Genomic DNA, 57,055 nt, shown 5'->3' on the forward strand with positions numbered 1-57,055 from the left:
GCCGTCGTTGAAACCCGCCTCCAGATTGGTCACGCGGCCGTCGATGTTGGTGACCTGGTTATCAATGTTGGCAATGTTGGTGGTGTTCTGCGCAACCTGCTCATTGGTGGCGTGCAGCTGCGAACCGTTGACGGCTTCCTTGCTGTCCTCAGATACGTCACCCTCGGCCACGTTCTTCAGCACGGTGCCATTGGCGCCGGCAAAGCTGACCGCGCCCTTGTCATCGGCGTCGTAGACGACTGCGTTCAGCATCTCGCCATCCTGGTCGACGAGGCCCAGTGCCTTGAGCTGCGATACGTTGACTGCATCATGGTCTTCGGTGCCGGCCGCCACGTTGACCAGCTGGCGCTGCACGTTTGCGTTGCCGATGGAGATGCTGTTGGCACGGTCGGTGGTGGACTGATGGCCGATGGCCACCGCTTCATCGTGCGAGGCAATCGCATGGCGGCCAAAGGCAGCGGAGAACGCATTCTGCGCCTGGGCACCGGGGCCCACTGCCGTTGCACGATCACCGGATGCCACCGCGCCGGAGCCGACAGCCATGGCGCCACCATTGCTGGCGTTGGCCTGCATGCCGATGGCGATGGCCGAGTTGGCTGATGCAGAAGACAGGCGGCCAATGGCTACGGAGTAGACCGCGGATGCGGTGGCATTGGAGCCCATCGCGGTGGAGAACTGGACCGCCGAGGCCTGCCTGCCCACGGCGACCGCGCCGTCGCCCAATGCGCTGGAACGGCTGCCGAAGGCGGAGGCTTCGGTGTTGCTGGTCACGGCGCCGGCGCCGACGGCCGTGGACGACACGCCTGCCGCGCTTGCACCGTTACCGATGGCCATGGCACCAGCGCTGCCGGTGGCGGTCTTGGCGCCGCTACCGATGGCTACGCCGTTGGCGTTCACGGCCTGCGCGTTTGAGCCGATGGCAACCGAGGCCACGCCCGATGCGCTGGCTCGGGTGCCGAACGCGGCGGCTTCGTTGGCATTGGTCGATGCGCCCATGCCGACGGCAGTAGCAGACAGACCGGTTGCCGAGGTGCCGTTGCCGATGGCAATGGCGCTGGCGCTGCCGGCAGTGGTGGTGGCACCACGCCCGATAGCCACTGCATTGACATCCACGGTCTGAGCTGAAGCGCCCAAAGCCACGCTGTTGGCGCTGGCCGTCTTGGCAGATGCACCGATGGCTACGGAGTTATTACCGCCGGCCACAGCATCATCACTATCATCCAGGGCACCGTTTGCCTTGAAGTAGCGGCTGGCGTCCGTCAGGTCGTTGGCGACGTCGTTGATCTGGCTACCCAGTTCCAGCTTGGCGTCGTCCAGCTGGGAAACGTTGACTGCGTCGGTCTTCTCGGTACCGGCGGCCACATTGACCAGCTGGCGCTGATCGATGCTGGTGCCGAAGGAAATGCTATTGGCACGGTCAGCGACCGATGCCTGGCCTATGGCGACGGAGTTCACGGCGGTAGCGGTCACCGTAGCGGAGCGACCAAGTGCCATGCCGTACTGGGCTTCGACAGCGACGGTGGCGCCAGCACCCAGTGCGATGGAACGGTCGGCCAATGCTTGCGCGCTGGTACCCACGGCAATCTGGTTGCTACCAGTCGGGTCTCCGTTGCCGTCAACGGCTCCGGCCGCGGCGAACACGCCGAGCGCAATCGCATTCGCGTTGGTTGCCTTGCTCTCGTGGCCAATGGCAGCAGCGTAGGATCCGCTGGCAAGCGAGTTGCCACCGATTGCATTGGCGTTCAAACCGCTGGCGTTGGCGTTGTTGCCGAAGGCGCTGGAGGCGATGCCCGAGGTCTGTGCGGAGTCACCCAGAGCTGTGGAGTAGGCCGCATTCGCCTTGGCAGCGTTACCCACAGCTGTGGAGTTGTTGAAGGATGCAGCCGCATCGGTACCGACGGCGGTGGCACGGCCGCCAGTGGCGGTGGAACCACCACCCAGGCTCAGGGTGTAGTTGCCGTTGGCAGTGGCGTTGTAGCCCATGGAGACAGCATTGAAGCCATCGGTGTTGGCCCGGTCGCCGATGGCGACATTGGCCAGATTTCTGGCAACCGCGCCATTGCCCACAGCGACAGAGCGGCCACCTATGGCCTGCGAGTTCGGACCAACTGCCACGGCGTCGGTGCCGGTGGCCGTACCACCGTCCACAGCACCCATCACGCCGATGCCACCAAACGCGGTGTTCTCCACGACGCAAGCGCCATGTTCGTCCACGTTGCCGGCGATACCTGCGTCGGTCGTGCACACCTCGGCAGCCAGCACACCGCCGAACGGCAGAGCCAGAGCGACGGCCAAGGCCGCACGGCGTACACGGGCGCGCTTGCCGCGGCCCTTGGTCAGCTCGGAAGCGACCATCCACTGGCCGGCAGCATGGTTCCAAACGATGCGATAGATCTTGTTCATGGCGGTTCCTCGTAGTTGATGCGCTTGGCGAGGCCCGGCTGTGTCGTTACCGACTCAACCCGCGATCCCGGCGCATGTAGCGAGCCCGAATCGTGGTCCTCGGCGAGGTGCATTCATACGTGCAATGCGTCGCGTTGGAGGGCGGGCCAGTTCCGTACGGGAGGCACGGTTATCTGGCACGGGTTGAATTTTCCGCAGCAGCAGGAACCGTCAACATGCAAGAACTACGAAAAAGCCCCCAAGCGATTGGGGGCCGGTGGGGAACAGTGACATCAATCAAGAAGCAGCGGAAATACAACTAGTTGTATTGCCATCCATGCGCCGTCGCGGCATAGAGCATCAGCAGCAGTCAGATACCTTGCTTCTCGACACGAATGAAGAGAGATGCGTGGTTGGCCTGTGACTTCAGCCCATCAATTGGAGATGCCTTCATTGCGCAGGTACTCAAACAACTCGGCATCATTGCTGATCCCCAGCTTGCGCATGGCGTCGCTCTTCTGGCGACTGATGGTGGTGACACTGCGGCTCAGCTGGGCAGCGATTTCGGTCACCGAGAGACCCGTGGACAGCAGGCGCAATACCTCGGCTTCGCGCGGGGAGGGCTGTTTGGCACCGGCGGCCACGGTCTCGCTGCCGAGTTCGGCAATGCGTTCCTTCAACCCCTTGCTGACATACGGTGCACCCCGATGCACGGTCTGCAATGCCTGTGGCAGCTCGTCCAAGGAGGATGCCTTGTCGATCAGGCCCAGCACCCCGGCCGAGACCACCATGCGCAGGATGCCCAGGTTGTTGGCCATGCTCAGCATCAGGATGGGAAGGTCGGGGTATTTGCGGCGGATCAGCCCCAGCATGGCGAAACCATCGGGTTGCTGGCCCCCGGGCATGGCAAAATCGGTCACCAGCACGTCACACGGGTGCGCTTCCAATGCCTGGAGCAGTTCGTCGGGGTTGTTGGCCTCAGCGGCCACCTCACCCACGCCGCTGCTTTCGATGAGCGCACGTGCGCCGATGCGGACGACGGGATGATCATCGGCAAGAATGATGCGAAGGCGCATGGATGGTTATCGGATGAGGACTGGGAGGGCAGGATGGGGCTTGCAGCTATGAGGAGGTCGGCCGGGGTGCGTCTGCATTGCTTCCTCCGTTGCGTCGTTTTGTGCCTGGCCGCGATGCTGGTCTTGCCTGCGTTCGCGCAGAGTGATGCTTTGCCGCTGTCGCCGCAACAGCGGGAATGGCTCAAGGCGCATCCCACCGTGACGGTCGGATTGTACGACAACGTTTGGCTGCCCTTCGAGCGGGTGCAGGATGGCCGGGTGGAGGGCCTGGCCTACGACTATCTGGTGGAGGCAACCAGCCGCTTGGGCCTGAAAGTGGCTACCCGGCGCTATGCCAGTTGGGCCGAGGTGATCCAGGCGGCCTGCAACGGCGAGGTGGATGTCGTGATGGACATCGCCCTGACCGCCGAGCGCACCCGCTGCATGGTCTTCACCCGCCCGTACGTCGACGCCCCGGTTGCGCTGGTGAGTCGATTGCAGGATGGTCGTGCCGCACGCGATGCAGAACTGGCCGGACTGCGGTTGGTGACTGAGCGGGACTTCTCCTTGGGCGTCACCGCCCGCGAGCGCTATCCGACCGCCCAGCACCTGCAGGCGCAATCCACCCGTGAGGCCCTGCAGATGGTCAGCGACGGGCAGGCCGATGTTTATCTGGGCAATGCCTATGTGGCCACCGCGCTGATCGCCGAGGCGGGCATCACCCGTATCGGGCTGCAGCGGCAGAGCGACCTACCGCCGGATTCGCTGCATTTCGGTGTGCCGAATGCGCAGCAGCCCCTGGCCGAGGCGCTGGATATTGCGTTGCATTCCCTTCCCGAGGCACGCAACCGGGCGATCCGGGCGCACTGGCTGCAACCGCTGCAGTGGCTAGGTAGCGGCAAGCTGGCATTGACCGCCAGCGAGCGCGACCAACTCGCGCTGCCGCTCAACATCGGCTTCGCGCCGACCTGGGCACCCATTTCGTTCGTGGACGAGGAAGGGCAGCCCAGCGGCATTGCCGGCGACTACCTTGAGAAGTTCCGCACCGCTGGCGCCGACAAGCTCAAACCGCTGTCACTGGACAGCTGGCAGTCCATCCGCGACGCCATGCGCGACGGTCGCCTGGATGCGGTGCTGGGCGTGCCCAATGACGCGGCGGTGTTCGGTGATGACTGGGTGTTCAGCCAGCCCTTCCTGACCGTTTCCAACGTGATCGTGGTCGGCAGGAACAACGACAGCGTGCTTGATATGCGTGATCTGGACGGGCGCAGGGTAGCGCTTTCCGATCCGGACCGGTTGGCACCGCTGCTGCAGGCCCAGGCGCCTGGCGCCATTGTGGTAAAGGTGGCAACCGCACAGGAGGGCATGGAGCGTGTGCACACGGGCAAGGCGGATGCCTACATCGGCAACCTGGCCGTTGTGGACCGCTTCCTGCGCGAGCACTACGCCGGGGAGTTGCATATCGCAGCCCCGGCAGGCGTGGAAGATCGGCTCGCGCTGGCAGTACGGCCGCAACATGCGGCGCTGGCATCGGCGTTCGACCGCATGTTGATGAGCATGACGCCGCGCGAGCGCGAGGCCATCCGTACGGACTGGATGGCCGTGGAGTATCGGTCCAGGTTCGATTGGCAAGCCTTCCTGAAGTGGGCAGTGCCGCTGGCCTTGGTGCTGCTGACGGCGGGGACGGTGCATGCCGTCGGTTACCTGCGGCTGCGGCGCGAGGTGGAGCAGCGCCGGCTGGTGGAGAAGCGTCTGGCGGAAGTCACCGGTAGCCTGCCTGCCGTGGTTTATCAGGCACGGTGCAATGCCGAGGGGGAGTTCTCGTTCCCCTATATTGCCGGCGACATGCTGTCGCTGTTCGGAATCGAGGTGGCCCAGGCGCTCCACAACGAACGCGAGTTGTTCGCACGCGTGCATCCTGACGACCAGTCGCAGGTGACCGCGGAGCTGGAACGCGCGGCAGCTGCGTTCGATGACATCGCCGCGGACTTTCGCGTGCGCTCGCCCGAAGGCTGGAAGTGGATACGCTCGCGCGCACAACCACACCGCGCCGATGATGGCGCGCTGCAGTGGAGTGGCTATTGGATCGACGTCACCCAGGCGCGTGCCCAGGCACAGGCGCTGGAGGACGCCAAGGCAGCGGCCGAGCAGGCGGCCGAGGCGAAGGCAAGCTTCCTTGCAACCATGAGCCATGAAATACGCACGCCGATGAGCGGTGTGCTGGGGATGCTGGAGATGCTGTCCCATACCCGGCTGGATGGTGAGCAAAGACGTGTCGTTGCCACCTTGGAGGACTCCGCGCAGATGCTCCGGCAGATCCTCGACGACATCCTGGATTTTTCCAAGATGGAGGCGGGCGCGCTGGCCTTGGAAGCCACGCCGATCAGTCTGCGGCAGAAGATCGACAACGCCCAGCAGATGCTCATGACCCAGGCCACGACCAAGGGGCTTGAGCTGAGCAACCGTATCGATCCGCGGGTGGCGCAACGGCACATGGCTGATGGCATTCGTCTGCGGCAGGTACTGTTCAACCTGCTCAGCAATGCGATCAAGTTCACCGCACAGGGAGAGGTCACCATCCTGCTGGACCTGCTGGAAGAGCGCCCTGGCGCGCAACGGATTCGCCTGGCAGTGCGTGATACAGGCATCGGTGTACCGGAGGACCAACAAGCGCATCTGTTCAGCCCCTTCATCCAGGCCGAGTCATCGACCACGCGTCGCTACGGCGGTACTGGTTTGGGCCTGAGTATCTGCCAGCGTTTGGCAGACTTGATGGAAGGCCAGTTGGCGCTGGAGAGCACGCTGGGAGAAGGAACCGAAGTTTCCCTGAGTGTGTGGCTGCCGATGTTGGGAAGGGAGGTTGAGCTCGGCGAAGCATCGGAGATGGGGGACACCACACCATTGCCGGCGCATTGGTCAGAGAAGAATGTATTGATCGTCGAAGACCACCCGACCAACCAAGATCTGATGCGCTGGCGGATGCAACAGCTGGGGCTGAGCCATACCGTGGTCGCCGACGGCGCAGCGGCGCTGGAAGCACTGGCTCACGGGTCGTTCGATCTGGTCATCACCGACTGCCGCATGCCAGGCATGGATGGCTATGAGATGACACGCCGGATACGTCGCATGGAAAGCGAGCATCCGCGTCGCCGCCGCTTGCCTGTCATTGCGCTGACTGCGAGCGCATTGGACGAGGAGGCCCGGAGTTGCCGTGAGGCGGGCATGGACGATTTCCTTGCCAAGCCCGTCCCCTTGCCGATCCTGCGACAAGCAGTGGCGCGCTGGTTGCAGGCCGATGCCGACCAGGGGCGGGATGTGGTCCCGGCGGACACGCAGTACTCCGGCCCAACGGGAGCCGCCGGGCAATCCCCTGCGGTGCCCGACATGGCAACCACGAATGCGCGACAGGCGCTGATTGCCCGGTTTGGCTCCGCGCAGGCGGCAGACCAGTTGATCATCAGTATCGTCAGCACAACAAATGCCGATCTACGAGCGGTGGAGGACGCCCTGCAGGCACAGGATGCGGTGGCCTTGGGCAATCACCTGCATCGTATTGCCGGCGGCCTGGGGGCCGTTGGCGCCGACGCCCTGGCCAATCGTGTACGTGATCTGCAACATGCAGTAGAGGCTGAAGGCATCGCCTTGCATCAGAGCGAGTTGAGCGAACTGCGTACAGCGTTGGGCCAGTACATGAAGACACTGCAGGATTGAGTGTTTTCGTATTTGTTGCATGGGAATGCCGTACTCCAGGCGGCAAGGTGTAACTCCCGTCACCCAGCGCGCCCAAGGCGCAGGCGAGAGTCCCCATGAACAACGTGTTCAACCTCCGCAACGCCGCTTCGACTACCACTTCGGCCCGGCTGTCCACGGCGGCCACGACGCGCAGGGCCGCTCTGACGGCTTTGTTGAAGTCGTCCGCCTGTACCGAGGGCGAGGTTCTGTTCCCGCTGCTCGGGGCGCTGCTGGAAGCCCATCTGGACTGTGGCCACGACGACCGCAAGGCCAACGCGCGCATCCGGGATGGCCTGGACAATCTGGAACTGCTGTTGGCACTCGAAATCGAGCGCATGGGTCTGCGGCAGGCGCCAGAAACACCGTGCACACAGCTGTTGCGCTCACGCAGCTGAGGTCGTCTGAATCGGCCAGGTCACCCTGCCAGCGTGCGGGTGGGTACTGCGCTGTTCGATCCTGATGTCATCGACGATGCCTCACTTCGGTGAGGCATTACTTATCTCTGTCTGTGAATACTCCGATGTCCCCATTCCTCATGCCGTTCCTGTCTCGCGCCAGCCAATGGCGAAGCAGCCATATCATTGCCTCCGTCGAGCACGATGTCGTTGTGGCCAGCGTGCTTGATGGAGGTACCGCAACGCCGCGCTATCTGTTCATGGCGATGATGTCCTGTGGTATTGCAATCCTTGGCTTGTTGCAGTCGTCGGCGGCGGTAGTCATCGGCGCGATGCTGATCTCGCCGCTGATGGGACCCATCATGCAGCTGGGTTTCTCACTGTGCGTGATTGATTTCAGGATGATGCGCCGTGCCTTGATCGCTTTGCTGATCGGTACGGCACTGGCGCTGCTGGTGTCCTACCTGATTGTGAAGGCGTCGCCGATCCGCGAGGCCACCAGCGAGATTCTGGCCAGGACGCAGCCGACCTTGTTCGACCTGATGGTTGCGGTATTTTCCGGCTTGGCAGGCGCCTATGCTGCCATTACCCGCAAGGGTGAAACGATCGTCGGTGTTGCTATAGCCACCGCCTTGATGCCGCCGCTGGCAGTGGTCGGGTATGGCCTGGCCGTTGGCAGCATGACCATTGCCGGCAACGCGTTCTTTCTTTTCATGACGAATCTATTAGCCATCGCACTAAGCGTGACGCTGGTTGCGAAGTGGTACGGCTTCGGCATGCAGAACTCGCCCCAGCACACCGCATGGCAGGCGGCGTTGATCGCAGTGACCTTTCTGGTGCTTGCGGTACCGTTGGGCATCGCGTTGCGGGGCATTGCCGCGTCCACCTGGGTGGGCAACAGCGGGCGCGTGGAAACCGAGGCATATCTGGCGCGCCATGGCGGTGCAATAGACAGCTTCCACGTGGATCCAAGAGGAGAGGTGCCGCAGTTCAGCATTGTGGCCTTCGTACCGCACTACCTTCCCCTGGCCGAATCCGAACTACAGCGCCAGATCAGCACCAAACTGGGGCGCCATGTTCTGGTGGAGTTGCACCAGAGCCTGGAGGCCAGTGACATCCTGCAGAACGGCATGGCCGATATCGACCGGATCCGTGGGCAGGTGGCATCCATAGAAGCGCGATTGAGCGCCGACGCAGCGAAGGAATCGATGGCACGTTCCAATGGCGACGCAGTGGCCAAACAGTTGCTTGACCAGCTGGTCTCCGTGGAAGTCGCCGAGCAGGAAAGGATAGCGGTGGTGCGCCCCCGGACCGCCATGGTGCTGAGCAAGGATGACACCCAATCCTGGGAAACGAGACTCCAGCAGCAGCTGCCCGGCTGGACAGTTGTCGTGCGCAACCAGGAGCAAGCACCTGCTGCGCCTGCAGAGTGACACGCGGTCCTGAATTCGTACTTGTTGTATTTAGCTCGAGGACGCCGAACGCAACAATGAAACACCAATCCGAGGCTGGAGGCCCAGCGAGGAGATCGAGATGATTGCCAATGCCACCTACAATTTTGCCCCGGCGGTCAACGTTGGCTTGCTTGCGGTACTCGGCACAAGCGCTGTATTTGCGTTCCTCCTGTGCTTCCCGCTGCTTGCCAGGCGGGTTCATCGCGCTGCCCTGCAGGGGCAGATGGCCGGCTTCATCGGAATGGCGTCGAGCGCCACACCTGTGCCCGCTGAGCACTCATTGGCACTACAGGATCGATTGACGGGGTTGCCTGGTCGCTTGGTCCTGGAGCAACAGCTGCGGGCGCATGGCAAGCAAGGTCAGCGCAAGGTGGTACTGGTAATTGGTGTGGATGGGTTCAGCGCGATCAACCAGCTTCATGGGCATGCTTTCGGCGATGAACTGCTGAAGTCCATCGCCCTGCGATTGCGCTCGGGCATCCGCATGGGAAACCTGATCGTTCGACTGGCAGGTGACGAGTTCGCGGCAATTGCCGAGATTGAAGAACTGGGGCAGGCCAAGACTGTCGCCAAGCGGCTGATGCAGGAGATGCAGCGGCCCTTTGTCATCAATGGCAAGGAGATCGACGTATCTGCCAGCATTGGCATCGCCATGGAGACCCTTGCAGGAGGCCAACGTAGCCGCCTGCTGACGCAAGCAAGCATTGCGCTGGCCGAGGCAAAGCACCTGGGAAGAAACCGCTACACGGTGTTTGATGTTTTGATGGACGCCAGCGTGTCGGAAGTGGAACTGCTGGTGGGAGACCTGCGCCGTGCCTTGCGCGAGAACGAGTTCTTCCTGCTGTACCAGCCGAAGCTGGACGTGCAGAGCGGCAGGGTGACAGGCGTGGAAGCATTGCTGCGCTGGAACCACCCCGAGCATGGCCACGTGTCGCCGGACCACTTCATCCCGCTGGCTGAGAAGACCGGAATGATCGTTGATATTGGTCGTTGGGTAATGAACGAAGCATGCCGCCAGATGCAGGAATGGGGCAGCGAGCGCGTTGTGGACTGGCGCATGTCAGTCAATGCGTCCGTGTTCCAGATCAACTCCACGTCATTCTACACGGATGTGCTTGATGCGCTGGCGCGTCACTCACTGGCGCCGGAGGATCTGTGTATTGAGATCACAGAGTCCAGTGCGATGCGAAATGCCGAATTGAGCCTGATGACGCTGCGCAAGCTGTCTGCAGTTGGCGTACGTATCTCATTGGATGACTTTGGTGTTGGCCATTCCAGTCTTTCGCACTTGAAGCGGTTTCCAGTGCAGGAACTGAAGGTGGACCGTAGCTTCATCAGCTGCATTGGTGAGTGCCAGGAAAGTGACGCAATCGTCAGGGCGATCATCGGGCTCGCCAAAGCCGTCGGTTTGCAGGTTGTGGCAGAAGGCGTGGAGACCGAAGAACAGCAGGCTTTGTTGGCCGAAATGGATTGCGACGTGATTCAGGGCTACTTGATCAGCAGGCCTATACGGGCAGAGGAGGTGCCAGCGCTGGTCGCGCGGCACGGCGACGAACAAGACGTACTGCATCGGCTACTGGAAGGTTGAGGTGGCAACGGGGGGCGAATAGTGAAGGCCTCGCGGAGCTTTTACAGAAAACATGGCGTCGGGCTGAAGAGCCGACGCTTACCCTTTGCGTTGTCGGGACTCCCCATACCCGCAACGTGCCGGCCGTCAGTGAGTATCCCTGGCGCGAGACGCCCGCAAGGCACGTCGTGATCCGGCCCTTTAGTTCTTCGTCCAAGTGCGCCATGACGCTTCGCGCTGAGCTGTACTTCGGCCTGCACAACGCGGCGACGCTGATCACCTGAACGCGGCGCACCGCATCCACATAATCACCGCCCGCCCGGTGCAGCCTCGCCATGCATCTGCCGTTTCCCGAGTCGGAAGAAAGACCAGGCAATGACCACCAGGCCGATCACTGAAGGAGCCAACTGGGACCAGGGCTGACCGATCCGAACGACATTCCCGATCAATGCCGAGAGCATGGCAAATACCGAAGCCGTCATTTTATAGCTGTGCTCGTACCGCCAGATCGAGCGGTACCAGTTTCGGGGAAACGTCCACTTGATGGCGTCGTAGGCCAGTATCAACCAAAGCGTCCCTACCGCCGAATAGTCAACGGCCACCAACCGACGGCCATGCCCCAACACTTCCAGCGTCAAAGGCAAGGCAAGCGTCAGTGCGATCAGCAACGCGCCCGCATCAATCTTCATTGGCCCGCTTTCCCGCGTGCGCACCGCACGCCAGCCGCCAAACAGCTGATACGGGACCAGCAGGCTCAGCACCGCGAATGCGGGCAGGAACCGGAAGAAGATCGTTCCGATGGCGGCCGTTGAGCAGACCACCAACGTCATCCAGAAGAACGCGCGTCCAAGCCGCCGGTGACCGGCCGTTCCTTTTTCCCTGAGCAGGATCAGGAAGCCCAACGCGAGCGCGATGGAGCCGGCCACGACGTGAACCGCAATGTTTGCAAAGTGCATGTGTCAGCCCCAAGAAATATGTCCGCGCCCCGGAGAGCATGTCTGCTTGCCGGTCCGCTTCCCCAGGCCAAGCTTGTTGCAACCGCCGCCTGGGCTGCAAACAGATTGCGACTAGGAGCGACTCGGGGCGACGAAGGCGCGCTACCGCTGACGGAGCAGGGGAGCACGGGTCGAGCGACAACGAACACTCCCTGATTCGTCCAGGCGCGGTCCCCCGGATTGGCTGCTCCAGGCCGATAGCGGAGGTCGAGCGCGGTTGGGATGGTGCGAATTGACCTGGATGTCGGTGTTTGAGGCCAACGAAAAGGGTGATAGTCATGTGCTCGTAACATGCGGCGCCTACCTTGCGGCGCACTTCAGGGGTAAGGGCGAGGCAGGTGGCCGAGCAGGCAAGACGGCGCTTTGCGCGTATGTTCGAAGACCATGCGCCATTGCTGCGCGGCTTCTTCGTGCGGCGTGGTGCGCGGCAGGATGCAGAGGATCTGGTACAGGAAACCTATCTGCGGCTGTTGCATGCCCACGAACGCATGGGTGAGCTGATTGCCAATCCTGAGGCATATCTGTTCACCGTCGCGCAGAACCTCGCGCGCGAGCAGGCCGCTCGCCGGCGCTGGTCGACGCTGTCCATCGAAGAGATCACGGGCGCGGCCCAAAGCCTGGCCAGCGGGGAATGCGTGGAAGACGCCGCCGAACGCGAACAACGTAGCCAGCGCCTGCAGACCTTGCTTGCGACGCTGCCCGAACACACCCGGGCGGTTCTGGTCATGCAGTACCGCGATGGGATGAGTTACAAGCAGATTGCCGAACGCATGGGCGTATCACCGCATATGGTGAAGAAGCATGTAGTTCGCGGCCTCTCGGCGTGTCGCCGCGTCATGGCCGAACCGGCTAGGGGCCGCTGAGCATGGCCGTGGAACATCCGTCGGCGCTGACCGTTGCCGCCGCGAACTGGCATGCGCTGCAGCGTGAGGGCGATCTCAGCCCGTCGCAGCAGCGCGAGTTCATGCAGTGGTTGCTGGTCTCTCCGGAGCACCTGCGCGAATACATGGCGATCAGCGAAGTGGCCGGTGCGCTTGGGGAAGCGCTCCGCGCCATGCCCGTCGACGTGGAGTCGCTGCTACAAGCCCCCGCACCTGCAGGCAACGACCATAACGTAGTACGTTTTTCACCGCGTCCGCGTGCGCAGCCTGCGGTACCGAAGATCAGCCCTGCACGGGGGCGACCGCGCATTGCGGTTGCGGCGGCGCTGATGCTGGGTCTTGGTCTTGGCTTGATCACAACCCTGGCCTGGCCTCGTACTGGACACTACGCAGCCGCACATGCGGCGCCACGACAAATCACCCTCGCAGATGGCACCTTGGTGCATCTGGATGCGGAAAGCGAGATATCCGTTCGCATGACCCTGCTGGGACGACGCGTTGAGCTGGAACGTGGGCAGGCCAGCTTCGTGGTCGGCAAGGATCGCCGTCCTTTCTCGGTACATGCCGCAGGTCTGCAGGTGACCGACATCGGCACCACGTTCGATGTGTCCTTGCTCCGGGAGCAGGCCCGTATCGCCGTGAGCGAGGGGCGCGTGCATGTCCGCGGCGATGGGGGCAACGGGCGCATGCTTGCAAACCTTGGCGCCGGGCAGGCGGCACAGGTGGACTATCGCGACCAACGTGTGCGCGTGAGTCAGGAAGACGCCGCCAGCATGACCGCTTGGTGGAAGGGCAGGGTTGTCTTCCGGGACGAGTCACTACGGGATGTGGCTGACCGCTTCAACAGGCGCAACACGCTACGCCTGCACGTGAGTGAGGACGCTGGCGCACTGCGGCTCACCGGGAACCTGCGCGTGGATGACGTGGAATCGCTTCGCGCGTTCCTTGGCCAGCAACCAACCCTGATGACGCGGCGTGCTTCCGACGGTATCCATGTGCGCTTGCGTCCGCGCGCGCCGCAGGCGCTGTAAGAAAAAATTCATTGAAAAACCGGTGCCCGATCGGCGCGCTGCGCACTCGTAGTAGGGGAAAGCAGGGACAAACCTGTTCTGTGACCACCGCCATTCCCTCACTGGATCCCACGATGCGCCGCACACTGTTCCTTTCCATTGCCCTTGCGCTACACGTCACTGCCACGGCAGGTGCCAACGCCGCTGAACCGGACCGCGTAGCCAGCGAAGCCATCGCATCGCAGCCCTTGGACATGGCGCTCAACGCCTTGTCACGGCAGACCGGCCTGCAGTTCGTCTACAACGCCCAGAGTGCAGGCAATCCCCGCACGCCGAGCATTCCCGCGGGGTTGAGCGCAAACGCGGCGCTAAGCCGCGTGCTGGCCGGCACCGGGCTGCGCTATCGCTATCTCAATGCCACAACGGTCACCATTGAAGCGCAGGACACGGCTTCGCCAGGCCCGATATCCGCTCTGGCGACACCGGGCACGATGACGGGGCCGGGTACGGCATTGGCCCAGGGCGGTGTTGATGCACCCGCAACGGAAGCTGCCAATCTGGAAACCATCCAGGTCACCGGCAGTTACAGCCGCAGCCTTGAGCAGGCAGTGGACATCAAGCGCGCCACCGTTGGCTTCTCCGACTCGATCGTCGCCACCGATGTGGCCGACTTTCCCGAACAGAACCTCGCCGAGGCACTGCAACGCGTCCCCGGTGTGACCATCGAACGCAGCAAGGCCCTGGGCACAAAGGTCAATGTGCGCGGCCTGCCTTCGGAATATACCCATGTTTCGATCAACGACCTGGCAACGGCGTCGGGCAGCGGCGGACGTGATGTGGAATTCGACATGTTCGCCTCGGAGATCATCCAGCAGGTGACTGTGCAGAAATCTCCTACTGCAGCGGACGAGGAGGGCGGCATCGCAGGCTCGGTGAAGATCTCCACCGCGCGGCCGTTCGACTACAACGAGCGCAAGCTGGTGTTCTCCGCCGAGGGTGCGCACAACAGCATCTCGGAAGAGGTGGATCCGCGCTTCGCATTCCTCGCCGCCGACACCTGGGGCGACTGGGGTGCGCTGGTGTCCTACTCGCAGTCCAAGCGTACAAACCGTACCGATTCGACCTCGGGTATCAATTTCCGCCCCTCCTCACGCTTCCTGACTGCCTCCGGCACCCGCGGTACGCAGGCGCAGGCCGTGCTGCTGCGCGATGCAGGGATCAATATCACCGACCGCAATGACGCCAGCCAGACCAACCTGGTGGTATTCCAGGACAAGGTCGGTGACCGCGTCTACCTCAACGAACAGGACAAGTGGGGCGCGACCGGTTCGTTGCAGTACAAGCCAAGCAATAACTTCAGCCTGACGTTCGATGCGATGGTCGGCGGTTACGACAGCACCGAGGACGAGTATGACGCGGCGGCCTATTCCGCCTCCAGTCGCAGTACCTTCGACACCATCCACGAGTACGACGCCACTACGCTGTCCGAGTACGGCATGGTGGTGCTGCGCGATGTCTCCTACACCGCGACCCAGCACGAGATGCTGAGCAAGGAGCGGATCAACAAGACCGACTACAGCCAGTACAGCCTGGCCTTGGACTGGAAGGGCGACAGCTGGTACGTGGATGCGCTGGTTGGCTATTCCGGCGCGGAGAAGACCTCGGACTCTTCCAACCTCAAACACGTTGCGTATGCGCCTTCGCGCACCCGCTGGAATGGCAGCAGCGGCGAGACGATTCCAACCGCCGCGGCCGGCAGCTTTGACATGTACAACGATCCCAGACGCTACCTGTTCGAGGCGTATGAGACCACGCTGGAAAAAGTGAAGGACGACAAGTACGCCGGCCAGGTCAATGTCACCCGCCTGCTGGACATGGCCTTCCTGCCCGCACTGCACACGGTCAGGTTCGGCGCGCGCTACACCGATCGCTCCAAGCAGCGTCAGTACGGGGAGTTGAAGATCACCGGCCCGACCGCCGGAAGCGCAGCCTGGGTCAATACCCGCACGATGGCCGACAGTCCGCTGCAGTACATCGGCGACATCGTCCCGGGCGGCAGCTACTCCAACAAGGGGCTGAACTGGCAGCAGATTTCCAACGACTACGCGCGTAACGCCTTTCGCTACGATGGCTTCTACACGCCTTTTGACCCCGGCCAGTACTACCAGGTCGACGAGAAGGTGATGAGCTTCTATGCCATGGCCGACTTCGCATTCGACTTGGGCAAGGTGCCGTTCACCGTCAACGCCGGCGCGCGCTACGTGGATACGAAGGTCGATTCGTTCGGCTATCACCCGATCCAGCTTCCCAACGGCAGCACCGGCTATACCGACAGTCCGGTATCAAAGGACGGCAGCTACGACGACCTGCTGCCCAGCTTCAATATGACCGCCGAGCTTTCCTCGGGCCTGCTGCTGCGAGCGGCCGCCTCCAAGGTGATGATGCGCCCGGCGTTGACCGATATCGCGTACAAGCGCACCGCCAGCTGGAGCTCCTACCGTTTCACCGACGGCAACCCGGCGCTGAAGCCGACCTACGCCAAGCAATGGGAGATCGGTCTGGAGAAGTACATGGACAACGGTGCGCTGTTCGCCGCCAGTTACTTCCGCAAGAACATTGATGGCGTAGTCATCAATTCGCTGACCGGCGTGGTCGAGGACGTGGCGGTGTACAACGCCAACGGCAGCCTCAACGGCATCTACGACTTCGATGTGTACCAGCCGGTCAACGCCAAGGGAGCGTACGAAGTCGACGGCATCGAGCTCGTTGCGCAGCTGCCGTTGAACATGTTCACACCTTGGCTGGATGGTTTCGGCATCAATGCCAACTACACCATGCTGGACAGCTCGCTGGCTGGTGAGTCTGCCCTTGGCATCCGCACGCCGATGCCAGGTTTGTCGGAGAAGACCTGGAACTTCACCGCCTACTACGAGAACGACCGCTTCGATGCCCGCGTGTCGTACAACCACAAGGATGAGTACGTCGAATCGATCGGCTACAACCTCTACCCGATCTGGCGCGATGCCTATGGCCAGATGGATGTATCGATCGGTTACCGCATCACCGACAACATCAAGGTCAGCCTGAAAGGCATCAACCTCACCAACGAACGGACCAGCGGTTACACCATGGACCCGTCGTTCCCGACCATGGACGAGACCTCGGGTCGCCGCATCAGCCTTGGCCTGCGCGCGGACTTCTAAGCAACGGCTCAACTTTGTGCGGCATGCGGACCAATCAGGTATCCGCATGCCGCTGTACGCTTTCTGAGGCGATGCAATGAAGAAATCCTTGATGCTGGCGCTGCTCGCAGCGTCGGTCCCTGCGGTGTGCGCTCCTGCTTCAACTGTGGGCGATACGGACCGCCAATGGCTGGCCGGTGACCACCATGTGCACAGCGAATGGAGCGTGGACTGGGACCACAGCACGACACCGCCGACGCCAGTTCGCGGCGGCGATTCACCCTACAGCCGCAGCCACAATGCCGCGCAGGCCAGAGCGTTTGGACTGCGCTGGATGGTCCACACCGATCATGGCGGCCCGGGTCACTCCGCGGTAACCCGCGACCACGCGTATCCCGCGTTGCTGCAAGCACGTGCCGATGTGCCGGAGGTGATCCAGTTCAATGGCATGGAATTCGATGTGCCGGCGGGGGAGCACGCCTCGCTCATCATCGCGCCAGGCCCGCAGGAGATGGAGCAATTGGTTGCCGCTGAGCGGGACTTCAGCCGTAGCGAGCCGCTGCAGGGCAGCCGCGACACCGAAGCGCAGATGCAGGCGGCACTTGCCTATCTGCGGGATCTGAGCCCTGCGCCGCTGATGTTCGTCAACCACCCGTCGCGCACCGCGAGCGGTCTCGGCGTGTGGGGGGAAGTAAGTCCAGAAGAACTGCGCGGTTGGCATGCGACCGCGCCGAAAGTGCTGGTCGGCATGGAAGGCGCACCCGGACATCAGGCCATCCGCTCCGAGCGGGGCCTGTACCGCAACACCGATGCCCCAACCATGGGCGGCTACGATCAGATGACCGCGCAGGTGGGTGGGATCTGGGACCAGATGCTGGCGGACGGCATTCGATTCTGGATAACCGCCAACTCAGACTCGCACGTGAATTTGCGCGACGGTGGACGTGACTATGACCCTGGGGAATACAGCAAGACCTATGTGCTGGCGCGCCCCGACGCCGAAGACATCCTCGATGGCTTGCGTCACGGCCGCATGTTCACGGTCACCGGAGACCTGATCGACACACTTGAGTTCAAGGTGACGGATGGAAACGTCACCGGATCCATGGGCGATTCGGTGACGCTAGCCGCCTCAAGACCGATGCAGGTGGAAGCGCGGATACGGAAGCCGACGAACGCCAACGCGAATGGGCGGCACCCAGTATTGAAGCGCATCGAACTGATTGTGGGTGGAAAGCGCGAAGACGGCAGCCTGCAGATGCAACGTCGTGGCTTCGACGCGACAACCTGGGTGCTCGAAGGCGAGTGGATCGTTGCGCGTTGGTCATTACCGGTGCCCTCGCAAGGCGGATTCGTGCGGGTGCGGGGGAATAGCAGCGGAGCCGTCGAGGCGCTGCTGGACGAGCCTGGCGAGGATCCCTGGGAGGATCTGTGGTTCTACTCGAACCCAGTCTTCGTCAGGGTTTTGGGGGCCGAACAGACATAGACAGGCCCGCGTTCTCAAGGGTGGCCCACGCAGCCTTGCCGGCGAAAAAAGTGACTAACAGCGTTCTCTTCGTTGTTGTCGAAAGCATGAGCCGTTCAAAGCCCGATCTGGAATGCTTGTATTGGGGAGGGAAGGGCAGTTCTCGACAGGCAAGGTCGATAGCAATTGGGAGCTATTTCCGGCGACCTCCATGGTTGCGCTGTTCTCGTTTACGGGCGGGCGATTCAGTTCTTCGATCGCCCGCTCAATCGAAGAAGTTGTAGATGGGGGGTCCGTCGAGCGGGCGCCGGACTATTTCTTGGCGGTCTCGCCATCAAGGCCTTGGATTACGGTTTCGAGCTCGCAAGCGCGCAAGAACTACGCCAAGATCCAGAGGATGCAGCCTTCATTGGTCCCAGACCCGGTGGAGGAGGCGAAGTCTGTAACAGCCAACGGACCATCCAAGGTGCGTGGACGGCGGAGGGCGGGGCGACAACAAAACACCAGCCAGACTGCACCGGGGCAAAAGCAATGAGCTCCAGATCGCTGCCGGCAACAAGCAACAACGCGCCATGTGGCGGAATGGACTCTGCCTGGAGGATATGGGCGATGCGATGCAGTGTCGCCACGCAAGGAATCCTGCTTTGGGTGGTGTGGCGATAGCTGCTGCGCATAGAAGAGCCCATGAACGTCAACATGGATGCTCAACCCGCGTGGGCACTTTTATGTGAAATACGGATTGCTCCATGTGTCGGATGCCCAATGCGGGCGATGGTCCAAGCGCAACTTCGGGTGTGCAGTTACCGAAGCGCGGAATCAAACAGCGACCTGGCCTGCCGTATCGTTGCCTGATGCGTAGCCTGCTTGTCGGCATTCACCTCGCACAGCTTTCCTAGCCGCTCGCGGCCCAGCTCCGTGCATTCCGCAAGAAAGTCGTAGTGACCTACCATGGGGAGCACCTGAAGTCGTGCATTGTCATTTGCCTCGGCAATGCCCTTGCTGTTGGTCGCGGGCGAGGCAATCGCATCAGACTCACCCACAACCACCGACAGCGGAGCCTCCAACCGTGCAAGCTCACCCGGCTCGAATGCCTGCACGATTGCCGGTGCCATCAGGAGCACAGCGCGAACGTTTGGAATGCGGCGATCCTCCGCCGACCTGGCTACCCACGGTGCCAGCGCCGGCGTAGCAGCCGCCGCCATCCGCCGCTCAAGGGTCATTTCCGGATTCTCGGCCTGCGGCATGCATACCCCATCCTTAGGCGATGCCTTGCAGAAAGCAGCTAACCTGGACATGTCCGGCCGCGCGCCCGCAGCGACCAAAGCCGTGAACCCACCGGCAGAATATCCCACCAGCCCCAGCCGGCCCGCATCCACATGCGGAGCCAGCACCGGGTCGGCCTGCACTGCAGCCAATGCTACAGCGAGGTCATCGGCCCGGTTCCACACCAGAATGCTTCCGGCTTCGGTCATCGCGTCCACACCGTTGTTGCCGGGATGGTCCACCGCGACCACTACATACCCTGATTGCGCCATGGCTGTGCCGAACCAGCCCATCATGCGGGCGCTGCCACCGTTGCCGTGTGACAGCAGTAGTACGGGCCAGCGACCCGGCGCAACGGGGGCATCGACGGCAGAAGACCCCGCCACGAACAGCGGTGCACCCGGCGGCCCGATCACCAGTGGCTGCTGTTGCACACCTGGCTGCGCCGGATACCACACGGTGTACCGCACCTGGTCGCTGTGCCCGGCATCGCGGACTGCTGCGCTGGGCGTGTGCGCCACGCCATGGGTTTCGCCAACGGTGGGCGAGGGCGCAGCCGCCATTGCCCGCGGCGCGAACAGGCAGGTCAGCAGGAAGAATGTGTAGGGCACTACTCGCACAAATGGGTCTCCTTGGATCAACTCAGGTCGGATAGCGGCAGCCAGATCTCCACGCCGCCGTTTCCGGTGCGGTCGTCGAAGCGGGCGTCATAGCGCTCGAAGTCGGGTGCGTCGGCGAGGCTCAGGCCAGAGCGGGGCAGGTAGTCGTTCAACAGCCAATACCAGGTGGAGCGGATGGTCGAGATATGGCCCGCATGCCACGCCACCAGATAGTCCCCGGCCGGAATGGAAACAGCATGCCACGCCGAAGGCACGGCAGCGCTCGCACCGATCTCCATGCCGGCGATGTAGTCGAAGGCACCCTCGCCATCGCGGTTGCAGCAGACCCCGAAGGCAATGTCCTTGCCGAGTTCCTGGGTCAGCGCCAACTGCTGCCATTGCGAGGGAATGGACGCCACTGTAGCGGCGGTGTGGCGAGCGCGGATGCCCGCCACGCGCAGCGGGCCCTGCCGGCGATGTACCGGCTCCACCTCGCAGGGCAGGGGCGGGGCGTCGAGCTTGATCGCCTCCAACAGCGCGAGGCCCTGCAGACCGTTCCGGCGAACCTGTTCTGGGGGCAGCTTGAACTGCTCGGTGAACGCGTTGGTAAAGGCAGCATGCGAGGCATAGCCTGCGGCCAGGGCGACATCTAGGATGGGCTCGCTGCCAGCAGCCAGCGCCCGCGCCGCCTCGGTAAGTCGACGCACACGAAGGTAGCGCGCCATCGAAGTCCCGGTACTGACCTGGAACAGGCGTGAGAGGTGGAACGGCGAGAGTTCGACCGCCTCGGCGATCTGGGCCAGCGAGGGGTTCTCGGCAAAGTGGCTTTCGATGTACCACAAGGCCTTGCGTGCCGCACCCATGACGCCTGTTCCGTACCAGTGACTGGGTGGGAGCGTAACGCAGGGAGGGGAAGGGCGTTTGCGGGATCTTGCTGTTGGTGCGCGGTGTGGGTGAGCAGCGCGAATCGAGGTCAGTGGGCCGCTGCGCCTTCCTTGGGCTGGCGGCGTTGACGCTCGGACACCGGGTAGTGCAGCTCAATTGATCCGAGAACAACTCCAGAGGCGTGTGTTTGCGTTGCTCGAGGGTCGCGGCATCAAGCAAAACTGCTGCTGCGCAAGTGATTAGGGCGCGTTATCGGGGGTAAAGGTTGCGTTCTCGTTTTGTGAAGAGTTTCGGCTTCATGTCAGGGATAGTGACTTCTGCCGAGCTCTTCGGGAGCCGCTGAGGCGGGTGAATTCAGTGCTTTTTTACTTGTCTTCACAGAAAATTTAGGTCGACTTGGCCAGCGTGGTGACTCACCTTCATCGGCAGGTCGCCATGGCACGCCCTATCTGGACTGGAACCCTGTCATTTGGCTTGTTGAACATTCCTGTTTCGTTGATGTCCGGCGAGCGGCGTGTGGATTTGAGTTTCCGCATGCTGGATTCCCGCGACAAGAAGCCCATCCGTTTCGAACGAGTGAATGCCGATACCGGTGAAGAGGTGCCCTGGAAGGATATCGTCAAGGCATTTGAGTACGACAAGGGCAGCTACGTGGTGGTCGAGAAAGAGGATATTGCTTCTGCTGCGCCACAGACGCATGAGTCGGTTGATGTGGAAGCCTTCGTCGACCGCGAAGAGATTGGCATGCGGTTTTTTGAGAAGCCGTACATCCTCGTGCCTGGCAAGAAGGCAGAAAAGGGCTATGTGCTGCTGCGTGAGACACTGAAAAGCACCGGCAAAGTCGGCGTCGCGCGGGTAGTGATCCGGACGCGGGAGTATCTGTGTGCCGTTGTTCCTGAAGATGATGCGCTGGTGTTGATGATGCTGCGTTACCCGCAGGAGCTGGTGGAACCGGACGACTACAAGCTACCCACCGGCAAGCCCAGTGACTATCGCATCGCGCCGAAGGAAATGCAGATGGCCAAGGATCTCATTACATCCATGGAGGCGCATTGGAAGCCGGAGACATATCACGACGAGTTCCGTACACGCTTGGAGGCGATCATCAAGAAGCGCATCAAAGCGAAAGGTGCCACCACGAAGATCGTGGAGCACGAAGCGGACGGTCACGAAGATGCCGCGACCAATGTCGTTGACTTCATGGCACTGCTGCAGAAGAGTCTGGAGAGCAATCGCCGTACACCCGCCCAAAAGAAGTCGGCAGCCAAAAAACCTGCCAAGAAGGCGACCGCGAAGGTAGCGAAGAAGGCCGCGAAAAAGGCGGTACGCAAGACGTCCTGACAGCCCTATGAATAGGCGAATCGTGCCACTAGAGGGGCTGGGTACCGGCCCGCGGGGACGGACGTTTCTCTACATGTTTCCGGTTGCTGGTGAGGATTTTGGCAAATTGGGCATCGCGCGGGATCCTCTGGTTCGGTTGCAGGCATTTTCCCGCAGGTATTACGACTTCTTCGATCTGACGCAAGGCTGGTTGGTGGAGGCCGAATCCATAGGCGAAGCGCGTAGCTGGGAAACTCGCTTGAAGCGGCTGTTGAGACTCCATGCAGCACCTGCGCCGATCGAAGTGCCTACGCGCGCCGGTGGCAGGACGGAATGGTTTCGCGGCGCCTCTCTGCAGTTGGTAGACGCGCGGGAGCAACTGGCGGCGCAGGGATTTCAGGTTCACGCTCCGTTAGCGAACTGGATTGCCGACCAGTTGCTGCCCTGGCGCGACCAACTGGATGGGCTGGAGCGTCGCGTGGTCGCAGAGCTTGGAGCCGTAGAAAACTGGCCTGCGGCATGGACCCATCCGGTATTGGCTGCGCTGCGGGACGCGTTGGACGCCTGCGCCGTGATGCGGCTTTCACTGGACGGCGTGGTCTCGCCATCCCTGCAGGCGTGGCATAGGCGCAACAGCCTTTCGCCCTCATGATCGAAATTCGTTCAAACGCCCAATCAGCCGCTTTGTCGGCATTGGCTATCGCCAACTATCTGGGCGATCGCCATATTCCGAACCTCTCACGTTGTTTCTGCGTGACGCGCGAAAGGCAGGGCCTCATGAAGTCTTACCATCGCCATGTCAGATTGTGGTCAGCTCAATCGTAGGAACGCGCGTGGCGAACGGCGATCTCATCGTACTGAGACCTGAAGGCATGTATTGCCCGGCAGGTGATTTCTACATTGATCCGTCCAGACCGGTCGGGTGTGCGGTCATTACGCATGGGCATGGCGATCATGCGCGGGCAGGCATGGGGTGCTATCACGTTGCCACCGCCGGTCTGCCTATCCTGGAGTGGCGCCTCGGTGTCCAGCACTACATCTGCCATGCCTACGGCGAGCCTTTCAGGTTGGGGGCGGCGACGGTGTCTCTGCACCCGGCAGGCCATGTACTGGGCTCTGCCCAGGTGCGGATCGAGGTGGACGGGCAGGTGTGGGTCGCTTCCGGTGACTACAAGCGTCAGCCGGATCCGACCTGCACGCCATTCGAACCGGTGCGCTGCGATACGTTCATCACCGAATGTACATTCGGCTTACCGATCTATCGCTGGCCTGAAACCTCAGCGGTTATCGCCGAGATCGCTGCGTGGCGCGATGAATGTGCCGAGCATGGCGAAGCGGCCATCCTTTACTGCTACGCCTTGGGCAAGGCGCAGCGGGTGCTTGCCGAGCTGCTGGCGATGGGTGAGACAGTCCCGGTCTGGCTGCACGGCGCAGTCGATGCGGGCGTGCAGGTTTATCGACGCGCCGGCGTTGCCATGATTGAGACCCAACGCGTGGCCGACGAAGCACGCGGAGCGGAGTTCGCCGGGCGTCTGGTCATCGCACCACCTTCAGCAGCAGGCAGCAGCTGGCTACGCCGTTTCCGCCGTGCCCAGCAGGGTTTCGCCTCAGGGTGGATGCAACTGCGCGGCAACCGCCGCCGTGGCAACTATGACCGCGGCTTCGTCCTGTCCGATCATGCAGATTGGCCTGGGCTGCTGCAGACCGTGCAGCAATCCGATGCGCGCCATGTGATTGCTACCCACGGCAGTACCGATGCCTTGGTTCGTGCGCTCAACGAAAAGGGACTGACGGCAACCACTTTTGCCCTGTCGCGGGGCGAGGAGGACTGATGCGCGCATTCGCTGCGTTGTATCAGCGACTGGACCGCAGTACCTCGCTGCTGGAGAAGCGCGCCGCATTGGTCGACTACTTCCGAGTTGCGCCGATTGGAGATGCGGTATGGGCGTTGTGGTTGTTGACCGGGGGAAAGGTCGGCGGGGCCAAAGCGCGTATCGCCAGCAGTGCCGAACTGCGGCAGTGGGTGGCGCAGGAGAGTGGGCTGCCGGATTGGCTGGTGGAAGCCAGTTATGAGCAGGTGGGTGATCTGGCGGAAACGCTGGCCTTGTTGCTGGATGATCCAGCTGCTGTAGCGGTGGAAATGGGGCTTGGGCAATGGATCCAACAGCGCCTCCTGCCGGCGGCCAACGCGCCGCCGGAACAGCGCCGGGCGGTAATCGTCGACGCATGGCGTCAGCTTCCGATGCGTGAACGGTTTGTCTTCAACAAGCTGCTGACCGGCGCGTTGCGGGTCGGGGTGTCACAGGGGTTGGTGCAGCAGGCGCTGGCGGAACTGACGGGGTTGGACGTTTCGTTGGTAGCGCAACGCATGCTCAGCTTCAGCTCGCCAACTGTGGGCTTCATGCAAGCGTTGCTCGCAGGCGGGCCACAGCCCGGTGATAGCGCTTTGCCATATCCCTTCTTCCTAGCCTCCGCCCTGGAGGGCGAACCCGACTCATTGGGAGCCACAGAAGATTGGTTGCTGGAGTGGAAGTGGGACGGGATCCGTGTACAGCTGATCCGCCGCGGTGGCGACATAGTGTTGTGGTCGCGCGGGGAGGAGCGCATGGACGGGCGATTCCCGGAAATCGAGTCGGACCTGGCGCGGCTCGGCCAGGATGCCGTCATTGACGGCGAGCTCCTGGCCTGGCGCGGCGATGAGGACAAACCGCTGCCATTCACGGCCTTGCAGACCCGCATACAGCGGCGCAAGCCCGAACCAAAGGTGCTTGCGCAGACACCGGTGCGGGTGATGGCCTACGACCTGCTGGAGCTGGATGGGCGGGATCTGCGTGAACTGGAACTGCAGCAGAGAAGGCAGTTGCTGGCCGAACTGCTGAGCAGACACGACTCGCCTCTGTTGCAACTCTCGCCGCAGATCCACGTTCAGGATTGGCATGCCGCCGCGCAGCTGCGCGATGAAGCGCGCCAGCGCGGAGTTGAAGGCTTCATGCTCAAGCGCCTGCAGTCGCCGTATCGACATGGGCGCAAACGCGGCGACTGGTGGAAATGGAAGGTGGATCCGCTAACCGTCGACGCGGTGATGCTTTACGCACAGAGCGGTCATGGGCGGCGCAGTACCTTGTACACCGACTACACCTTTGGCCTCTGGGATGGTGACAAGCTGGTACCGATTGCCAAGGCGTACTCAGGTTTGAGCGACAAGGAGATCCTTGAACTTGATCGTTGGATTCGAGCGCATACCACCGAGCGCTTTGGCCCGGTACGCGCGGTTGAACCGCTGCAGGTGTTCGAACTGGGCTTCGAGGCGGTCAATCTGTCGGCGCGGCACAAGTCTGGGGTGGCAGTTCGCTTTCCGCGCATCCTGCGCTGGCGCCGGGACAAGGCTGCCAACGAGGCCGACGTGCTTGAGAACCTGCGTGTGGTGGCGCAGTGAGCGCCGGCCGCGTTGTCGGGATAAAGCGTTTCGAACAGCCATTGACACAGTGGTTCGCGCTGCGTGGCTGGAAACCCGCCCCGTTCCAGCGGGAGGTCTGGCGGCGCTACCGGGAGGGTCAGTCTGGCCTGCTGGTGACGCCAACCGGCAGCGGCAAGACCCTGGCGATGATCGGTGGCCCCTTGCTGCAGGCGATGATGGAACTGCAGCCGGTTGAGGAGAGGCGGGCGCGACGTCCGCGCACTGCCCAGGCGCGCGTGCGGGTGTTGTGGATCACGCCGTTGCGGGCGCTGGCCAGTGACACGGTTCAGGCCCTGCGGCAGCCTATCGAGGGACTGGGCCTGCCGTGGACCGTAGCGATGCGTACTGGCGACGCCAGTGCCCGCGACAAACGCCTGGCACGGCAGGGGAAGGCGGATGTGCTGGTGATAACCCCCGAGTCGTTGGCGCTGCTGCTGAGCTATCCCGATACACTGGAACAGCTCGTCCATCTCCAGGCCATCGTTGTCGATGAATGGCACGCGTTGCTGGACAACAAGCGCGGCGTGCTGCTGCAGCTTTGTTTGGCAAGGCTGCGTGAACGGCGGCCTGGCGTGCGCATCTGGGGGCTGTCTGCGACGCTGGGCAATCTGGAACAGGCGCGGCAGGTGCTGCTTCCGCATCTGCCAGATGCCGCGTTGGTACGCGCTGCGGCGCCGCGGACCTTGCACATGAGAACCCTGCTGCCAACGCAGGGTGAACGCTTCCCGTGGGCAGGCCATCTAGGCCTGTCACAGGTGCAGGCGGTGGTGGAACAGATCGCGCAGGCGCGCACCACCTTGTTGTTCACCAACACCCGTGCCCAGGCAGAGCTGTGGTACGAGGCGCTGCGAGCGGTGTGGTTGGACGATGGCGAGGGGCTGGCGCTACACCACGGCTCGATGGATCCGAGCCTGCGCCAGCAGGTGGAGCAGGGCTTGCGGGAAGAGCGCGTCCGCTGCGTGGTAGCTACATCGAGCCTCGACCTTGGTGTTGATTTCCCCACGGTGGACCAGGTCATACAGCTTGGAAGTCCCAAGGGCATGGCACGGCTACTGCAGCGCGCTGGACGCTCACGGCACCGGCCGGCCGAGGCAGGGAGCATCGTCTGCGTGCCCACGCATGCGCTTGAACTGGCCGAGTTCGCGGCGGTGCGGCAGGCGCTGCGTGCAGGCGACGTGGAGTCGCGGCAGCCGTTGACATTGTCGCTGGATGTCCTGGCCCAACATTGCGTGACACTTGCGTTGGCGGGTGGCTTCGATTCTGACCAGTTACTGGCAGAGGTGCGCACAACACATGCTTTTGCCGACCTGTCATTGGATGACTGGACACAGGTGCTGCAGTTCATTACCCAAGGCGGCAACGCCTTGCAGCACTACCCTGAATACTGCCGCGTCATCCGCGATCTGGAGGGTGTCCATAGGGTGACTGATCGCCGTGTGGCCCTTCGCCACCGGCTTTCCATTGGCACGATCAGCAGTGATGGTGCGTTACTTGTACGCATGGCACGTGGTGGTGCACTCGGCAGCGTGGAAGAAAGCTTCCTGTCCCGTTTGCGGCCGGGTGATCTGTTCCAGTTTGCCGGTCGTACCTTGCGCCTGCTGCGCTTGCAGGACATGACCGCCTATGTGCGGCCAGCCAGGCAGAGCGGCGGCGTGGTCCCACGATGGCAGGGCGGGCGAATGCCGATGTCCACGGACCTGGCAGCATATGTGGCGGAGGTGCTTGCCAACCCGCCGATGACGCCCGAGCTGCGGGCCTTGCGCCCATTGCTGGCACTGCAGTCCAGACTGTCCGCAATGCCAGGCCACGGTCAATTACTGGCAGAGCAGGTCAGAACGCGGGAAGGTTTGAACCTGTTCCTGTATCCGTTCGCGGGCAGGGCCGTGCATGAGGGACTCGCAGCCGTGCTTGCTTTGCGCTGGAGCCGGCGAGTAGCAGCTACCTTTTCGTTTTCGTTAAACGATTATGGGCTGGTGGTGACAGCGAGTTCAGTCCAGGCGCTGGATGAAGCGGGCCTGGCCAATCTATTGAGCCCGGACGTGCTGCTGCAGGACCTGAGTGAGGCAGTGAACATGAGTGAAATGGCACGAAGGCAGTTCCGGGAAATTGCCCGGGTGGCGGGACTGTTACCACCGTCCATTCCGGGGCGCGCCCTGCGCAGCCTTCGCCAACTGCAGGCGTCGAGCAGCCTGCTTTACGACGTGCTCCGTCAATATGATCCCGGACACATACTGCTGCGTCAGGCCGAGCGCGAAGTATTGGAGCAGCAGTTGGAGGTGGCGATGTTGCAGCAGGTCGTGGCCGAGTGTAACGCCCGCAAGCTGCTGCTCACCCAACCACGCACGCTGACGCCCCTGTCTTTTCCGCTCTGGGCCGAATCCAGGCGTGGCAGTTTGAGCAGTGAGGATTGGAAACAGCGGGTCCGCCGCGCAGCGCAGTTGCTGGAAGCGCGGCATGGTTGAACGCCTGCAAATGGTGCTATCAGGCGAGGCGGTTACGCTGTTGGCGGACCGCGCGCTTTATTGGCCAGCTCGACAACGGCTGATCGTAGCCGACCTGCATCTTGGCAAGGGTGCGGTGATGCGGCGGGCCGGAATCGCCGTGCCCAGCGGCGGTACCCGCCGTGACCTTGCGCGTCTGACCGCGTTGCTGGACGCTACCAGGGCGGACTCGCTGTGGGTACTGGGTGATTTTCTACATGCTGCACGCTCGGAGGGCAGCGACGCGGCCTGGCAGCAGTTCCGTCAGGCGCACTCGCAGCTGGCAATGGCTGTCGTGCCCGGCAACCATGATCGTGCCCTGGATGCCGACGCTGCGGATGTGGAGCTGATTCCCGACGGGACCAGCGATGGTCCTTTCAATTTCCGCCACGCGCCTGGGGAGCCGGACGGGGCGTCTGGTTACACGCTTTGCGGCCATCTGCACCCGGTGTTCAAATTGCCAGCGATGCGTGCGCATCCGCTGTTCTGGATCGGTGATCGATGTACCGTCCTGCCAGCATTCTCGCTGTTCACTGGCGGATTGCGGGTCGACCGCCGCCAGGTGCTGGGCAGCGTGCTTTGCAACGGACGGGATCTTCTGAAGCTGGAGTAACCGTGTTGGCCAGAGCACTGATCTCGATCACATGGCAGCGGCCGACTTGCCGTTTGTTCAAGTCTCCATCGAAGCAACTCTCGTTCGCCGCTGAGCACCTTCGCTTGACACGGGGAATCTTGAAAGAGATCACACATCGAGGGTTTTTCCAGCCATTTTTGCTCGACCTTCACATGCGCGATCCTATATACGACCAGCCGGAAAACAGGGGCAACATCAGGAGACTAGGCTGTGAAAAGCATGAAACTCTATCTGGAAGGACCAGGGCGAGAGAGGCGTCCTGTCAAGGTCGTTTCGACAGAGAGAAAAAGCTTGAGAACCATGCTGGATGTACCAGGCAGGCGCGCAGTGGCCGCCGGCTTGGGTCGCATGGTCGAGGTGAATACCTTGATGGACGACGAGGGAAACCTTGCACAGCAGATTGATAGCGAGGGCTTCAGATACAGGTTCAATGGATCTGAATTGCCTTGGTCATTGATCGTCGGTTGATTCTGGCGGGCCCCGGGAGGGGCCCGCTCTTCCTGTTCAGACCGTCACGGCCACAACAGGGCAGGGACCAGCACCTCTCACACATGATGGGGCTGAATTTCCTTTCTTGACTGCGCGACGGCACCGCAAGGGCGCGCCGCCGAATCCTGCAGCCGCGTAGCCCATGCTTGATGATTGCGTGCAGGAATAGCGTGTGGTTCCAGTCTACGCAGGGCCGCTCGTGGTCGCGTTGCATTCACACATGATCACGCTTCGCTATCGCTGCCGCCCTTACAAAAGCACGCTCATCCTCAGGAGAACCATCATGGCCAGAAAAACAGATAGCGCACAGGTCACCGAGTTGCTGTTGCAGGCACTGGAGACGGAGCGCGGCGGTCAGAAAATCTATGCAGCCGCCCTGCGCGCGGTGCAGAACGACGATCTGCGTGGAGAATGGGAGGGCTATCTCGAAGAGACACGCGGACACGAAGAGATACTCACCCGCGTTTTCGAGCAACTCGGCCTCGATACCGAGACGGACAGTCCCGGCCGACAGGTGGTGGCCCATCATGGTAAATCGCTGGTAGCGGCCATCCAGATGGCAATCAAGAACGACACCCCGACCGCTGCGGAACTGGTTGCAGCCGAGTGTGTCGTACTGGCCGAAACCAAGGATCACCAGAACTGGGAGTTGATCGGCAAGGTTGCCGAACAGGGTGGGCCGTCAGCGAAAATACTCAAGCAGGCATATGACGCCGTTGAAAAACAGGAAGACCACCACCTGTATCACACAACAGGTTGGGCCAGGGAACTTTGGCTGCAGAGTCTCGGAATCCCTGCGGTTCTGCCTCCACCGGAGGAACAGAAGGACGTGGAGACGGCGATCGGTGCCGCGCGCGCCGAGAAAGCACGCAAGGACTATCTCTGAGCCAAGCTTCAGGGGATGAGGTAGATGAATCCCGACGTTCCCCGAGTGGAGCTTCTGCCTGAATAGCTGATGGTGGGGCAGCCCGTCGCCATGCCGTGCCCCCGGGACCATGAGCCACGCTGGCGTGGGCCGCAATTCCGGCACACGCCAGTTCCATCAGTCCGGAGCTTTGGCAGGAACGAAGGGAGACACCGGGTCGCTGGCCGGGAACGTCTCTTCCAGCGCTTCATCATGATTTGAACTTTCATGTTCTTTGCGCTTGCGACGCTCATGGCTTGATTCAGGGCAGTCACGCTCCTCGGAAGGCTCTGGCGGGTCCTTGCGGTCTCGTATCATTTTGATGGCTCCTGGCGTTGAAAGGTGCCTGCAATGACACTGCGTTGCTGGCAACACGGAATCTGGTCCAAGTGCCGCTAGCAGCGCGTGGAGAACTGGCAGGGCGTTGTGAAGAGAGCGCTCATTGACCGCGACCTGCCTTTATTCAGGATTAGCATCTGCACGGGTAGGGTTGCTGCAAGGTCGAAGAGAGGACAAGGCGATGGCGCGCACGGCACCTCGGGTTCATACCGCACAAGCAGATATAGAACAGTTCAAGGCCCTGCAGTTGCTGCTGGATGCGGAGTTGGTCGTCGAGCTCCGCATGAAGGACGGAAGCGTGTTGAGGGGCACAGTAACGGAACGACCCGCGGTGCAGCAGTTTCGCGACCCCGATGAACAGGAAGGAACGAACGGCCAGGTTCCGCTTGACGTGCCCGGTGAAGGCGTAAAGTTGCTTTGGCTGGATGAGATTGAGTACGTGACGCGCTTGGGAAGCAACTGATCATTGGCAGGCATCGGCGTAGCGCGCTGGCCGAAAACGCCACGCTTGATCTCAACCAAGCTGTCCGTTGGACCGACAATACTGAACTCGAGCGTACGCATGGAGACTGCTGGGAGCGTTTGGCGAGGCTTTCGCGCCTCACTGCCTGAATAGTGCGCCGAAGCTTGGGCCTGACAGATGGGAGCCATCACTGCTCGGGAGAGCTGGCGCGCCTGCGTTTGCTGCGTGAGACCCATTGGCCCGCCAGCGCGGTAAGCAACAGACAGCTGTTGGTGACAACGAATATCATGTTCCCTACCAGGGCCGAGTAAATAACAAACAGCGTCGAAGCTGCCGCCTGGCCAACGAACAGCCAGGTAGAGATTGTCTCTGGGTGTTCGGCATTGGCCTGTTTGACGATCTGCCTGATCAAGGTGGCCAGCAGGATCACCGAGGCTGCCCAACCAACGCTTTCCGTCAGCAGCTCTTTGTCCATGATCCGTTTAGACAAAGAGCGCCGTTTCGGTGACGCCGAGCTGCACTGCAAGCCTGGCCAACTCATTGGCAGCGGCAGCCCCGTCACCTTGCTGCGAGACGGTATCCAGTATGTCGCGATAGGCCTCCCAGAATTCAGGCCCGCTTCCATGCTGTTTGTACGATGCATCCAGACGCATCCACTGCTCGGTTGAAAGTACCTGCGCGCCGAGTCCCATGATCAAACTGCCTGGATGATCGATGCCAATGCTGCGCCGAATACGAAACACAACAGTGCGGTTCTTCGCGGAAGGTTCCGTGCAGCGATCATGGTGCTGGCTCCGTTGGGGTTTACCAGCATGCTGCCAAGCGCGGAGTTAAGCGATCGTCCCCGACTGCCCCCGTTTTGCGAAGGCTTCTTCACACCTCGCGGCCGCCCCAAAGACGTGGCGAAGACTAACGCTGGAACTTCAGCGCAGGCTGTTGACCCATTCCATCTCCCCTGGCGTCGGCTGGTCACGTCGTCCTCAAGGTACACGTAGACGCGGTTGCAGCGGCGGCGGAGAACTAATGCCAAGACTGGGCAAGGCATGCGCGGGTTCTTGTTCTGGCTGGATGAAGTTCACTTGTCCGTACGGCTCCTGCGCGATGTTGTGCCATGAGGAACATGCGGCTTGCCGTTTCCCGGCCGGCTGCAGAAAAAGTCAAAACAACGCGAAAGCCACTGTGACGAAACGCCCGGTCCGTCCGGGCCGAGTATGGATAGCGGCACAGGTCCGGCCATCTTGATCGAGCGACGGAGACACGTGCGACAAAGGCGGTGGCATGAGGTCCGGGAACAAGGCAACGCAATTTGGCTGAAAGGCAGTCATCGTGCAGATACCTGATTTCACACCACCATAGCCACTCCTAGACTCGACGCTGACATTGAAGGCGTAGATTGACCATCAAAGCATCCATCCAACCTGGATCGGAGACCGTCTGGAGCGCTCCATGAGCGATGACAAAGACCTCTTTGCCCCATCAGCTGGTGGCAGACCCGCCCCAATCAAGTTGGTGGGGTCGAGTCGGGGCGTAGCACCCCGGATCCAGGCTGGAAATGGCTGTGTCGATTTGTGGAGGTACCGAGACCCGGTACTGCTGCAGTGCAGCGTTGCCGGCGCGAAGTGGGCGTCAAGATGAGCTTGATCGACTACCGTCGCAAACGCCGCTTCGAACATACGCGTGAACCTGAACCGGGCAAGTCGTTGCCAAAGGGACGACGTGCAATCTTCGTCGTGCAGCTGCACCACGCGAGTCGACGTCATTACGACTTCCGCCTGCAGGTTGGGGACACGCTGAAGAGCTGGGCGGTGCCCAAGGGGCCCAGCTACGATCCCTCGGTGAAAAGAATGGCGGTCGAGGTGGAAGACCATCCCGTCGCCTATGCAGATTTCGAGGGGGAAATCGCCAAGGGCCAGTATGGCGGCGGGCATGTGGCGCAGTTTGACCATGGCATCTGGGTAACCGAAGGCGACCCAGAGACGCAGTTGGCCAAGGGACATCTGCGGTTTGAACTGTTTGGCAACAAGTTGAAAGGCGGCTGGCACCTTGTGCGCTCGGGCAAGCCTGCGCGTCAACCGCAATGGTTGTTGTTCAAGGATCGTGATGCGTTTGCCGGTGATCTGGAAGCCGACGACCTGCTGGCCGATGTGACACCGGCGCCGGAAAGCGACAAACAACGCGCCGGCCGCGGCAAGACCGAAAAGAAGCGGATGGTGACCGTGCCAGTGAAGTCGGGTCGGCGCAAGGATTGGTCGAAACGTGCATTGTCCTTGGAGGGCGCTCGCAAGGGCAGGGTGCCGACAGGACCTTTCCAACCGCAACTGGCAAAGCTGGGCCAGACTCCGCCCAAGGGGGAGCTGTGGCTGCACGAGCTCAAGTGGGATGGTTATCGAATCTTGGTCACTGTGGCAGACGGCACGGTACGTCTTTGGTCACGCAATGCCCTGGAATGGACAGCTCGACTGCCCGAGATCCGTGAGGCACTGGAAGGACTGCGGCTTGATTCGGCATCACTGGATGGCGAGCTCATCGCAGGACGGGGGTCACAAGAGGATTTCAACCTGCTGCAGGCGACCCTCTCAGGAGAGCGGCAAGGCCGGCTGACCCTGATGCTATTTGATCTACTGCACCTGCAAGGCATAGATGTCGCCAACGTGCCGCTGATCGAACGCAAAGAACTTTTGCAGGATCTGCTGAAGGGCGCATCGCCGCTTCTCGCGTTCAGCGCGCATGTGGACACGGATGGCGAGACGGCGTTCCGGGTGGCGTCAGAACAGCACTATGAAGGGGTGATATCCAAGCGTTTGGATCAGCCCTATCACCCAGGTCGCAGCGACGATTGGCGCAAGACCAAGCAACTTGCATCGGATGAGTTCGCCGTGGTGGGTTTCACCGCGCCGAAGGGAGCGCGCACTGGTTTTGGCTCCCTGCTGTTGGCCAGCCCGGATGCCAGTCACGGCTGGCGTTATGCCGGCAGAGTAGGCACCGGGTTCGACGATGCGCTGCTGAAGCAACTGATGCGCAGACTCCGTGGTGGTGGCAGCAAACCGACTGTCCATATCGGGACCACCGAAACCGACCTGCGCACGGCCAAGTGGTTTGCCCCGCGCTTTGTGGTCGAGGTGTTCTACCGCGGAAGGGGAGGCCAGACCTTGCTGCGGCAACCTTCGTTGAAGGCCCTGCGGCTGGACAAGAACGTGAACGATCTCCTCGACAGTGATCGAATGCCCATGACTCGAAAGAAAACGACTGGAGCCAAGCGCAGCAAACCTGCGACGAAGGCTGCGAAAGCCATGCTACCAACGCTGTCCAGCCCCACCAAGCGACTGTTTCCAGCCGACAACATCAGCAAGCAGGACGTCTGGGACTACTATCTGGCAATTGCCGATCATCTGCTGCCGGAAATCGTCGGGCGCCCGTTGTCGGTGATCCGCTGCCCGGCAGGCATTGAACGCCAGTGCTTCTTCCAGAAACACATGACTGCCGGCATCGAGCGTGTATCCAGCGTCAAGCTCAAGGAAGAGTCGGGATCACAGGCCGACTATCTGGTAGTCGAGGATCTTGCCGGCTTGATGGAGCTGGTCCAGTTCAACGCGTTGGAGTTCCACCCCTGGGGAGCGAAGGCCGACACACCGGATATCGCCGACAGAGTGGTGTTCGACTTGGATCCGGGGCCCGATGTGCCATTCGCTGAAGTCAAACGCGCTGCCGCAGACATACGCAAGCTGTTGCTTGGCATTGAACTGGAATCCTTTCTGCGCGTATCCGGTGGCAAAGGCCTGCATGTAGTGGTCCCGCTCGCACCGGGGTGTGATTGGGCGTTGACCAAGCGCTTCGCGCACAGCTTCGCTGATGCATTGGCCCAGTCTCAGCCGGACCGGTTCCTGGCCAGCGCCACCAAGAGCCGCCGAAATCGTCGCATCTTCATCGATTACCTGCGCAACGGACGGGGTGCAACCGCGGTAGCTTCCTATTCGATGCGGGCGCGTCCCGGTGCGCCGGTGGCGCTGCCTCTTGCATGGAGTGACCTGGCGAAGCTGCAAAGGGCCGATGCGTTCACTATCAAGGACGTGCCGGCGAAGCTGAAGCGGCGCAGGAAAAATCCATGGGCCGACATGGATTCGCTGAAACAAAACCTGTCGCGCTGGGCCAATGACACATAGCCGTAGCCACCTGTGCGAAGGCCTTGGCCCGTCCATCTGCCGCAAAGAACACAGAGACTACAGCCGCTGCACACGAAAGCGCAGCACCTTCTATGCGAGGAAATCACGATGACGAAAACCACGCCCACCGCCGGACCAAAAAAGCAGAAGACGCGGGCCGACGGAACCCCGGGTACCGATGCAGCACGCGAGCAGGACATGAAGGAGCAGGCCGACCAGAACAAGCAGGAGGAGAAGCTGCGACAATCCAAGCAGATCGACAAGGGGCCATCAGCATGCAATGCGGAGGGGCGTCGATAGGTACACCTGCAAGCTTCATGTGTGCTTTCGGTGCCGCTGGATAGCGGGGCATCGATGAAGCAGCCCGGGACGGTAAGCTTTACCTCGGCATAGGCAGAGGCACCACGTAGTCCAGACTCGGCCGGCTTCACGGAAGGCTGACCTGGCCTGCGGTTAGCTTGTTCAATTCTCAAGTGGGCTACTCCTCATGGTCACGCATTGGAGTCGCAAACGAATGCTCTGGACGGTCCTGATCACCACCCTGGTCACGCTGCTGGTAACCGTGGTGGCGATGAACTTCAAGACATCGGACAAGAAGCTCGAGCGCAGGATCGAACACCTCTATGCAGCGGATACACCGCAGTTCCGCAGGGAGATGGCGGTGCTGCTTGGGCCCGGAATGGTGCCAGGCAACCGCGTGACCGGATTGCAGAACGGTGATGCGATATTCCCCGCCATGCTAGAGGCCATCCATTCGGCGCAAAAGACGATCACTTTCGAAACCTACATCTACTGGTCAGGACAGATTGGCCAGGAATTTGCAGACGCGCTTGCCGAGCGTGCCCGGGCTGGGGTGCAGGTAAAAGTGATGGTGGACTGGATGGGCAGCCTGAAAATGGAGCGCAGCCTGATTGACCAGATCCGGAACGCCGGCGCGGAGGTGCATCAATACCGTCCACTCAAGTGGTACAACCTGGGCCGTCTCAACAATCGCACGCACCGAAAGCTGTTGGTCATCGATGGCCGTGTAGGGTTTACCGGTGGAGTAGGGGTGGCCGACCAATGGAGCGGGCATGCCCAGGACAGCGAGCACTGGCGCGACATGCATTTCAAGATCGAGGGCCCGGTTGTGGCCCAGGTGCAAGCAGCCTTCAACGACAACTGGATAAAGACCACCGGTGAGGTACTCAATGGCGTGGAGTACTTCCCGCAAATCGCGCCTGTTGGCCAGATGGATGCTCACATGTTCGTGGCATCACCGTCTGGTGGTAGCGAAAGCATGCATCTGATGTACCTGATGGCCATCGCGGCAGCCGAACGCAGTATCGACCTGCAAGCCGCCTATTTCGTGCCCGACGAGCTCATCATCAAGGCGCTTGTCACTGCACGGAATCGTGGGGTCCGGGTTCGCGTTACGGTGCCCGGTAAGCACATCGACTCCGAGACGGTTCGCTTGGCCTCCAAAGCGCATTGGGGGGAGTTGTTGCTGGCTGGCGTTGAGATCTACGAATACCAGCCAACGATGATGCACAACAAGTTGCTGATCGTGGACGGGATAATGAGCTCCGTGGGTTCCACGAACTTCGACGTACGAAGCTTTCGGCTCAACGATGAAGCCAGCCTCAATGTCTACGATGCAGCGTTCGCCGCGCAGATGACCGAGGTGTTCGAGGCGGACCTGCAGCCGACGATCAAGTACACCCATGCGATGTGGGAGCAGCGGCCTTTGAAGGAGAAGATGATCGAGAAGTTCATTCTTCCGATCAAATCGCAGCTGTGATGAGTGAACTGCTGCGATTTCTCTTCACATTGCATGACTGCAGGCTAACGTTGACGGACGCAAGGTGGGTGCTGCGACATCCCCATCGCGCCGTTACATGAGGTGAGTTGTGAGCACCCCCACGCCAACCGATCCGAATGCGCCTCGTGAGCCGGGAACTCCTGATCCGATGCAGGATCCTAGGAATCCTGATCGCCCGAATCCTGAGCTGCCGGGCAACGGCAATCCCGACTTGCCACCCGTTGATCCAGAGAGAGGGCCACCAGTCCCGGATCATCCGGACAAAGACAGCGCAATTTGAATCCCATCCCGGGACGCTCGCCAACTGATGCCTAGAAGGTCGAACAATGTCTGAATCCAAGAAGTCTGCTGCCAAATCACCTACCGCAACAACGTCCAGAACGCCGCCCAAAAAGCAGGCTACGAAGCGTGGCGAGGATGGAGACGCCCAGCGGACGGCGACGAGGCAGCGCAATCTTCAGAGTCGGGCAAAAAAGCGCGATGCCGTCGCCGGAAAGCCAGAAAAGCCTGCGCCGGTCCAGGCAGGAACGCGCAGGCAACCAGCTCGTATGCCCGCCCAGAGCATCCGCAAGCCAGGTGCCGAAAGCGAGCTTGATCTGGCCCCACGCTACATGGCGCCCGACTATGAGGGCAGCGGCAAGTTGCGGGGTCTGCGGGCGATCATCACCGGTGCTGACTCGGGCATAGGCAGAGCCGTGGCGGTTCTTTTTGCGCGAGAGGGCGCCGATGTCGCCGTGTTGTATCTCAGCGAGCATGAGGATGCGAAACTCACCTGCCGCAAGATAGAGCACGAGGGCACGCGGAGCCTGGCCATCAGCGGTGATGTGGGTGATCCCTCGTTCTGCGACAAGGCGGTGAAGAAAGTCGTCAAGACGTTCGGTGGCATCGATATCCTGGTCAACAATGCCGCGTTCCAGCTGCATTGCCATCGCCTGGAAGATCTCCTGGATGAGCATCTCCAGGAAACGCTGCAGACCAACATCGCCGGCTACATCCAGATGGCGCGGGCGGTGCTGCCCCACATGGAGGAAGGTGGCAGCATCATCAATACCGGCTCGGAAACCGGTATCTTCGGCAGCCCGTCGCTGATTGACTATTCCGCGACAAAGGGGGCGATTCACGCCTTCACCAAGGCACTGGCAACTCAGCTTCTGCCGCGCGGAATCCGTGTGAACTGCATTGCTCCAGGTCCCGTATGGACGCCGCTCAACCCAGCGGATAAGGCAGCGGATGATGTAGCTGAATTCGGCGCTGACAGCGACATGAAGCGGCCCGCCCAGCCTGAGGAACTGTCACCAGCCTACGTATTTATGGCCTCTCCGGTCACCGCAAGCTACATCAATGGCGTTGTTCTGCCTGTAATGGGTGGGCCGCATGGCTGATTTTTATTCTGATGCTAGGAAAACCATGCAGTTGCAGTTTGTCGATGGTACTGATCCCGCTGGGAAGTCTGATCCAGCGCGACTGCGCTGCTTGGCCCAGCCATTCGGTCACAACTGGGAGAACGGACGTTCATGCAGATTCAACAATACGAAGAGCGACTTCGAGTTGCCATGCTGCAAAGTGATGTAGCAGCATTGGACGAGCTGATTGACGATGATCTGCTGTTCGTCGGGCTTGGCGGCGAAATCCACACGAAGGAAGATGATCTCCAACTGCATCGTTCGGGTGCGCAGCGGATGTCTCACGCCGACTGGTTGGCTGTCGAGGTGCGCCACTATGGCGCGGTGTGCATCACTGTCGTGACTGCGCAGCTTTCTGGCACGTTCGTGGCCGAGCCCTTCTCTGGGCAGTTCCGTTATATCCGCACCTGGGCTGAGCGTGAGGGCGCCTGGCGTGTGGTTGCAGGAAGCGTGTCGGTAATTGCTGCTGACAACCTTCAACACGTGAACGCTGATGTGTCCACATCGATTGCCTGATTTGGTCAACGATGATTCGCGGAGCAGCGTGATCGCTTACCAAGCCTCGCAGCGGACTATCAAGGATCCAGATGGCAACACCGTTTATGGCAGATCCAGCCTGCGTGTACGCAGGGGAACATTGCAGATGCTGTCAGAAACGGTGAGCAAAGCCACCTCCAGTAAGGCGATGGCTTACGACCGGCTGCTGCGTGGTCGCTATGCCCTGCTGGCATCGTGACGAAACTAGGACGTCAACGCTGGTGTGGATTCTAACGGTAACAAGCACACGGGAGTAATTGAACAATTATGGCAGTTGGTTGGCCGCTTCTATCCGATAGCGGACCTTCCCGTTGGGATGACAACTCACGGCCAAAAGTAGACATCGAGCAATAACGTGATTTCGATCAGAAAGCTCAGTTTTCCCACGCTTCCCTTGGTCATAGTGCGGCTAGCTCTTACTCCTGTTGATGGATCTCGAGGCAATCGAACCCCTATCGCTCGGGTTTCAGATAGACCAAGTTCCGAGAAGATGATCTAAGACCTTAGAAGGTGATGTGGAGACAAGACTTAACATGTGGCTCAGGTAAACCTCCGTACCGTCTAAAAAGCAGGGGCAGGACGCAAGGGAGAAGGGAATGGGATACAGCGCACAGTACCTGTCGAGCGATGAGTGGATGAAGTTGCACGCAGCCTACAAAGTTTATGGAAACGGGCCTGGCTTCTGGCAGGTGTACCAAGAGCTGCAGGTTGCAGCGCAGAAGCGCACTGGCGATTCGTGCGTCAAGGTTGCCAACGAGATGGCCCGGATTGGCGAGCGCTTGGGCGTCACGGCGCAAGCGATCTTCGTGTAAAAGCGCGAGGGTCTTAGGTCTTCACGTGGGTTTCATGCTGGTCGGAAAAGAATCCTGGTCCCGTGCCCCAACGCGGGAGCCCACATACCCAACCAATATGGAGGCAGCCATGGGATCAGTAGCGATGTATTTGGAAGGCCCCGGCCAAGAACGTCGCCCCGTAAAGCTGTTGTCTACTCGCACGATGCCAGTCAAGCCCGGCCTGAGCGACGGCAGACGAATCACGCATCGGAGTAGTGGAGAAATCGAAGTGCGCACGCTGATTGATGACGAAGGGAAGATCGCCAATCAAATCGATTTCGACGGTTTCAAATTTAAGTATCGCGAGTCCGAGATCCAGTGGAGTCTCCTGTTCGGCTAAAAGCCAAAGAGCCCGGCCTTTGGCCGGGCTCTTTGCTTGAGTGAATGCTCACTCTTCCTCGTCGTTTTCTTGACCTGGCGCCTTTTTCCGCTGCTGCCCCTGATCCCCCTGACCGGGCTGCTTCTGGTTCTGGCCAGGGTTGTTCTTCTCGCCGAAGTTGCGTTGATCGTTTTGGCTTTGATCGCGTTGATTGTTCATGACCGTCTCCAGTCCATTACGGCCAGTTGCCGTGTGCACAGACTGACGGGAGCTGCGTTTCCTGTGCGTGCCGACTCGTCAAGTTGTTGGAGACATATCTGACTGTGCACCCGTGCATGTCAAAGTGACGATATAGATCTTCTCATGGGTGATCCGCCCACTGGAATCATCTTTGCCTAGATCAGCTATCCGTGAGGCGAGCCATGCACGTAAAAGATCTCTTCAACTCAGTTGCGAGCAAAGCCGCTCGCGCCGCCGGCTCCCTCGGCGCGTTCGTCGCGGCGCTCATCGTGATCGCCATATGGGTGTTAACCGGCCCCATCTTCGGCTTCAACGACACATGGCAGCTGGTCATCAACACCGGGACCACAATCATCACTTTCTTGATGGTTTTTCTCATTCAACACACGCAGAACGTCGATTCGGCCGCGCTACAGATAAAGCTCGACGAACTGATAAGGGCAACAACCGACGCGAACAACGAGTTGCTTAATCTCGAAGAAATGGACGATGAGCAGCTTGAAGAGATCAGGCGTCGCTATGAGGCCCTTGCGAAGACAGCAGCAAAGGCTCAGGGAAAGAGAAGAAAGTGCGCTCCTGGTCAAACCCTGTCTGATCAGTGACAGAACAAGAATTGAATCTTGCCTATGCTGACGTTGTTCATAGAACGGATTCCGCTTGCCCGAGAAAATCACCTACGGCGCTTGGAGTTCCGACTTGGTCGAGAACCGCAAGCGCTTGGTGCGAGCCAAGACAGGCCTACTTTTGTTTGATGAATAGCACCCTGAATAATTGAAACTGAGCGCATCTTCTAGTAGGAGGTGCTACAGCCGGATCGGCACCTTCCCGGCATCAAAATTTTTCTTTTCTGAATGATTTAACAGAGACATGTTGGCACCAACGGCATGTCCGAGTTGCTACCCTCGCGAGCGGATTTATCGGCGTGCACGCCAATCATAGGCCTGCTGTGTGCGGCAGGCGTTCCTCTTTCACGCTGCACCGCTTCGCGCTGCTTAATTCAGACGCTGAGGGGCAAAGAAATGTCGTTATCGCTGAAAACCCCTAAAATCAGTCGCCCACAACGTTTGCAAGCACGTTGAACTATTGGGCGGCTGACTACTTTCGGGTTTCTTTGCAGATGTAGAGATCCATGTCGGCGTCGTACTTGCATTCTGAACCGCATTCGTAGCTGCCGAATTCGTCAGCCTTCGTGAGCGCTTGGTGCTGCCTGAGCGAATTTATCGCTGCGGACTGACAGTCCTCGAAGGTCGAGTAAGTGCCTTGAATTGCCTTTCTGGCATCCTCGGCATCCAGCGACTTGCCGGGCGGGTAAACGAATGCGGTCCAGTGATCGGGCTTCCAGAAGCAGCCGGTCAACGCCAGGCTCCCTACCAGTACAGTGAGAACAACCCTGTCCATGCTCACAAAAAAGCCCTGTCCCCGCGGAGTTGGCAGGATAGCAGGGCTTCTGAGGGGGCGCCTCCGGATGCTTGGGCTGTCTCCGCAATTTGGGTTCGTCGTCGGTCAGACGGACGGCGATAGTCGGTAACCACGATTTCTATTTGCGGCCGAGAACTGGCAACCATGCTGGCGGGTGTTGAGAATGCTGGGTCCATTCTTTTTGTCGCGACATGGACGTGTCCGATGCGCCCCACACAACCACTATCAAGGAGTGATCGCCATGGGTTCCCCCAGTCTTTTTGCATTGACCGTTTTTATCCTGTGGGCATTGTTGTTGATCGCCTTGATGGAGGTCGTCCGTTCAAAGCTAATCCTGCAGAAGGCCGTCGCGCCGAATGAGTTCCGGCCTGACAACGCGAACCTTTCACCTTTCATGCAGCGGCTTGCGCGCGCCCACGCCAACTGCATCGAGAACATTCCGGTACTGGGCGGCCTGCTGCTAATTGCTATCGTCAGCGATCGGGAGCATGTGACCGATCCGCTCGCTTATGTGCTGCTGGGTGCGCGTGTGACCCAAACGCTCATCCATCTAGCTTCTGGTTCGTCATTGGCGGTTTCGTTGCGCGCCACCGCCTTCCTTGTGCAACTGGCAATTGGCCTCTACTGGGCATTCAAGCTGCTTACCGCATTCTGATCAAGCGGAACCAAGTCAACTCGCCACGTATCAGCTGCCTCCTGTCCCTAATGGCAGGGGGATAGCAGGGCTTTGGAAGGGGTGACTGGGGGTCAGATGGCCGGATCTTAGCACCAGTTGAAACGGCCCCTTAGGCAGCTACGGTGGGGAAGGAGGGGTTCCGCTGGACTGGGTATGCTCCTTCTCGGCCTTTAGGACCTGCAGCTCAAGGAGCCGGTCATGCAGAGGCTGGATCTTGGCCCATCGGGTAAAACCACGTATCGCCAAAGCTACGCCAATGCCAATCATCAGGGAGAGAACGGTTAGATAGATCATCCGGTTCTCAACGGCTATCGTGATTCGCTTCTGGAGGAGCACGTAGAGGCCCTTCTTTGATTCCTCGTGAAAGGTATCAGCCATGAGGGTTGTCCAGATGGGCATTCCCTCCTTCGGCGAGGGCGCTTGTTCCCTTATTAGTTCGTAGTTCCGCTCGGCAATTGTGACCAACTCCGCATTGGTTGTCGCATAGGCCAAGTAGAGCCCAGCGAACCCCGAAACGATAAGTACCAGACCGAACAATGCTAGGAATTTGTACAGGTTGTCGGTTGGAATCGGGATATTCGGCTGCATCCGTGCTGCTCCTGGTTACTTGCGGGGATTTCTATTGGAAGCTGATTGCCTGCTCCCGGTTAAATCCCTGCTATCCGTATCTTGGGGCTGAGGATTGCAGGGCTTAGTGGCTTCACCTGTGTTGCGCTATCGGCAAATGCCGGCTGCCGAACTGACGGCATTCTGGTAGTCATCGGCCGCATATCGAACAGATCGAGCCTGCCGGCTGCAATCGTCACCAAGATCTCCCCATGACGCGCATTTGGCCAAGTTGTTTGCAGCCGCGGCCAGTTCACGGGCTTTCTCTTCGGCGGTTTGGCATTCGGACGCCGCGTAGGTATGTTCAGACGGAGTGAGTGCAAACGCGGGGCTCGGTACGTAGGCGGGCAAGCCTTCCCATGCCGCGGAAATTGCACCAACCCATTGAGGGGACGGAAGCGTGTTTTGGATCTCCTGAACGCGGCCTTGAATTAGCGCGAACTTCCTATCGAACTGCGGATCGGACGCGCGAAGTCGCTGGCCAAGCTCCTGAACAGCGATTAGAGCTGACTCTCTTTCGGCCACGTTCTCCGAACGCATTGTGGCGGCCATCTGCTCTCCAATAGGAATCCCGGAAGGGTTCAAAGAGGTGGATTGCTGATTTCCGTAGCTGCGCCATGCAGACGAGGGGCCTGTAGGCCTAGCGGGTAGCGTTGAAGCCGGAGCCACATAGGCTGGTGTGTCGTAGCTAATCTGCTGGGACAAACTGCCGAGGCTGTAAGGGTTAACCCTCCCAGGCTTGCCGGTGTAAGGGTTGTAGTTTCCGCGCGTCGAATAGTTGTCCGACCTGCTCGAATTCGGAGCTGAGCGATAATGCGGCGCCACGTATGTGCCGTCCTTTCGCGTGTAACCCCTAACGCGGACGCCGCGAGCCTCGGCAACGGACACGAAAAGCAAAGCGCAAAGCGCCAGAAGCACGGCAATAGCTTTCATCCGAGTAGCCCCCTATCCCTGATGGCGGGAGAATAGCAGGGCTCCGCTGAATTCCGTAAACGCTTTTACGCGCCTCACCAACCCCTTGGCAGAGCTCCAGGGCATTGATGCGTACTGGAGGAGCAAGGGAACCAAGACGTCCGAGGAGGAACGCATCTATCGGGTGGTCTCAGGGGCTCTCGATGAAGCGATAGAGGCTTGGAGCAACTTGGCGCTCACGGATGACATCAGGTGGGCTGGCCTGCAGTTCCTAGATGCCACGCTTCAAGGCGAGTTCCAGATTGCGATCCACACCCACGTGCTCAAGGGGAATGCCGGTGCGGCGGCGTCCCCTGGATTTTTGCCTAGGACCAATCTGCTGCATAGCAGCCTTTGCTGAACTTCCGCCTTCCGCCTTCCGCCTAAAGCTGTCGTCAGGAAGGCTGCACCGAAGGGCTGCTCCTGGCTGGAAGTCGACATCGGCGGGGTAGGGGATTAGGGATGTTTATCGGGGGTAGGGTGGATGTCCGCTTCTGGCCGAAAGCGGACATCCTCGCGGCTCAATCCCCAGCTTCTTGCCTACGGTGCCTGCTGATCAATCCGCGACACCACAGGTGCGATCACCACTGCAGCAACTGCTATCCAGAGCGTCAACATCGTCGAGCCTGTCACCACCATGCCCGCCACGGCAGTTCCGGCAGACCCCGCTGCGATCTTCAACGCGCCAATCCATAGATACACCTGGCCCTTGCCCTGTTCGGGTGCATATTCGGTACGCGCTGCCAACGTGGCGGCGAAGAAATAGGCGTTGATGCACCCCGTGACGAAGTGCGCTGCCAGGGCGAAACGGAAGTTTCCGCTGGTTGCAACAAGCGCCAGGGCCAATGCAAGGAAGCCTGCGTACCAGGCCATGGCCTGGTCGGGCGTCAGGCGGATCGGCCGTGCCATGACGCCGGCAGAGCCGGCCAGATTTCCGATCCCGTACACGGCGGTCAGTAGGGCCGCACTGGCTGCAGAAACGCCAAGCACGGGGGCCAGATAGACCGCGACCACCGGCAACGCGGCCACTCCGAAGGCCACCAGCATGGTCATGTAGGCTGTCCGCCGCAGGCGGCTTTCCGTCGCCATTAGGGTGAAAACGCGCAGCGCACTGGGTACCTGATGCGGGTCCCCTCCATGAGAGGGCGGCGCCTTCGGCAGCATCAGCGTGAACACGGTTGACGCTGCAGCGGCAACCGCAATGGCCGCTGCCCCCCAGACTGCCCCGAAAGTTCCTGCCAGTCCGGCGACCACCGATGGGCCGATCGTCCCTCCCAAGCCATAGGTCGCAACATCCCAGCCGTGGGCACGGCGCTGACTCGTCCGGTCTGGGAGGGTCAGGTAGGGGAGACGGCTGCTCAGTCCGCCCGTAAGCAAGGGGCCACAGGCTCCCGCCACCATCAAGAGCCCACCGACGACCGCATGGGGGAGGTGGCCGAAGCCAAGAATCGCGCCAGTGAAGACCAACGCGAACAGCCCGCAAGCGGCCGCGATGAAGTGGCGCGGATCATCGGAGGTGTCGATGCGACGAGCGACGAAGGGCCCGAGCAGATGCGGTGCTGTCACGCACGCTGCCATGGCTCCGGCCAGCGCACCGCTGCCACCGGAGAGCGTGACCAGCAGAACGACAGCCACGACCACGCCGCCATCAGCCGACCGGGCAAGGATTGCCGCTACAACATAGGTGGCCAGCCCCCAGGCTGAGCGAGGGGCATCAGCGGCGCCACTGCTCTGCATGGGCTCAGGCCAAGCCTGTTGAGGCAAGCACTGATGCCAACTCAGCTCGGTCGTCGCCGGCTAGTGTCTGCAGTGGGCGGGGCAGATTGGCGTCGTTGCAGAGCCCCAACAACGCGGCGGCGGTTGCCACCACGCGGATGCTGCCGCCGTGCTTGTCAAATAGCGCCCACAGGGGTTGCAGCCGGTCAGAGTATTCCTGTGCATCCTGCGCTCGACCTGCCAGGGACATCCGTGTGATCTGCAGGGCGACTTCGGGGAACAGGCCGCCAATGACCGAGTACCAGACTTCACAACCAGCATTTAGGCCGCGGGCCGCCACCGAATCACCGCTGATGCCGATGGTGACGTGGGGCGGCACCTTGGCGCGCAGGCTGGCCACACGAGCATCCGCCTCGGCCAGGGTGGCAGGAACGCCGGGGATCTTGATGGACGCGATGTTGGGCAGCGCTGCGATCCGGCCATGCAACGCATCGGAGAACGTGAAGTGCGTGGTGCCGGGATTGTCGTACACGCAGATGGGGGTGCTCACTGCGCTGCAGACAGTTTCGTACATGCTGAAGACTTCGTCATCGTGCAGCGGCTGGTATGACACTGGCGCGAGCAGAAGACCAGCAGCACCGGCCTGCTCGGCATCCAACGCTAGCTCCAGGACATCCCGGGTGCGCAGCGCGCCAACACCGGCGATCACGGGAACACCGCCCGAACAATCAACGGCTTCGCGAAGGATGGCTTTACGCTCCGCCTTGTCCAAGTAGGCATAGCTTCCCGTTGAACCAAGAATCCCCAAGGAATCTACTCCGCCCGCGACAAGCCGATCGACCAGCACACGGAATGCTGCGATGTCGACATGCTCGTCTTTGAATGGCGTAAGAGGGAAGGCACTAAGGCCACTGAACATGAGTCACTCCTCGGTTGTAAGGGCTTGCAAGAAGGGTGCTTATGACGCGTGGAGCATCGTGGTCAGCAGCATCGGCGGGATGGCAATGCCCTGTCTGGCCAAGTGGGTGCCGGAAACCGCGATGTGGTATAGCCCATGGGTGCTCAGATGCAGGAACATCTGGCTCCTCGTCATCCTCCCATCTGCGCCATCGGTGAACTGGAAGCTTATGGAACCTTTCGCCGCATGAGGAGGTAGCTGCTCACTCAACGCGATGAGTGAGTCATCCAGGTGAAGCATGCGTTCGCTGAGATCATTCGCATCTGGAATCTCATCACTGACCGTGGAAGAAAATCCGTGGGCTTTGCCTATGAGATGACAATGGAATATCTGGTCCACGATGTGGATGTGGTTGAGCCAGTAGAGAAGCTCCCGCTGGAGCTCGGGCTTTTCTACCAAAATGGCTGACGCTGCGAGCTGAAGGTACGCAGCATCGACCCATCGTTTGTGGCGCATCAGCTCGGCAAGATCATTCATTCGGTAGTCCTTGCGCCAACGAATTCGACGCCTTTACGTCATAGGTAAATGATAGGCCGACGCATTGTGGCACCGGAGGTACATAAGAATTTTTTCCGCTCGAAATCTTTACTTAAGGCGTTTGATTTTGTTCCGGGTCACTTGTTACGGTGCCGCGCTTCCAACGTGTCCCTGCAGCCATGTCCCTTATCTCTCCATCGCTGAGTCCGAGCATCGCCACGATAGCGCCTGGCTTCAGAGCGCTGAGCATCCACGTATCTGCACGCCCGGTTCGGGCGCCGGACATCGCCGTCGAAGCCACAGAGCGCGCGCTTGCAGCATTGAAGGCAGGCGCTCCTTGGTGGGCGGACGCGCACCTGGATGCGTGGGCACGCGTCTTCCGCAACTTTGGCGCGAAGCCGCAGCGCACACCTTGTTCTGCTGATGCGCTGAGAAAGCGGGCGCAGCGTGATGGCGCATTGCCTCAGATTGATCCGATCGTCGATCTCTACAACGCGATCAGCATGCAGTTCGCGGTGCCTGTTGGTGGTGAGAACCTAGATGCCTACCAAGGCTCACCCCGTCTGGTGATCGCCGACGGCAACGAAACCTTTGACAGCATGAAGAACGGAGAGCCCACCTTCGAATCGCCCGACGAGGGAGAGGTCGTGTGGCGCGATGACCTAGGCGTAACCTGCCGCCGATGGAATTGGCGCCAGGGAGTCCGTACGCGACTGGACCAGCATGCGGCGCGAATGTGGTTCATTCTTGAGTCGCTGCCTGAGATGCCCATCGAGGCGCTGCATGAGGCTGGCGATACGCTTGAACGTGACATCCTGCGCATGATGCCCGGCTCGCTGCTGCAGTCGGAAATGCTGAGGACCTGATCCGGCGCGGCAGCCGTGGTCAGCGGTAACTGGAGGACGACCTCCCCCTTGTCGGGAATCATGCCTGGACGACCTGGCGACACAAAGAGGTTGCGCCATGGCGTGGTTGTATCTACTGGTTGCCGGTTTGCTGGAAGTTGTCTGGGCGGTGGCGATGAAGCAGTCTGATGGCTTCAGTCGGCTAATACCCTCCGTTGTTACAGTCGTGGGGATGATCCTGAGCTTCTGGCTGCTGTCCACGGCGATGAAGTCCTTGCCACTCGGCACGGCTTATACGATCTGGACGGGAATCGGCGCCGTTGGGGCGTTCGTGCTCGGCATCGTGGCCTTCGGTGAGCAGATTACGGCAGGGCGTGTGACTGCTGCCGTTCTGATCGTCAGCGGACTGGTCCTGATGAAGCTGGCTTCTCCTTCGGCCTGATAGGCCTTAAAAGCGGGCAGCAGCTGCGTGCTCAGCCCCAGGTACGTCCCATGAGCATCCACACAGCAGCTGGCTCGCCCCAAAAAGCGGGCCTGCCCATCTTCATTCTTGCTGTTGCAGCGTTCGTCCTGCTGACAACGGAGTTCCTCATCCTCGGCCTGTTGCCACCCCTAGCTAGGGATCTGGGCATATCCATCTCCGTTGCGGGGCAGCTGGTGACTGTCTTTGCCGTGGTGGTCGTTCTGGTGGGACCGCCCCTCGCGGCGCTGGTATCGCACTGGCCCCGCAAGCCGCTGTTCCTTGGCATTCTCGTGGTGTTTTCTGTCTCCAACGGGCTTTCTGCCATTGCAACCGATTTCTGGAGCCTGGCCCTGGCCAGGACGCTGGCGGCTACTGCGCTGCCTGTGTTCTGGGGCACGGCCAGTGAAAGTGCAGTAGCGCTGGTTCCGCCTGGCCGCGCAGGCCGGGCCGTCTCGCAGGTCTATCTGGGCATCACCACGGCCTTCGTATTCGGGATCCCCTTGGGAACCGTCGCCGTGACCTATGTCGGCTGGCGCGGTAGCTTTGCCCTGCTCGGGGCCCTGAGTCTGTTGATCGCAGCGCTGATGGCCGCCTTCATGCCAAGCGTGCCCGGGGCGCCCAAAGTGGACAGTGGAGCCTCGCAACTCTCCATCCTGCGCAATGGCCACTTCATCGCGAACGTGCTGCTGACCGCACTCGTGTTCACTGGGATGTTCGTCGCTTACACATACCTAGCAGATACCCTTGAACGCGTCGTCGGCGTCGCTCCCGAGCGTGTGGGGTGGTGGCTGATGGGCTTCGGCGCCTTCGGCATGTTGGGTAACGTGCTGGGAGGGCGGCTGGTCGACCGTGATGCCGCCCTGGCTACCGCCACGCTGCTGGGGATGCTGGCGTTCGGCATGGCGGGGGTGCCCACTGCGGCAGGCTGGTTGCCGGGCGTCGTGCTGGCGATGATGGTCTGGGCGGTGGCCTACACGGCGCTGTTCCCGGTCTGCCAGGTGCGGGTGATGCAGGCCGGTGCCCAAGCCAAGGCGCTGGCAGGAACGTTGAACGTCTCAGCATCCAATGCGGGCATCGGCCTAGGTGCTGCCATCGGTGGTATGGCCATCCCGCTGCTTGGCCTTGATGGCATCGGTTATCTGTCCGCAGCGATCGCTGTTGCTGGCGTGGTGGTGGCTCTCATGATCCGGCGCGGGTCGAGATCCTAATTCATCCTGGCCTTGGCCGCGTCTACGAATGTCCGGGCCACGGCCTGCAGTGTTGCCGAGCGGACAGCCGAGTGCTGCCAATAGAGCGGCACGTCGACCGGCCTTTCCTGATCTAGTGTGACGATGTGTTTGGAGGCTACCGCCTGCTTGATCAGTGCCTCCGGTGCCAAGCACCAGCCCAGGCCCAGCCGGGCCGCATCCACAAAGCCTGTGGACGAAGGCAGGTAGTGGACCGGCGGATTCAGGCGTGCCTTGGTGATGCGCCTGACGAAGCGCCATTGCAGCTCATCCTTGCGGTTGAAGATCAGCATCGGTGCCTTGGACAGGCTGATGGCATTGGCGCCCGACGGGAAGTAGGCCTTCACGAATGCTGGCGACGCGATGGCGCGGTAGCGCATCGAGCCGAGTGGCACGACGCTGCAGCCTTTCAGCGGTGTGGCCTGGGACGTGACGGCACCCAGCACAGCACCGTCCTGAAGCAGCGCCAGCGTGTGGTCCTGGTCATCCACGCGCACGTCGAACAGATAGCCATGTTCACGATGGAGTGCGGCCAAAGCATCGAGTACCCAGGTCTGCAGGGAATCATCGTTCACAGCGATGGCCACGGCGATCGAGAAAAACGGGCCGGCCTGTTCCGGATGCAGATCCGCCAGGGCTTCCGCCTCCAGGACCTTCATCGGCTGAAGTCGCTGTAGCAGGCGCTGCCCGGCTGGAGTTGGCCGGCATGGGACTTGGCGTACAAGGAGCACCTGGCCCAGGCGATCCTCCAGTGACTTGATTCGCTGCGAGACGGCCGAGGGAGTGATGGACAGCCGCCGCGCGGCAGCATCGAAACTACCTTCGTCCAAGGCGGCAGAAAATGCGGCCAACTGGGGGTGAATGAGGTCCACGGCTGCTCCATTAGATTTTCTTCATGAACGAGAAAAATATTAGCTTTTCTGCCGGGCATTGTGGGTCCACCATGCGCACCTTTCCGCAACCCGGCTCCGCCCCATGCTCATGTCCGCCGCCGCCGCCGCCTCAGGCTTCGTTGCCGCCGCAGGCCTGATCATCGCCATCGGAGCGCAGAACGCCTTTGTGCTGCGCCAGGGCCTGCAACAGAGCCATGTGTGTCTGGTAGTGCTGGTCTGCATGCTGGGAGACATAGTTCTTATCCTCGCCGGGGTAGCCGGTATCGGGGCGCTGGCCCATCAGTGGCCATGGCTGCTGCAGCTGCTTCGGTTCGGCGGCGCGGCCTTCTTGGCCATCTATGGCGCGATGGCCGCGCGACGCGCCATTCGCGGAGGTGGCGAGCTCAGTGTCGCAGGTACGTTGAAACAGCACTGGCGGCCGGTGCTACTAACGGTGCTCGCCTTTACCTTTCTGAATCCCCATGTCTATCTGGACACCATGGTGCTGCTGGGCAGCCTGTCGACCCGCTATCCGGCCGAAGTCCGCTGGGCATTTGCGCTAGGTGCCTGCTGTGCAAGCGCGGCTTGGTTCACTCTGCTTGGTTACGGCGCCAGGCTGTTGCTTCCAGTGTTCAAGAACCCACGGGCGTGGCGGGTACTGGACAGCATCATGGCCCTCTTCATGCTGGGCCTGAGCCTGCTGCTGTTATTCAAACCGCTCAAGGTGGTCTGAGCCATGAAGGCCTGCGGATCGTTTGGACTGCCCGATGCGCTGCTGGGGTGAGCCGTGGTCTGGCCAACCAGCTACAGGATGACTCAGCACGCTGCAGTCTGAGTGCCGGTGGCGGCCCTGTTGTTCATTCGCTTTGGGATCACTGCATTGCTGCTCGGGCTGGCCTGGCTGAGTGTCTCGCTGGTGCGCAGCGAGTGGATGAGGGTTTCAGGGCTTGGGTTGCTTCTGACCGTGACACTTTCGCTGAAAGCGTGTGGTGTGACGATGACTTCAGCCTCCAATGCCGCACTGGGGATCAGTCTCTGCATCATCCTCGCGCCGAAAGTCTGCTTCTGGCCGAAAGCGGACATGCGCTCAGAATGAAGCTTCCGGTCAGCTGTACGCCTTCGCAGTGCGACCATCCTCAAGGGCCGTCTCGTACTGGCCGGCCACATAGAGCGGAAGGTCGCCCAGCAAATCGGTGCCTGCCTGGTACGCCAGCATCAGCTGTTGTCCTTCTGGCGAAACATCCAGCGTCAGGAACTCCTTGGCCTCAAGCTTGATGCCGTCCTGCAACGGCAGGGAACTGCCGAAGTACACCGCGCGCTTGATGGCACCAATGCTCGGCTTGTGTCGCCGCCCCAAGTAGTCGGCGAGCTCTAGCGCCTTGGCGACGACGTCGGCTTTCGGTACGACAGCATCTACCGCGCCCATCTCTAGTGCCTGTGCAGACGTCAGCGGTCGTCCATCGAGAATCGCAACTAGCGCCTTGTGCGTGCCCACCAAGCGCGGGAGTCGCTGGCTGCCGCCACCGCCGGGCATGATGCCCAGCAAAACCTCAGGCTGTCCGATGAAGGCGTCTTCGCTGGCCATGACCCGCAGGTCGCACGCCCAGGCGAACTCGGCACCCAGGCCCAATGCGTTTCCTTCAAGGGCAGCGATGAACACCACGCCGAGGCTGTTCATCCTGAGCAGCAAGCCGTGCAGGCGATCCAGGCCGACGTAGTCGGCAGGCGGTGCCGGCGGAGACGTCGTGGCCTGCTGCCGCGCCACGTACTGGGCGCCGCCTTCCTGCAGCCACTTCACGTCGGCGTGGCTGATGAAGCGGCTTGCGTGCGCGCTGGAGAAGACCACGGCTCGGATATCGGGATCCTGCTCGATGCGATCGAGCAGTGCTTCGATGAGCAAGGCGAGCGCCGCACCGAACTCCTGGTAGCGGCCTGAATGAATGCGTGCGTGTAGGGTGTTGCCATGCGCCTGGATGTCCAGGCGCACCGAGGTGTCATCTGTCATGGGTGTTCTCCGGTATTAGCGCAGGTAGCGGGCAGGCACGTCGCTGCGCGACAGGTTGGGTGCCATCGCGAGCCGAGCCTGCTGCATGGCATGGAATTGGCCTTCATCGGGGAGCGGAGGAATCGTCACTGTTTCGCGCCGGTCGAATCCCACTAGGGCGGCATCGACCATCGCGTCCACCTCCATCAGGAAGCCGGGTGGGAACTCGTTCATGTCGCGGCCCGCCTTTTCCCACAACTCGGTCCGTGTGGCACCTGGCAGGACGGCTTGAACGTAAACGCCGCGCGGCGCCAGTTGCGCGGCCATGGCCTGGCTGAGGTTGAGCAGGTAAGCCTTGGTGCCGCTATAGACGCCTTCGAACATCTCCGGGGCGAACGCCAGCACAGAAGAGAGGTTTACGATGGCCCCTGATCCACGCTCGATAAACGACTTTGCGGCGGCAGCGGCCAGGCGCGTGGGCGCGGTGACATTGAGCGCGATGATCTGCTCAAGCGCTGCCGGCCCGTTCTCCAGCAGGCCGCCCTTCAACGACATGCCCGCGTTGTTGACGAGCAGGGTGATGTCGCCTGCTAGCAGGCGTTGCTCGACTTTCGCCACGTCCGAGTCGCGGGTCAGATCTGCAGAGAGGATCTCAATCGAGGTGCCGGTCTCATCCCGCAGTCGTGCCGCCAACGCGCCCAGTCGCTCTGTGTCGCGCGCCACCACTACGAGCGAGTAGCCGCGCTTGGCCAGCCGATCGGCATAGGTCGCCCCGATGCCTGCAGATGCGCCGGTGATGAGGGCGACGTGCTTCGATGTATTCATGAGTACCTCATGGAGTCTGGATGCAGGAGAGGTCGCGCTTACCGGTTCACGTCCACCAGCGTCCGTCCCTTGACCTTGCCCTGGCGCATCTCCGCGGCCGCGCTGAACACGTCGGCGAGCCCGATCTCTGTGACCGTCGTGTCCAGCTTGGCCAGTTCCAGGTTCTCGGCCAGACGGCGCCACGCCTCGATGCGCAGGGCTTGCGGCGCGTTGACCGAATCGATGCCGGCGAGGGTGACGCCACGCAGGATGAAGGGCAGCACGGTGGCGGGAAGTTCCACACCGCCCACGAATCCGCACGTGGTGACGGTGCCGCGATACTTCGTCTGTGCCAACACGTTGGCCAGCGTGCGGCCACCCACCGAATCCACTGCGCCCGCCCAGCGCTCCGGGCCCATGGGCTTGCCTTCTGCCGACAAGAGCACGCGATCCAGGATGTCCGCGGCGCCCAGGTTGCGCAGGTAGTCCGCCTCGCCCGGCTTGCCCGTGGACGCCACCACTCGGTAACCGAGTTCCGCCAGCAGCGCGATGGCGATGGAGCCCACGCCACCGGATGCGCCGGTGACCAGGATGTCGCCACGGTCCGGCGATACGCCTGCATGTTCGAGTGCCAACACGCTGAGCATGGCGGTGAATCCTGCCGTGCCGATCGCCATGGCGTCGCGCGTGCTCAGGGTCGTCGGCAACTTGACCAGCCAGTTGCCCGACACGCGGGCACGCTGTGCGTAACCGCCATGGTGGGTCTGGCTCAAACCCCAGCCCGTTGCGACGACTTTGTCGCCGGGATTGAAGCGCACGTCATCGGAATCCACCACGGTGCCGGCGAAGTCGATGCCCGGCACCAGTGGAAACGTCTGGATGATCTGGGGGCCTGCCAGCGCCACCGCATCCTTGTAGTTGAGGGTCGACCAGTCGACGGCGACGGTTACCCCGCTGTCGGACAGCGCGGTGTCTTCAAGGGCCTGCAGCGAGGCGCTGATCGCGCCGTCGTCGGCACGGGTGGCGAGGATTGCACGGAATGACATGGCACCATTTCCTTAGTGGGGAAGCGGGTGCGACTATAGATCGGTGCCGCGTTTGTCGTAAGAACGCACAACTATCGCCGTTACTATCAATTATGTGCCTATGGGCACTAGGTGAGCATCGTCATGCGCCCGAAGCGACTGGACCCCAAGAGTGGCTGTGCCGTAGAGCTGACGCTCTCGATCATCGGTGGTGTATGGAAGCCCTTGCTGTTATTCCATGTACTGACAGGCAAGAAGCGCTTCATGGAATTGACGCGACTGATCCCCAGCGCGACCCAGCGCATGCTTACGCTGCAGCTGCGCGAGCTGGAGACAGACGGCCTGATCATCCGACACGTGTACGCGGAAGTCCCCCCGCGCGTCGAATATGAAGCCACGCCGCTAGCACGCACTTTGGCGCCGGTGATGCTCAGTCTTCGTGAGTGGGGCGAGCGGTATCGCGCCGATCAGCAGCACCTGCCGCCGATGGAAGCGCATTGCGATGCAACGACACCCGCCGCAAAGAAGAAAGCGTCTTCAAAGAAGATGCAACGAGAGTCACGTACGCCGACGGCGAATTGATCGCTCGCTAGATGTCCGCTTCCGACCCATGGCGGCCATTGGTGCGGCCGCCGAGCCTACCGCTGGGTCCGGTTATGTATTGGCTTGTTAGCCGGACCCAGCGGCCCTAAGATCGAGCAAAGGCAAAGGCCACCATACGGCGCTTTGTGCATAAGTCGTATAACCGGACCCACGGGTCCGTCTATTAGGTAGTTAGGTGGCAATGGAAAGTTCTACGCGACTACGGATCTACGCGGACTTCAACGGCCTGGTTGCCGGTGTTGTTGACCCCATGCGTGCTGCTGTCGTCTTGGACACTTTCGGTAGCATCCGAGACCTGTCAAACGCAGGGACTGTCCTTTCGGTTGGCTTGCCACTCGTGGCCTACGATGAGTCCGATGATACTGAGGACCTGGAGGGACATGGCACTGCGCAGTACGACCACAAGCGCCAGTGGTGGGTCGTTGAGTTTGACGGGCAAGGAGTTAGATATGTTCCCGGAGCAGGCCAAAAGTCTGGCGGGGCGTTTCATTGCGTCCGCTGTCATCTGGTCATAGACGGGGTCGCTTACGACAACATTGGCAAACCCGGGTTCCGTTGCACAAGTTGTGGCACGAGTGTTCTGGCGGCAATTGCACCACCAAATGTCGCCACCTAACAATTCATTCAAGCCGATGCCGCTTCGCGGCGCGGCTTAATTCCAGAGTTAGGCACCACAGGAGTGGCCATGGGAGTCGAGCTATACATCACCCGCGCTGAGTTTTGGGCGGACAATGAGGCTTCACCCATCACTGAGAATGAGTGGTTGTCATACATCGAGTCTGATCCGGAACTTTCACTCGACACCTCGCAAGGCGACTACTTCGCACGCTGGCACGGAAAGTCGGCCTATGAGGAGCCGTGGCTGGATTGGTTCCAAGGCAACATCAGCACAAAGTGGCCTGATACCGCGCTGTACCAAAAGATGCTCCAAATTGCTCATGCTCTAGGCGGCAACGTGCAAGACGATGACGGCACCGTGTACCAATCTTCGACCGACTGGCAGTTTGATCCTCATTCTGCGGGCGGTGCCTAACAATTCATTCAAGTCGACCCCGCTTCGCGGGTCGGCTTAATTCCGGAGTTGAACTTCCGCTTCTGGCCGGAAGCGGACGTGAGCGGGGCAGGGGATTAGGGAGATTTATCATGGCTACAAACAACCATGTTCAGTAAGCCCAAGCATGCTGGGAGAATTGGAGAGCCGCCAAACAGGGATCCCTCTTATAAGTGGTGTCTGAAGGTTTGTGGAAAACTTGCTTTCTCCTAGGAGAAGCCAAGGATCATGGTCATGATTTCTGCGATCAGGTGATATGGCTGTCGCCGTAGCTCACCACGGGAGCGTTGAGGGGTGTGCGGGTGCTATCCTCGGCGGCTTCGCTCAAGGACATTCGCGACGTGCCAGCAGACTATGCAAAGGTAAAGTCCGCGCTACGGAAGATGCCGTTGGAGGACTCGCTGCGTCACGTATGGCAGTATTCTAGGTTGGTCTCTGGCCAAGTGAAACTACCTGCCAGCTATCTCCACCGGGATGAGCGAGGCTATACCTATGATATCGAGAAGTATCTCTTTCCTCACCAAGTCGAGCTTCTGGCTCGCGAGCTGCTTTTGCATGCGGACAGAAGTGGGAGGCCTACAGGGCATTCTTTAGCGAATTGGCCGGACTTTGCAGACGCAAAGAGTGCTTTGGATAAGTTCGCCAATGATGTGCAAGAGGACAATCCAAATACGGACATTAAGCTGACGCTGCACCGGATTGCACAAAATCAGTTTCCGCGTTTCAGCCGACTGACACGGGCCAAGATCGGTCGCTACCTAGCGATGTATAGAACGCCAGCCCTTCGGGCGATATTCGAAGAGCATCTTGGGATTGATGTCGACACATATTTCGTCCTGACATTCGGCGTGATCGCTTCGGCACTCATTCGGGTGCAGATGAACACCACAACGGATTACGCAATCCTGGGTGTGGATAGACCGCAGTCGACACGCTTCTTCGAACGCATCACCGGGGGCGTAGAGCCGATGCGCAAGAAGCTCATTGAGACGCAGCGTCAGAATGATTGCTGGGAGTACACCTTCAATGCATTTCACTTCTATCCGTTGATCTCATTGTTTCCAGGCCACCCAGAGCTCGTCCTGTGCCCAGTGCCACCAGCATTGGAGCGCCGATTGCTTGAAGGGTTGTATTT

General features: G+C 60.9%; 53 protein-coding genes (1 of these 53 cut by a window edge). 35 read left to right on the top strand and 18 right to left on the bottom strand.

Annotation, left to right across the window (positions count from 1 at the left end):
• On the bottom strand, window positions 1-2,403 hold a 2,403-nt coding region (locus tag ACVOLI_RS05445), incomplete at its 3' end, for an ESPR-type extended signal peptide-containing protein (protein WP_481533824.1).
• A 413-nt stretch (window positions 2,404-2,816) separates the two neighbouring features.
• Complete coding sequence (locus ACVOLI_RS05450) at window positions 2,817-3,458, bottom strand: response regulator (protein WP_481533825.1); 642 nt, start codon at window positions 3,456-3,458, stop codon at window positions 2,817-2,819.
• A 114-nt stretch (window positions 3,459-3,572) separates the two neighbouring features.
• Here ACVOLI_RS05450 and ACVOLI_RS05455 point away from each other — a divergent pair, with 114 nt between their 5' ends.
• The 4 genes from ACVOLI_RS05455 (at window position 3,573) to ACVOLI_RS05470 (ending at window position 10,606) form a co-directional block, all read left to right on the top strand.
• The gene (locus tag ACVOLI_RS05455; RefSeq protein WP_481533826.1) at window positions 3,573-7,148 is read left to right on the top strand and encodes an ATP-binding protein; all 3,576 of its coding nucleotides are present in this window, start codon (window positions 3,573-3,575) and stop codon (window positions 7,146-7,148) included.
• Window positions 7,149-7,243: 95 nt separating this feature from the next.
• Window positions 7,244-7,564, top strand: a complete 321-nt coding sequence (locus tag ACVOLI_RS05460; protein WP_481533827.1) for a hypothetical protein — start codon at window positions 7,244-7,246, stop codon at window positions 7,562-7,564.
• Between the two features lie 125 nt (window positions 7,565-7,689).
• A complete protein-coding gene (locus ACVOLI_RS05465) occupies window positions 7,690-8,997 on the top strand; it encodes a DUF389 domain-containing protein (RefSeq protein ID WP_481533828.1) in 1,308 nt (435 codons plus the stop codon).
• Window positions 8,998-9,097: 100 nt separating this feature from the next.
• The gene (locus tag ACVOLI_RS05470) at window positions 9,098-10,606 is read left to right on the top strand and encodes a putative bifunctional diguanylate cyclase/phosphodiesterase (RefSeq protein ID WP_481533829.1); all 1,509 of its coding nucleotides are present in this window, start codon (window positions 9,098-9,100) and stop codon (window positions 10,604-10,606) included.
• Between the two features lie 287 nt (window positions 10,607-10,893).
• On the opposite strand, the gene ACVOLI_RS05475 is transcribed toward ACVOLI_RS05470, so the two are convergent.
• Entirely contained in the window at window positions 10,894-11,541 is a 648-nt protein-coding gene (locus ACVOLI_RS05475; protein ID WP_481533830.1) for a DUF2306 domain-containing protein, read from the bottom strand.
• A 377-nt stretch (window positions 11,542-11,918) separates the two neighbouring features.
• On the opposite strand from ACVOLI_RS05475, the gene ACVOLI_RS05480 reads away from it, so the two are divergent.
• From ACVOLI_RS05480 to ACVOLI_RS05495, 4 genes are all read left to right on the top strand, one after another.
• A complete protein-coding gene (locus ACVOLI_RS05480) occupies window positions 11,919-12,443 on the top strand; it encodes an RNA polymerase sigma factor (protein WP_481533831.1) in 525 nt (174 codons plus the stop codon).
• Window positions 12,444-12,445: 2 nt separating this feature from the next.
• Complete coding sequence (locus tag ACVOLI_RS05485) at window positions 12,446-13,492, top strand: FecR family protein (RefSeq protein WP_481533832.1); 1,047 nt, start codon at window positions 12,446-12,448, stop codon at window positions 13,490-13,492.
• A 113-nt stretch (window positions 13,493-13,605) separates the two neighbouring features.
• Window positions 13,606-16,674 (top strand): TonB-dependent receptor, encoded by a 3,069-nt coding sequence (locus tag ACVOLI_RS05490; protein ID WP_481533833.1) that lies wholly within the window; start codon window positions 13,606-13,608, stop codon window positions 16,672-16,674.
• 76 nt (window positions 16,675-16,750) lie between these two features.
• On the top strand, window positions 16,751-18,139 hold the full coding sequence (locus tag ACVOLI_RS05495; RefSeq protein WP_481533834.1) for a CehA/McbA family metallohydrolase domain-containing protein: 1,389 nt from the start codon (window positions 16,751-16,753) through the stop codon (window positions 18,137-18,139).
• 779 nt (window positions 18,140-18,918) lie between these two features.
• On the opposite strand, the gene ACVOLI_RS05500 is transcribed toward ACVOLI_RS05495, so the two are convergent.
• The gene (locus ACVOLI_RS05500) at window positions 18,919-19,839 is read right to left on the bottom strand and encodes an alpha/beta hydrolase family protein (protein ID WP_481533835.1); all 921 of its coding nucleotides are present in this window, start codon (window positions 19,837-19,839) and stop codon (window positions 18,919-18,921) included.
• A gap of 179 nt (window positions 19,840-20,018) precedes the next feature.
• Window positions 20,019-20,843: an AraC family transcriptional regulator gene (locus ACVOLI_RS05505; RefSeq protein WP_481533836.1), complete on the bottom strand. Its 825-nt coding sequence runs from the start codon at window positions 20,841-20,843 to the stop codon at window positions 20,019-20,021.
• Window positions 20,844-21,300: 457 nt separating this feature from the next.
• Between ACVOLI_RS05505 and ku the strand changes: the two genes are divergently transcribed.
• The 9 genes from ku (at window position 21,301) to ACVOLI_RS05550 (ending at window position 30,951) form a co-directional block, all read left to right on the top strand.
• Window positions 21,301-22,206, top strand: a complete 906-nt coding sequence (gene ku / locus ACVOLI_RS05510) for a non-homologous end joining protein Ku (protein ID WP_481533837.1) — start codon at window positions 21,301-21,303, stop codon at window positions 22,204-22,206.
• Between the two features lie 73 nt (window positions 22,207-22,279).
• The gene (locus ACVOLI_RS05515; RefSeq protein WP_481533838.1) at window positions 22,280-22,837 is read left to right on the top strand and encodes a GIY-YIG nuclease family protein; all 558 of its coding nucleotides are present in this window, start codon (window positions 22,280-22,282) and stop codon (window positions 22,835-22,837) included.
• Between the two features lie 154 nt (window positions 22,838-22,991).
• Complete coding sequence (locus tag ACVOLI_RS05520) at window positions 22,992-24,017, top strand: ligase-associated DNA damage response exonuclease (RefSeq protein WP_481533839.1); 1,026 nt, start codon at window positions 22,992-22,994, stop codon at window positions 24,015-24,017.
• Window positions 24,017-25,621, top strand: a complete 1,605-nt coding sequence (locus ACVOLI_RS05525) for an ATP-dependent DNA ligase (RefSeq protein ID WP_481533840.1) — start codon at window positions 24,017-24,019, stop codon at window positions 25,619-25,621. The genes ACVOLI_RS05520 and ACVOLI_RS05525 overlap by 1 nt, the downstream gene beginning before the upstream one ends.
• A gap of 20 nt (window positions 25,622-25,641) precedes the next feature.
• The gene (locus ACVOLI_RS05530; protein ID WP_481533876.1) at window positions 25,642-28,104 is read left to right on the top strand and encodes a ligase-associated DNA damage response DEXH box helicase; all 2,463 of its coding nucleotides are present in this window, start codon (window positions 25,642-25,644) and stop codon (window positions 28,102-28,104) included.
• Window positions 28,097-28,735: a ligase-associated DNA damage response endonuclease PdeM gene (gene pdeM, locus ACVOLI_RS05535; RefSeq protein WP_481533841.1), complete on the top strand. Its 639-nt coding sequence runs from the start codon at window positions 28,097-28,099 to the stop codon at window positions 28,733-28,735. The genes ACVOLI_RS05530 and pdeM overlap by 8 nt, the downstream gene beginning before the upstream one ends.
• A gap of 240 nt (window positions 28,736-28,975) precedes the next feature.
• On the top strand, window positions 28,976-29,224 hold the full coding sequence (locus tag ACVOLI_RS05540) for a hypothetical protein (RefSeq protein WP_313493416.1): 249 nt from the start codon (window positions 28,976-28,978) through the stop codon (window positions 29,222-29,224).
• Between the two features lie 241 nt (window positions 29,225-29,465).
• Window positions 29,466-30,131 carry a hypothetical protein gene (locus ACVOLI_RS05545; RefSeq protein WP_313174030.1) on the top strand — a complete coding sequence of 222 codons (666 nt, stop codon included), beginning with the start codon at window positions 29,466-29,468 and terminating at the stop codon, window positions 30,129-30,131.
• Window positions 30,132-30,669: 538 nt separating this feature from the next.
• Window positions 30,670-30,951, top strand: coding sequence for a DUF3247 family protein (locus tag ACVOLI_RS05550; RefSeq protein ID WP_481533842.1), 282 nt, complete (start codon window positions 30,670-30,672; stop codon window positions 30,949-30,951).
• 187 nt (window positions 30,952-31,138) lie between these two features.
• Here the strand turns inward: ACVOLI_RS05550 and ACVOLI_RS05555 are convergent, their stop codons facing one another.
• The gene (locus ACVOLI_RS05555; protein ID WP_481533843.1) at window positions 31,139-31,426 is read right to left on the bottom strand and encodes a hypothetical protein; all 288 of its coding nucleotides are present in this window, start codon (window positions 31,424-31,426) and stop codon (window positions 31,139-31,141) included.
• Window positions 31,427-31,433: 7 nt separating this feature from the next.
• Complete coding sequence (locus tag ACVOLI_RS05560) at window positions 31,434-31,694, bottom strand: hypothetical protein (protein WP_313174026.1); 261 nt, start codon at window positions 31,692-31,694, stop codon at window positions 31,434-31,436.
• An 888-nt stretch (window positions 31,695-32,582) separates the two neighbouring features.
• On the opposite strand from ACVOLI_RS05560, the gene ligD reads away from it, so the two are divergent.
• From ligD to ACVOLI_RS05600, 8 genes are all read left to right on the top strand, one after another.
• The gene (ligD, locus tag ACVOLI_RS05565; RefSeq protein ID WP_481533844.1) at window positions 32,583-35,111 is read left to right on the top strand and encodes a DNA ligase D; all 2,529 of its coding nucleotides are present in this window, start codon (window positions 32,583-32,585) and stop codon (window positions 35,109-35,111) included.
• Window positions 35,112-35,219: 108 nt separating this feature from the next.
• A complete protein-coding gene (locus ACVOLI_RS05570; protein ID WP_481533845.1) occupies window positions 35,220-35,411 on the top strand; it encodes a hypothetical protein in 192 nt (63 codons plus the stop codon).
• A 214-nt stretch (window positions 35,412-35,625) separates the two neighbouring features.
• The gene (locus ACVOLI_RS05575) at window positions 35,626-36,891 is read left to right on the top strand and encodes a phospholipase D-like domain-containing protein (RefSeq protein ID WP_481533846.1); all 1,266 of its coding nucleotides are present in this window, start codon (window positions 35,626-35,628) and stop codon (window positions 36,889-36,891) included.
• Between the two features lie 347 nt (window positions 36,892-37,238).
• Window positions 37,239-38,294 (top strand): SDR family oxidoreductase, encoded by a 1,056-nt coding sequence (locus ACVOLI_RS05580; RefSeq protein ID WP_481533847.1) that lies wholly within the window; start codon window positions 37,239-37,241, stop codon window positions 38,292-38,294.
• Window positions 38,295-38,426: 132 nt separating this feature from the next.
• Window positions 38,427-38,831, top strand: a complete 405-nt coding sequence (locus ACVOLI_RS05585) for a nuclear transport factor 2 family protein (protein WP_481533848.1) — start codon at window positions 38,427-38,429, stop codon at window positions 38,829-38,831.
• A 28-nt stretch (window positions 38,832-38,859) separates the two neighbouring features.
• Complete coding sequence (locus ACVOLI_RS05590) at window positions 38,860-39,051, top strand: DUF3182 family protein (RefSeq protein WP_481533849.1); 192 nt, start codon at window positions 38,860-38,862, stop codon at window positions 39,049-39,051.
• Window positions 39,052-39,448: 397 nt separating this feature from the next.
• Window positions 39,449-39,664 carry a hypothetical protein gene (locus ACVOLI_RS05595; protein WP_481533850.1) on the top strand — a complete coding sequence of 72 codons (216 nt, stop codon included), beginning with the start codon at window positions 39,449-39,451 and terminating at the stop codon, window positions 39,662-39,664.
• Window positions 39,665-39,773: 109 nt separating this feature from the next.
• Window positions 39,774-40,025 (top strand): hypothetical protein, encoded by a 252-nt coding sequence (locus ACVOLI_RS05600; protein WP_303748431.1) that lies wholly within the window; start codon window positions 39,774-39,776, stop codon window positions 40,023-40,025.
• Between the two features lie 48 nt (window positions 40,026-40,073).
• Here the strand turns inward: ACVOLI_RS05600 and ACVOLI_RS05605 are convergent, their stop codons facing one another.
• Window positions 40,074-40,223, bottom strand: coding sequence for a hypothetical protein (locus tag ACVOLI_RS05605; RefSeq protein ID WP_481533851.1), 150 nt, complete (start codon window positions 40,221-40,223; stop codon window positions 40,074-40,076).
• 203 nt (window positions 40,224-40,426) lie between these two features.
• On the opposite strand from ACVOLI_RS05605, the gene ACVOLI_RS05610 reads away from it, so the two are divergent.
• Entirely contained in the window at window positions 40,427-40,846 is a 420-nt protein-coding gene (locus ACVOLI_RS05610; RefSeq protein ID WP_481533852.1) for a low affinity iron permease family protein, read from the top strand.
• A 493-nt stretch (window positions 40,847-41,339) separates the two neighbouring features.
• On the opposite strand, the gene ACVOLI_RS05615 is transcribed toward ACVOLI_RS05610, so the two are convergent.
• Window positions 41,340-41,642: a hypothetical protein gene (locus ACVOLI_RS05615; protein ID WP_481533853.1), complete on the bottom strand. Its 303-nt coding sequence runs from the start codon at window positions 41,640-41,642 to the stop codon at window positions 41,340-41,342.
• A gap of 262 nt (window positions 41,643-41,904) precedes the next feature.
• Between ACVOLI_RS05615 and ACVOLI_RS05620 the strand changes: the two genes are divergently transcribed.
• Entirely contained in the window at window positions 41,905-42,318 is a 414-nt protein-coding gene (locus tag ACVOLI_RS05620) for an MAPEG family protein (RefSeq protein ID WP_481533854.1), read from the top strand.
• 138 nt (window positions 42,319-42,456) lie between these two features.
• Here the strand turns inward: ACVOLI_RS05620 and ACVOLI_RS05625 are convergent, their stop codons facing one another.
• The 5 genes from ACVOLI_RS05625 to ACVOLI_RS05645 form a co-directional block, all read right to left on the bottom strand.
• Window positions 42,457-42,927 (bottom strand): hypothetical protein, encoded by a 471-nt coding sequence (locus ACVOLI_RS05625; protein WP_481533855.1) that lies wholly within the window; start codon window positions 42,925-42,927, stop codon window positions 42,457-42,459.
• Between the two features lie 126 nt (window positions 42,928-43,053).
• Window positions 43,054-43,878, bottom strand: coding sequence for a hypothetical protein (locus ACVOLI_RS05630; protein ID WP_481533856.1), 825 nt, complete (start codon window positions 43,876-43,878; stop codon window positions 43,054-43,056).
• Window positions 43,879-44,436: 558 nt separating this feature from the next.
• On the bottom strand, window positions 44,437-45,531 hold the full coding sequence (locus ACVOLI_RS05635) for an MFS transporter (RefSeq protein WP_481533857.1): 1,095 nt from the start codon (window positions 45,529-45,531) through the stop codon (window positions 44,437-44,439).
• A 106-nt stretch (window positions 45,532-45,637) separates the two neighbouring features.
• Complete coding sequence (locus ACVOLI_RS05640; RefSeq protein ID WP_481533858.1) at window positions 45,638-46,531, bottom strand: dihydrodipicolinate synthase family protein; 894 nt, start codon at window positions 46,529-46,531, stop codon at window positions 45,638-45,640.
• 39 nt (window positions 46,532-46,570) lie between these two features.
• Complete coding sequence (locus ACVOLI_RS05645) at window positions 46,571-47,047, bottom strand: DinB family protein (RefSeq protein WP_481533859.1); 477 nt, start codon at window positions 47,045-47,047, stop codon at window positions 46,571-46,573.
• Between the two features lie 179 nt (window positions 47,048-47,226).
• Here ACVOLI_RS05645 and ACVOLI_RS05650 point away from each other — a divergent pair, with 179 nt between their 5' ends.
• From ACVOLI_RS05650 to ACVOLI_RS05660, 3 genes are all read left to right on the top strand, one after another.
• Entirely contained in the window at window positions 47,227-47,913 is a 687-nt protein-coding gene (locus ACVOLI_RS05650) for a B3/B4 domain-containing protein (protein WP_481533860.1), read from the top strand.
• Between the two features lie 97 nt (window positions 47,914-48,010).
• Window positions 48,011-48,334, top strand: coding sequence for a DMT family transporter (locus ACVOLI_RS05655; protein ID WP_481533861.1), 324 nt, complete (start codon window positions 48,011-48,013; stop codon window positions 48,332-48,334).
• A gap of 50 nt (window positions 48,335-48,384) precedes the next feature.
• On the top strand, window positions 48,385-49,563 hold the full coding sequence (locus ACVOLI_RS05660; protein WP_481533862.1) for an MFS transporter: 1,179 nt from the start codon (window positions 48,385-48,387) through the stop codon (window positions 49,561-49,563).
• On the opposite strand, the gene ACVOLI_RS05665 is transcribed toward ACVOLI_RS05660, so the two are convergent.
• Window positions 49,560-50,453, bottom strand: coding sequence for a LysR family transcriptional regulator ArgP (locus ACVOLI_RS05665; RefSeq protein WP_481533863.1), 894 nt, complete (start codon window positions 50,451-50,453; stop codon window positions 49,560-49,562). The two genes, ACVOLI_RS05660 and ACVOLI_RS05665, sit on opposite strands and share 4 nt — an antisense overlap.
• A 109-nt stretch (window positions 50,454-50,562) precedes the next feature.
• Between ACVOLI_RS05665 and ACVOLI_RS05670 the strand changes: the two genes are divergently transcribed.
• Entirely contained in the window at window positions 50,563-51,186 is a 624-nt protein-coding gene (locus ACVOLI_RS05670; RefSeq protein WP_481533864.1) for a LysE/ArgO family amino acid transporter, read from the top strand.
• A gap of 108 nt (window positions 51,187-51,294) precedes the next feature.
• Window positions 51,295-51,549 carry a hypothetical protein gene (locus ACVOLI_RS05675; RefSeq protein WP_481533865.1) on the top strand — a complete coding sequence of 85 codons (255 nt, stop codon included), beginning with the start codon at window positions 51,295-51,297 and terminating at the stop codon, window positions 51,547-51,549.
• Between the two features lie 9 nt (window positions 51,550-51,558).
• Here ACVOLI_RS05675 and ACVOLI_RS05680 read toward each other — a convergent pair whose 3' ends face one another.
• Genes ACVOLI_RS05680 through acuI form a run of 3 tightly spaced genes read right to left on the bottom strand, consistent with a single transcriptional unit; the run spans window position 51,559 to window position 54,287 of the window.
• On the bottom strand, window positions 51,559-52,458 hold the full coding sequence (locus ACVOLI_RS05680; RefSeq protein WP_481533866.1) for an enoyl-CoA hydratase/isomerase family protein: 900 nt from the start codon (window positions 52,456-52,458) through the stop codon (window positions 51,559-51,561).
• Between the two features lie 15 nt (window positions 52,459-52,473).
• Entirely contained in the window at window positions 52,474-53,262 is a 789-nt protein-coding gene (locus tag ACVOLI_RS05685) for an SDR family NAD(P)-dependent oxidoreductase (RefSeq protein ID WP_481533867.1), read from the bottom strand.
• A 38-nt stretch (window positions 53,263-53,300) separates the two neighbouring features.
• Window positions 53,301-54,287: an acrylyl-CoA reductase (NADPH) gene (gene acuI, locus ACVOLI_RS05690; protein WP_481533868.1), complete on the bottom strand. Its 987-nt coding sequence runs from the start codon at window positions 54,285-54,287 to the stop codon at window positions 53,301-53,303.
• A 123-nt stretch (window positions 54,288-54,410) separates the two neighbouring features.
• Here acuI and ACVOLI_RS05695 point away from each other — a divergent pair, with 123 nt between their 5' ends.
• The 3 genes from ACVOLI_RS05695 to ACVOLI_RS05705 form a co-directional block, all read left to right on the top strand.
• A complete protein-coding gene (locus tag ACVOLI_RS05695) occupies window positions 54,411-54,848 on the top strand; it encodes a winged helix-turn-helix transcriptional regulator (protein WP_481533877.1) in 438 nt (145 codons plus the stop codon).
• 706 nt (window positions 54,849-55,554) lie between these two features.
• Window positions 55,555-55,902, top strand: coding sequence for a hypothetical protein (locus tag ACVOLI_RS05700; protein ID WP_303747905.1), 348 nt, complete (start codon window positions 55,555-55,557; stop codon window positions 55,900-55,902).
• Between the two features lie 461 nt (window positions 55,903-56,363).
• Window positions 56,364-57,055 carry the 5' portion of a hypothetical protein gene (locus ACVOLI_RS05705; protein WP_481533869.1) on the top strand. The gene runs 748 nt beyond the window's last position, so the window shows 692 of its 1,440 coding nt (coding positions 1-692); it begins with the start codon at window positions 56,364-56,366; the stop codon falls past the right edge of the window.

Source organism: Stenotrophomonas sp. STEN029 (genome assembly GCF_056760015.1).

What these genes read in the sequence shown, in the direction of transcription:
- ACVOLI_RS05450 (WP_481533825.1), bottom strand. Translation starts at nt 3,458, where the DNA reads ATGCGCCTTCGCATCATTCTTGCCGATGATCATCCCGTCGTCCGCATC.
- ACVOLI_RS05455 (WP_481533826.1), top strand. Translation starts at nt 3,573, where the DNA reads ATGCTGGTCTTGCCTGCGTTCGCGCAGAGTGATGCTTTGCCGCTGTCG.
- ACVOLI_RS05460 (WP_481533827.1), top strand. Translation starts at nt 7,244, where the DNA reads ATGAACAACGTGTTCAACCTCCGCAACGCCGCTTCGACTACCACTTCG.
- ACVOLI_RS05465 (WP_481533828.1), top strand. Translation starts at nt 7,690, where the DNA reads ATGTCCCCATTCCTCATGCCGTTCCTGTCTCGCGCCAGCCAATGGCGA.
- ACVOLI_RS05470 (WP_481533829.1), top strand. Translation starts at nt 9,098, where the DNA reads ATGATTGCCAATGCCACCTACAATTTTGCCCCGGCGGTCAACGTTGGC.
- ACVOLI_RS05475 (WP_481533830.1), bottom strand. Translation starts at nt 11,541, where the DNA reads ATGCACTTTGCAAACATTGCGGTTCACGTCGTGGCCGGCTCCATCGCG.
- ACVOLI_RS05485 (WP_481533832.1), top strand. Translation starts at nt 12,446, where the DNA reads ATGGCCGTGGAACATCCGTCGGCGCTGACCGTTGCCGCCGCGAACTGG.
- ACVOLI_RS05490 (WP_481533833.1), top strand. Translation starts at nt 13,606, where the DNA reads ATGCGCCGCACACTGTTCCTTTCCATTGCCCTTGCGCTACACGTCACT.
- ACVOLI_RS05495 (WP_481533834.1), top strand. Translation starts at nt 16,751, where the DNA reads ATGAAGAAATCCTTGATGCTGGCGCTGCTCGCAGCGTCGGTCCCTGCG.
- ACVOLI_RS05505 (WP_481533836.1), bottom strand. Translation starts at nt 20,843, where the DNA reads ATGGGTGCGGCACGCAAGGCCTTGTGGTACATCGAAAGCCACTTTGCC.
- ku (WP_481533837.1), top strand. Translation starts at nt 21,301, where the DNA reads ATGGCACGCCCTATCTGGACTGGAACCCTGTCATTTGGCTTGTTGAAC.
- ACVOLI_RS05515 (WP_481533838.1), top strand. Translation starts at nt 22,280, where the DNA reads ATGTTTCCGGTTGCTGGTGAGGATTTTGGCAAATTGGGCATCGCGCGG.
- ACVOLI_RS05525 (WP_481533840.1), top strand. Translation starts at nt 24,017, where the DNA reads ATGCGCGCATTCGCTGCGTTGTATCAGCGACTGGACCGCAGTACCTCG.
- pdeM (WP_481533841.1), top strand. Translation starts at nt 28,097, where the DNA reads ATGGTTGAACGCCTGCAAATGGTGCTATCAGGCGAGGCGGTTACGCTG.
- ACVOLI_RS05540 (WP_313493416.1), top strand. Translation starts at nt 28,976, where the DNA reads ATGAAACTCTATCTGGAAGGACCAGGGCGAGAGAGGCGTCCTGTCAAG.
- ACVOLI_RS05545 (WP_313174030.1), top strand. Translation starts at nt 29,466, where the DNA reads ATGATCACGCTTCGCTATCGCTGCCGCCCTTACAAAAGCACGCTCATC.
- ACVOLI_RS05550 (WP_481533842.1), top strand. Translation starts at nt 30,670, where the DNA reads ATGGCGCGCACGGCACCTCGGGTTCATACCGCACAAGCAGATATAGAA.
- ACVOLI_RS05555 (WP_481533843.1), bottom strand. Translation starts at nt 31,426, where the DNA reads ATGGACAAAGAGCTGCTGACGGAAAGCGTTGGTTGGGCAGCCTCGGTG.
- ligD (WP_481533844.1), top strand. Translation starts at nt 32,583, where the DNA reads ATGAGCTTGATCGACTACCGTCGCAAACGCCGCTTCGAACATACGCGT.
- ACVOLI_RS05570 (WP_481533845.1), top strand. Translation starts at nt 35,220, where the DNA reads ATGACGAAAACCACGCCCACCGCCGGACCAAAAAAGCAGAAGACGCGG.
- ACVOLI_RS05575 (WP_481533846.1), top strand. Translation starts at nt 35,626, where the DNA reads ATGCTCTGGACGGTCCTGATCACCACCCTGGTCACGCTGCTGGTAACC.
- ACVOLI_RS05580 (WP_481533847.1), top strand. Translation starts at nt 37,239, where the DNA reads ATGTCTGAATCCAAGAAGTCTGCTGCCAAATCACCTACCGCAACAACG.
- ACVOLI_RS05585 (WP_481533848.1), top strand. Translation starts at nt 38,427, where the DNA reads ATGCAGATTCAACAATACGAAGAGCGACTTCGAGTTGCCATGCTGCAA.
- ACVOLI_RS05595 (WP_481533850.1), top strand. Translation starts at nt 39,449, where the DNA reads ATGGGATACAGCGCACAGTACCTGTCGAGCGATGAGTGGATGAAGTTG.
- ACVOLI_RS05600 (WP_303748431.1), top strand. Translation starts at nt 39,774, where the DNA reads ATGGGATCAGTAGCGATGTATTTGGAAGGCCCCGGCCAAGAACGTCGC.
- ACVOLI_RS05605 (WP_481533851.1), bottom strand. Translation starts at nt 40,223, where the DNA reads ATGAACAATCAACGCGATCAAAGCCAAAACGATCAACGCAACTTCGGC.
- ACVOLI_RS05610 (WP_481533852.1), top strand. Translation starts at nt 40,427, where the DNA reads ATGCACGTAAAAGATCTCTTCAACTCAGTTGCGAGCAAAGCCGCTCGC.
- ACVOLI_RS05615 (WP_481533853.1), bottom strand. Translation starts at nt 41,642, where the DNA reads ATGGACAGGGTTGTTCTCACTGTACTGGTAGGGAGCCTGGCGTTGACC.
- ACVOLI_RS05620 (WP_481533854.1), top strand. Translation starts at nt 41,905, where the DNA reads ATGGGTTCCCCCAGTCTTTTTGCATTGACCGTTTTTATCCTGTGGGCA.
- ACVOLI_RS05625 (WP_481533855.1), bottom strand. Translation starts at nt 42,927, where the DNA reads ATGCAGCCGAATATCCCGATTCCAACCGACAACCTGTACAAATTCCTA.
- ACVOLI_RS05630 (WP_481533856.1), bottom strand. Translation starts at nt 43,878, where the DNA reads ATGAAAGCTATTGCCGTGCTTCTGGCGCTTTGCGCTTTGCTTTTCGTG.
- ACVOLI_RS05640 (WP_481533858.1), bottom strand. Translation starts at nt 46,531, where the DNA reads ATGTTCAGTGGCCTTAGTGCCTTCCCTCTTACGCCATTCAAAGACGAG.
- ACVOLI_RS05645 (WP_481533859.1), bottom strand. Translation starts at nt 47,047, where the DNA reads ATGAATGATCTTGCCGAGCTGATGCGCCACAAACGATGGGTCGATGCT.
- ACVOLI_RS05650 (WP_481533860.1), top strand. Translation starts at nt 47,227, where the DNA reads ATGTCCCTTATCTCTCCATCGCTGAGTCCGAGCATCGCCACGATAGCG.
- ACVOLI_RS05655 (WP_481533861.1), top strand. Translation starts at nt 48,011, where the DNA reads ATGGCGTGGTTGTATCTACTGGTTGCCGGTTTGCTGGAAGTTGTCTGG.
- ACVOLI_RS05660 (WP_481533862.1), top strand. Translation starts at nt 48,385, where the DNA reads ATGAGCATCCACACAGCAGCTGGCTCGCCCCAAAAAGCGGGCCTGCCC.
- ACVOLI_RS05670 (WP_481533864.1), top strand. Translation starts at nt 50,563, where the DNA reads ATGTCCGCCGCCGCCGCCGCCTCAGGCTTCGTTGCCGCCGCAGGCCTG.
- ACVOLI_RS05680 (WP_481533866.1), bottom strand. Translation starts at nt 52,458, where the DNA reads ATGACAGATGACACCTCGGTGCGCCTGGACATCCAGGCGCATGGCAAC.
- ACVOLI_RS05685 (WP_481533867.1), bottom strand. Translation starts at nt 53,262, where the DNA reads ATGAATACATCGAAGCACGTCGCCCTCATCACCGGCGCATCTGCAGGC.
- acuI (WP_481533868.1), bottom strand. Translation starts at nt 54,287, where the DNA reads ATGTCATTCCGTGCAATCCTCGCCACCCGTGCCGACGACGGCGCGATC.
- ACVOLI_RS05695 (WP_481533877.1), top strand. Translation starts at nt 54,411, where the DNA reads ATGCGCCCGAAGCGACTGGACCCCAAGAGTGGCTGTGCCGTAGAGCTG.
- ACVOLI_RS05700 (WP_303747905.1), top strand. Translation starts at nt 55,555, where the DNA reads ATGGGAGTCGAGCTATACATCACCCGCGCTGAGTTTTGGGCGGACAAT.